Source organism: Streptomyces sp. NPDC048434 (assembly GCF_043200375.1).
In the GTDB taxonomy this organism is placed as follows: domain Bacteria; phylum Actinomycetota; class Actinomycetes; order Streptomycetales; family Streptomycetaceae; genus Streptomyces.
Genome location: NZ_JBICXQ010000013.1, coordinates 167,581 through 218,889 on the forward strand (window position 1 = coordinate 167,581; position 51,309 = coordinate 218,889).

General features: G+C 72.1%; 53 protein-coding genes (1 of these 53 only partly in view). 31 read left to right on the forward strand and 22 right to left on the reverse strand.

Going from position 1 to position 51,309, the window contains the following annotated elements; translation table 11 throughout:
* A protein-coding gene (locus tag ACGFWI_RS17695; protein ID WP_393906863.1) for a prolyl oligopeptidase family serine peptidase crosses the window boundary here: on the reverse strand, positions 1 to 892 show its 5' end (the start). Its footprint begins 1,289 nt before the window's first position; only the first 892 of its 2,181 coding nucleotides appear in the window; it begins with the start codon at positions 890 to 892; its stop codon lies off the left edge, out of view.
* A gap of 231 nt (positions 893 to 1,123) precedes the next feature.
* Here ACGFWI_RS17695 and ACGFWI_RS17700 point away from each other — a divergent pair, with 231 nt between their 5' ends.
* The 9 genes from ACGFWI_RS17700 to ACGFWI_RS17740 all read left to right on the forward strand — a co-directional run bounded on the left by ACGFWI_RS17700 (position 1,124) and on the right by ACGFWI_RS17740 (position 10,548).
* Positions 1,124 to 1,318 (forward strand): hypothetical protein, encoded by a 195-nt coding sequence (locus tag ACGFWI_RS17700; RefSeq protein WP_006603310.1) that lies wholly within the window; start codon positions 1,124 to 1,126, stop codon positions 1,316 to 1,318.
* Positions 1,319 to 1,431: 113 nt separating this feature from the next.
* Positions 1,432 to 2,418: an N-acetyl-1-D-myo-inositol-2-amino-2-deoxy-alpha-D-glucopyranoside deacetylase gene (mshB, locus tag ACGFWI_RS17705; RefSeq protein ID WP_393906864.1), complete on the forward strand. Its 987-nt coding sequence runs from the start codon at positions 1,432 to 1,434 to the stop codon at positions 2,416 to 2,418.
* A complete protein-coding gene (locus ACGFWI_RS17710; protein ID WP_393906865.1) occupies positions 2,415 to 2,930 on the forward strand; it encodes a DUF6113 family protein in 516 nt (171 codons plus the stop codon). The genes mshB and ACGFWI_RS17710 overlap by 4 nt, the downstream gene beginning before the upstream one ends.
* A gap of 215 nt (positions 2,931 to 3,145) precedes the next feature.
* Positions 3,146 to 5,269: a hypothetical protein gene (locus ACGFWI_RS17715; RefSeq protein WP_393906866.1), complete on the forward strand. Its 2,124-nt coding sequence runs from the start codon at positions 3,146 to 3,148 to the stop codon at positions 5,267 to 5,269.
* 161 nt (positions 5,270 to 5,430) lie between these two features.
* Complete coding sequence (locus tag ACGFWI_RS17720) at positions 5,431 to 6,402, forward strand: ABC transporter ATP-binding protein (protein ID WP_393906867.1); 972 nt, start codon at positions 5,431 to 5,433, stop codon at positions 6,400 to 6,402.
* On the forward strand, positions 6,399 to 7,136 hold the full coding sequence (locus ACGFWI_RS17725) for an ABC transporter permease (protein ID WP_393906868.1): 738 nt from the start codon (positions 6,399 to 6,401) through the stop codon (positions 7,134 to 7,136). Before ACGFWI_RS17720 ends, ACGFWI_RS17725 begins: the two co-directional genes overlap by 4 nt.
* 10 nt (positions 7,137 to 7,146) lie before the next feature.
* Positions 7,147 to 8,391 (forward strand): sensor histidine kinase, encoded by a 1,245-nt coding sequence (locus tag ACGFWI_RS17730; RefSeq protein ID WP_393906869.1) that lies wholly within the window; start codon positions 7,147 to 7,149, stop codon positions 8,389 to 8,391.
* 333 nt (positions 8,392 to 8,724) lie between these two features.
* Positions 8,725 to 9,330, forward strand: a complete 606-nt coding sequence (locus ACGFWI_RS17735; protein WP_393906870.1) for a response regulator — start codon at positions 8,725 to 8,727, stop codon at positions 9,328 to 9,330.
* A 90-nt stretch (positions 9,331 to 9,420) separates the two neighbouring features.
* Complete coding sequence (locus ACGFWI_RS17740) at positions 9,421 to 10,548, forward strand: PP2C family protein-serine/threonine phosphatase (RefSeq protein WP_393906871.1); 1,128 nt, start codon at positions 9,421 to 9,423, stop codon at positions 10,546 to 10,548.
* Here ACGFWI_RS17740 and ACGFWI_RS17745 read toward each other — a convergent pair.
* A complete protein-coding gene (locus ACGFWI_RS17745) occupies positions 10,515 to 11,426 on the reverse strand; it encodes a tetratricopeptide repeat protein (protein ID WP_393906872.1) in 912 nt (303 codons plus the stop codon). The two genes, ACGFWI_RS17740 and ACGFWI_RS17745, sit on opposite strands and share 34 nt — an antisense overlap.
* Before the next feature lie 17 nt (positions 11,427 to 11,443).
* On the reverse strand, positions 11,444 to 12,550 hold the full coding sequence (locus ACGFWI_RS17750) for a GNAT family N-acetyltransferase (RefSeq protein WP_393906873.1): 1,107 nt from the start codon (positions 12,548 to 12,550) through the stop codon (positions 11,444 to 11,446).
* A 140-nt stretch (positions 12,551 to 12,690) separates the two neighbouring features.
* Between ACGFWI_RS17750 and fdxA the strand changes: the two genes are divergently transcribed.
* Positions 12,691 to 13,011, forward strand: a complete 321-nt coding sequence (gene fdxA / locus ACGFWI_RS17755) for a ferredoxin (RefSeq protein ID WP_018089397.1) — start codon at positions 12,691 to 12,693, stop codon at positions 13,009 to 13,011.
* A 184-nt stretch (positions 13,012 to 13,195) separates the two neighbouring features.
* Entirely contained in the window at positions 13,196 to 14,329 is a 1,134-nt protein-coding gene (dapC, locus tag ACGFWI_RS17760) for a succinyldiaminopimelate transaminase (RefSeq protein WP_393906874.1), read from the forward strand.
* 78 nt (positions 14,330 to 14,407) lie between these two features.
* On the opposite strand, the gene ACGFWI_RS17765 is transcribed toward dapC, so the two are convergent.
* Positions 14,408 to 14,866 (reverse strand): ATP-binding protein, encoded by a 459-nt coding sequence (locus tag ACGFWI_RS17765; protein WP_393906875.1) that lies wholly within the window; start codon positions 14,864 to 14,866, stop codon positions 14,408 to 14,410.
* A 302-nt stretch (positions 14,867 to 15,168) separates the two neighbouring features.
* Positions 15,169 to 16,098 carry a heavy metal transporter gene (locus ACGFWI_RS17770; RefSeq protein ID WP_393906876.1) on the reverse strand — a complete coding sequence of 310 codons (930 nt, stop codon included), beginning with the start codon at positions 16,096 to 16,098 and terminating at the stop codon, positions 15,169 to 15,171.
* 40 nt (positions 16,099 to 16,138) lie between these two features.
* Here ACGFWI_RS17770 and dapE point away from each other — a divergent pair, with 40 nt between their 5' ends.
* Positions 16,139 to 17,230: a succinyl-diaminopimelate desuccinylase gene (gene dapE / locus ACGFWI_RS17775; protein ID WP_393906877.1), complete on the forward strand. Its 1,092-nt coding sequence runs from the start codon at positions 16,139 to 16,141 to the stop codon at positions 17,228 to 17,230.
* 133 nt (positions 17,231 to 17,363) lie between these two features.
* Positions 17,364 to 18,113, forward strand: coding sequence for a TIGR00730 family Rossman fold protein (locus ACGFWI_RS17780; protein ID WP_393906878.1), 750 nt, complete (start codon positions 17,364 to 17,366; stop codon positions 18,111 to 18,113).
* Positions 18,114 to 18,125: 12 nt separating this feature from the next.
* Here the strand turns inward: ACGFWI_RS17780 and folP are convergent, their stop codons facing one another.
* Positions 18,126 to 19,025, reverse strand: a complete 900-nt coding sequence (gene folP / locus ACGFWI_RS17785; protein WP_393906879.1) for a dihydropteroate synthase — start codon at positions 19,023 to 19,025, stop codon at positions 18,126 to 18,128.
* Between the two features lie 92 nt (positions 19,026 to 19,117).
* Between folP and ACGFWI_RS17790 the strand changes: the two genes are divergently transcribed.
* Together ACGFWI_RS17790 and ACGFWI_RS17795 are read left to right on the forward strand one after the other, a co-directional pair.
* On the forward strand, positions 19,118 to 19,567 hold the full coding sequence (locus ACGFWI_RS17790) for a DivIVA domain-containing protein (RefSeq protein WP_393906880.1): 450 nt from the start codon (positions 19,118 to 19,120) through the stop codon (positions 19,565 to 19,567).
* Complete coding sequence (locus tag ACGFWI_RS17795) at positions 19,564 to 20,169, forward strand: DNA-3-methyladenine glycosylase I (protein ID WP_393906881.1); 606 nt, start codon at positions 19,564 to 19,566, stop codon at positions 20,167 to 20,169. The genes ACGFWI_RS17790 and ACGFWI_RS17795 overlap by 4 nt, the downstream gene beginning before the upstream one ends.
* 74 nt (positions 20,170 to 20,243) lie before the next feature.
* Here the strand turns inward: ACGFWI_RS17795 and ACGFWI_RS17800 are convergent, their stop codons facing one another.
* Positions 20,244 to 21,044 carry an enoyl-CoA hydratase-related protein gene (locus tag ACGFWI_RS17800; protein WP_393906882.1) on the reverse strand — a complete coding sequence of 267 codons (801 nt, stop codon included), beginning with the start codon at positions 21,042 to 21,044 and terminating at the stop codon, positions 20,244 to 20,246.
* Positions 21,045 to 21,367: 323 nt separating this feature from the next.
* On the opposite strand from ACGFWI_RS17800, the gene ACGFWI_RS17805 reads away from it, so the two are divergent.
* Positions 21,368 to 21,535 (forward strand): DUF3117 domain-containing protein, encoded by a 168-nt coding sequence (locus ACGFWI_RS17805; RefSeq protein ID WP_006603288.1) that lies wholly within the window; start codon positions 21,368 to 21,370, stop codon positions 21,533 to 21,535.
* A 156-nt stretch (positions 21,536 to 21,691) separates the two neighbouring features.
* Here the strand turns inward: ACGFWI_RS17805 and ACGFWI_RS17810 are convergent, their stop codons facing one another.
* Positions 21,692 to 22,288, reverse strand: coding sequence for an O-methyltransferase (locus ACGFWI_RS17810; RefSeq protein ID WP_393906920.1), 597 nt, complete (start codon positions 22,286 to 22,288; stop codon positions 21,692 to 21,694).
* Positions 22,289 to 22,661: 373 nt separating this feature from the next.
* Between ACGFWI_RS17810 and sigE the strand changes: the two genes are divergently transcribed.
* The 5 genes from sigE (at position 22,662) to ACGFWI_RS17835 (ending at position 28,326) form a co-directional block, all read left to right on the forward strand.
* Complete coding sequence (gene sigE / locus ACGFWI_RS17815) at positions 22,662 to 23,354, forward strand: RNA polymerase sigma factor SigE (RefSeq protein WP_030085683.1); 693 nt, start codon at positions 22,662 to 22,664, stop codon at positions 23,352 to 23,354.
* Positions 23,351 to 24,310: a zf-HC2 domain-containing protein gene (locus ACGFWI_RS17820; protein WP_393906883.1), complete on the forward strand. Its 960-nt coding sequence runs from the start codon at positions 23,351 to 23,353 to the stop codon at positions 24,308 to 24,310. The genes sigE and ACGFWI_RS17820 overlap by 4 nt, the downstream gene beginning before the upstream one ends.
* Positions 24,311 to 25,169: 859 nt before the next feature.
* Positions 25,170 to 26,960, forward strand: a complete 1,791-nt coding sequence (locus ACGFWI_RS17825; RefSeq protein WP_393906921.1) for a trypsin-like peptidase domain-containing protein — start codon at positions 25,170 to 25,172, stop codon at positions 26,958 to 26,960.
* A gap of 116 nt (positions 26,961 to 27,076) precedes the next feature.
* Positions 27,077 to 27,562 (forward strand): sec-independent translocase, encoded by a 486-nt coding sequence (locus ACGFWI_RS17830; RefSeq protein WP_393906884.1) that lies wholly within the window; start codon positions 27,077 to 27,079, stop codon positions 27,560 to 27,562.
* Between the two features lie 119 nt (positions 27,563 to 27,681).
* On the forward strand, positions 27,682 to 28,326 hold the full coding sequence (locus ACGFWI_RS17835) for a hypothetical protein (RefSeq protein WP_393906885.1): 645 nt from the start codon (positions 27,682 to 27,684) through the stop codon (positions 28,324 to 28,326).
* Between the two features lie 93 nt (positions 28,327 to 28,419).
* Here ACGFWI_RS17835 and ACGFWI_RS17840 read toward each other — a convergent pair whose 3' ends face one another.
* From ACGFWI_RS17840 to ACGFWI_RS17850, 3 genes are read right to left on the reverse strand one after another with little or no spacing between them, the layout of a single operon-like run.
* Positions 28,420 to 29,577: an Mrp/NBP35 family ATP-binding protein gene (locus tag ACGFWI_RS17840; RefSeq protein ID WP_393906886.1), complete on the reverse strand. Its 1,158-nt coding sequence runs from the start codon at positions 29,575 to 29,577 to the stop codon at positions 28,420 to 28,422.
* A gap of 42 nt (positions 29,578 to 29,619) precedes the next feature.
* A complete protein-coding gene (locus ACGFWI_RS17845; protein ID WP_393906887.1) occupies positions 29,620 to 30,201 on the reverse strand; it encodes a DUF1003 domain-containing protein in 582 nt (193 codons plus the stop codon).
* Entirely contained in the window at positions 30,191 to 31,549 is a 1,359-nt protein-coding gene (locus ACGFWI_RS17850) for a magnesium transporter MgtE N-terminal domain-containing protein (RefSeq protein ID WP_393906888.1), read from the reverse strand. The genes ACGFWI_RS17845 and ACGFWI_RS17850 overlap by 11 nt, the downstream gene beginning before the upstream one ends.
* A gap of 197 nt (positions 31,550 to 31,746) precedes the next feature.
* Between ACGFWI_RS17850 and ACGFWI_RS17855 the strand changes: the two genes are divergently transcribed.
* The gene (locus ACGFWI_RS17855; protein WP_393906889.1) at positions 31,747 to 32,529 is read left to right on the forward strand and encodes a hypothetical protein; all 783 of its coding nucleotides are present in this window, start codon (positions 31,747 to 31,749) and stop codon (positions 32,527 to 32,529) included.
* A gap of 106 nt (positions 32,530 to 32,635) precedes the next feature.
* On the opposite strand, the gene ACGFWI_RS17860 is transcribed toward ACGFWI_RS17855, so the two are convergent.
* On the reverse strand, positions 32,636 to 33,181 hold the full coding sequence (locus ACGFWI_RS17860; RefSeq protein ID WP_393906890.1) for a hypothetical protein: 546 nt from the start codon (positions 33,179 to 33,181) through the stop codon (positions 32,636 to 32,638).
* Between the two features lie 87 nt (positions 33,182 to 33,268).
* Positions 33,269 to 34,396 carry a magnesium and cobalt transport protein CorA gene (locus ACGFWI_RS17865; RefSeq protein ID WP_393906891.1) on the reverse strand — a complete coding sequence of 376 codons (1,128 nt, stop codon included), beginning with the start codon at positions 34,394 to 34,396 and terminating at the stop codon, positions 33,269 to 33,271.
* Positions 34,397 to 34,899: 503 nt separating this feature from the next.
* Here ACGFWI_RS17865 and ACGFWI_RS17870 point away from each other — a divergent pair.
* A complete protein-coding gene (locus ACGFWI_RS17870; protein WP_393906892.1) occupies positions 34,900 to 35,484 on the forward strand; it encodes a suppressor of fused domain protein in 585 nt (194 codons plus the stop codon).
* A 98-nt stretch (positions 35,485 to 35,582) separates the two neighbouring features.
* Here the strand turns inward: ACGFWI_RS17870 and ACGFWI_RS17875 are convergent, their stop codons facing one another.
* On the reverse strand, positions 35,583 to 36,845 hold the full coding sequence (locus ACGFWI_RS17875) for an MFS transporter (RefSeq protein WP_393906893.1): 1,263 nt from the start codon (positions 36,843 to 36,845) through the stop codon (positions 35,583 to 35,585).
* A 247-nt stretch (positions 36,846 to 37,092) separates the two neighbouring features.
* Between ACGFWI_RS17875 and ACGFWI_RS17880 the strand changes: the two genes are divergently transcribed.
* The 3 genes from ACGFWI_RS17880 to ACGFWI_RS17890 all read left to right on the forward strand — a co-directional run bounded on the left by ACGFWI_RS17880 (position 37,093) and on the right by ACGFWI_RS17890 (position 39,565).
* Positions 37,093 to 37,731, forward strand: a complete 639-nt coding sequence (locus tag ACGFWI_RS17880; protein ID WP_392373975.1) for a DUF6758 family protein — start codon at positions 37,093 to 37,095, stop codon at positions 37,729 to 37,731.
* Between the two features lie 166 nt (positions 37,732 to 37,897).
* Complete coding sequence (locus ACGFWI_RS17885) at positions 37,898 to 38,752, forward strand: PHP domain-containing protein (RefSeq protein ID WP_393906894.1); 855 nt, start codon at positions 37,898 to 37,900, stop codon at positions 38,750 to 38,752.
* A gap of 207 nt (positions 38,753 to 38,959) precedes the next feature.
* Positions 38,960 to 39,565: a MarC family protein gene (locus ACGFWI_RS17890; protein WP_393906895.1), complete on the forward strand. Its 606-nt coding sequence runs from the start codon at positions 38,960 to 38,962 to the stop codon at positions 39,563 to 39,565.
* A gap of 140 nt (positions 39,566 to 39,705) precedes the next feature.
* Here the strand turns inward: ACGFWI_RS17890 and ACGFWI_RS17895 are convergent, their stop codons facing one another.
* Positions 39,706 to 39,858 carry a hypothetical protein gene (locus tag ACGFWI_RS17895; protein WP_393906896.1) on the reverse strand — a complete coding sequence of 51 codons (153 nt, stop codon included), beginning with the start codon at positions 39,856 to 39,858 and terminating at the stop codon, positions 39,706 to 39,708.
* A gap of 203 nt (positions 39,859 to 40,061) precedes the next feature.
* On the opposite strand from ACGFWI_RS17895, the gene ACGFWI_RS17900 reads away from it, so the two are divergent.
* Positions 40,062 to 40,988, forward strand: coding sequence for an NYN domain-containing protein (locus tag ACGFWI_RS17900; protein ID WP_393906897.1), 927 nt, complete (start codon positions 40,062 to 40,064; stop codon positions 40,986 to 40,988).
* A 139-nt stretch (positions 40,989 to 41,127) separates the two neighbouring features.
* On the opposite strand, the gene ACGFWI_RS17905 is transcribed toward ACGFWI_RS17900, so the two are convergent.
* The 3 genes from ACGFWI_RS17905 to ACGFWI_RS17915 all read right to left on the reverse strand — a co-directional run bounded on the left by ACGFWI_RS17905 (position 41,128) and on the right by ACGFWI_RS17915 (position 45,102).
* A complete protein-coding gene (locus ACGFWI_RS17905) occupies positions 41,128 to 41,610 on the reverse strand; it encodes an SRPBCC domain-containing protein (RefSeq protein WP_393906898.1) in 483 nt (160 codons plus the stop codon).
* 151 nt (positions 41,611 to 41,761) lie between these two features.
* Complete coding sequence (locus tag ACGFWI_RS17910; RefSeq protein ID WP_393906899.1) at positions 41,762 to 42,628, reverse strand: alpha/beta fold hydrolase; 867 nt, start codon at positions 42,626 to 42,628, stop codon at positions 41,762 to 41,764.
* A gap of 98 nt (positions 42,629 to 42,726) precedes the next feature.
* The gene (locus tag ACGFWI_RS17915; RefSeq protein ID WP_393906900.1) at positions 42,727 to 45,102 is read right to left on the reverse strand and encodes a DEAD/DEAH box helicase; all 2,376 of its coding nucleotides are present in this window, start codon (positions 45,100 to 45,102) and stop codon (positions 42,727 to 42,729) included.
* 310 nt (positions 45,103 to 45,412) lie between these two features.
* Here ACGFWI_RS17915 and ACGFWI_RS17920 point away from each other — a divergent pair, with 310 nt between their 5' ends.
* Positions 45,413 to 46,150 carry a ferritin-like fold-containing protein gene (locus ACGFWI_RS17920; protein WP_393906901.1) on the forward strand — a complete coding sequence of 246 codons (738 nt, stop codon included), beginning with the start codon at positions 45,413 to 45,415 and terminating at the stop codon, positions 46,148 to 46,150.
* 24 nt (positions 46,151 to 46,174) lie between these two features.
* Here ACGFWI_RS17920 and ACGFWI_RS17925 read toward each other — a convergent pair whose 3' ends face one another.
* The 4 genes from ACGFWI_RS17925 to ACGFWI_RS17940 all read right to left on the reverse strand — a co-directional run bounded on the left by ACGFWI_RS17925 (position 46,175) and on the right by ACGFWI_RS17940 (position 48,138).
* Positions 46,175 to 46,465, reverse strand: coding sequence for a hypothetical protein (locus tag ACGFWI_RS17925; protein ID WP_393906902.1), 291 nt, complete (start codon positions 46,463 to 46,465; stop codon positions 46,175 to 46,177).
* 295 nt (positions 46,466 to 46,760) lie between these two features.
* Positions 46,761 to 46,988, reverse strand: a complete 228-nt coding sequence (locus ACGFWI_RS17930) for a DUF3107 domain-containing protein (protein WP_018089430.1) — start codon at positions 46,986 to 46,988, stop codon at positions 46,761 to 46,763.
* A gap of 141 nt (positions 46,989 to 47,129) precedes the next feature.
* Positions 47,130 to 47,771: a TetR/AcrR family transcriptional regulator gene (locus tag ACGFWI_RS17935; RefSeq protein WP_393906903.1), complete on the reverse strand. Its 642-nt coding sequence runs from the start codon at positions 47,769 to 47,771 to the stop codon at positions 47,130 to 47,132.
* 148 nt (positions 47,772 to 47,919) lie between these two features.
* The gene (locus ACGFWI_RS17940) at positions 47,920 to 48,138 is read right to left on the reverse strand and encodes a hypothetical protein (RefSeq protein WP_393906904.1); all 219 of its coding nucleotides are present in this window, start codon (positions 48,136 to 48,138) and stop codon (positions 47,920 to 47,922) included.
* A 172-nt stretch (positions 48,139 to 48,310) separates the two neighbouring features.
* Here ACGFWI_RS17940 and ACGFWI_RS17945 point away from each other — a divergent pair, with 172 nt between their 5' ends.
* The 3 genes from ACGFWI_RS17945 to ACGFWI_RS17955 all read left to right on the forward strand — a co-directional run bounded on the left by ACGFWI_RS17945 (position 48,311) and on the right by ACGFWI_RS17955 (position 51,041).
* Positions 48,311 to 49,345, forward strand: coding sequence for an alpha/beta fold hydrolase (locus ACGFWI_RS17945; protein ID WP_393906905.1), 1,035 nt, complete (start codon positions 48,311 to 48,313; stop codon positions 49,343 to 49,345).
* Positions 49,346 to 49,506: 161 nt separating this feature from the next.
* Positions 49,507 to 50,802, forward strand: coding sequence for a DUF3152 domain-containing protein (locus tag ACGFWI_RS17950; protein WP_393906906.1), 1,296 nt, complete (start codon positions 49,507 to 49,509; stop codon positions 50,800 to 50,802).
* 47 nt (positions 50,803 to 50,849) lie between these two features.
* Positions 50,850 to 51,041: a hypothetical protein gene (locus ACGFWI_RS17955; RefSeq protein ID WP_393906907.1), complete on the forward strand. Its 192-nt coding sequence runs from the start codon at positions 50,850 to 50,852 to the stop codon at positions 51,039 to 51,041.
* Positions 51,042 to 51,309: the final 268 nt, after the last annotated feature.

Genomic DNA, 51,309 nt, shown 5'->3' on the forward strand with positions numbered 1-51,309 from the left:
GGTCGCGGGCCTGGACGAGCAGCAGCGGCGGCCCGGCCGCCGACCAGTGGACGCGCGCGAGGTAGGGGTAGCGCTCGGTGTCCCAGCTGATGTCCGTGCGCGAGCCGTCCAGGCCGAACAGCGCCAGCGTGACCGCGGCGTTGCGGGTGCCCGCCGCCGGATACGCGACCCGGGCGGGCTCCTGGTCCGGGTGGGCGGGGTCGGAGATCCACCAGCGCTGCACCGGCGCCTCGTCGACCCGCGCCGCCAGCACCGCGTCGCTGGCCGGCGACCACCAGAAGCCCCGGTAGCGGCCCATCTCCTCGGCCGCGATGAACTCCGCCAGACCCCAGGTCACCTCGGGCCCGTCGGGCTCCGCCAGCACCCGGTCCGCCGGCGCGGCGCCCCCGCCGCCCTCGTCCGCGGTCGCGCCGCCGTCGACCGTGACCACCCGCAGCCCGCCGTCCGCCACAAAGGCCACCTGACGGCCGTCCGGCGACGGGCGGGGGTCCACGACCGGCCCTCGGACGGGGAGTTCACGGGTGGTGCCGGCCCGTAGTTCGGAGACGAACAGCCGGCCGGAGAGCGTGAACGCCGCCAACTCCACGGCGGCGTCCGTCGCATAGCCGACGATGCCCGCCGAGCTCTCCCGGCTGCGCTCGCGGCGGGCCCGCTCCTGCGGCGGAAGGTCCTCCTCCACACCGGCCAGCAGGGCCTGCGGATCGGCGGCCGTGAACTCCCGGCCCGCTTCCAGATCGAGCACCCACAACCGCTGGCTGCGATCGGTACCCGAGTGGGAACGGAGGAAGGCGACGCGCGTGCCGTCGGGGGAGAGGGCGTAGCCGCGTGGTGCGCCGAGAGTGAAGCGCTGCGTACGGGCGTACTGCCGCGGGAACGAAGGCTGTCCGGTCATGGGGCGAGCCTAAAGGGGGACGGGCTCACCGCGGTCGCGCTCGTGAAGATCGTGTGCGCCCCCGCTCTGCTTCCGTGCTCCGACTTATGCGCTAGGACGGAAAGTTATGATCCCTTGGGAGCCGTGAGTACGGGGTAAAGAGCCCTTGGCATACCCGGTGCGTGGGTCCGTGAAGACGGCTCGGGCACCATCAACTCTGTTCGGACCGTGAGTACTTGGAGGTGAGCCGCCGTGGCACTCTCGATTTCGGCGGTGGTGCTGCTGGCGATCATCGTCTTCTTGCTTGTCAAGAAGTCCGGACTGAAGGCCCCGCATGCCTTGGTGTGCATGCTGCTGGGCTTCTATCTGGCCAGCTCGTCCATCGCGCCGACGATCAAGCAGCTGACGACGAACGTCGCCGGCATGCTGGGGAACATCAAGTTCTGACCCGCCCCCGGCCGGTCCCGTCCGCCGCGCGCCCGTGCTCCGGCCGGGCGTACGGGGGGGGGCAGCCGGGATCGTCTGCCGGAGGCGGACCGGGCGGCTCGTAGGCTGTCCGTATGAGCGATCAGCCCGCCGGTTTCCGGCCAGCCCCCGCCGAGGGGGGCGCTTCGCGCCCGGCCCCGTCCCGCCGGCTGCTGCTGGTGCATGCGCACCCCGACGACGAGTCGATCAACAACGGTGTGACCATGGCCAAGTACGCCGCCGAGGGCGCCCAGGTCACCCTCGTGACCTGCACACGCGGCGAGGAGGGCGAGGTCATCCCGCCCGAGCTCGCCCATCTCGCGCCGGACCGCGACGACACCCTCGGCCCGTACCGCGCCGGCGAGCTGGCCGCCGCGATGGAGGCCCTGGGCGTCACGGACCACCGCTTCCTCGGCGGACCGGGCCGCTACCGGGACTCCGGGATGATGGGCGCTGCGCAGAACGAGCGGCCGGACGCCTTCTGGCAGGCCCCGCTCGACGAGGCGGCCGCCGATCTGGTGGCCGTGATCCGCGAGATCAGGCCGCAGGTTCTGGTCACTTATGACCCGAATGGCGGATACGGCCACCCCGATCACATCCAGGCCCACCGGGTGGCCATGCGCGGCGCCGAGCTGGCCGCGCAGGCGGAGTTCCGGCCCGAGCTGGGCAGCGCGTACGCGATCGGGAAGATTTACTGGAACTGCAACCCCCGGTCCGTGGTCGAGGAGGGCTTCGAGCGGCTGCGCGCGGCCGGTCACCGCTTCCCCGGAATCGCCACCGTCGACGAGGTGCCGGGGGTGGTGCCGGACTCCGAGGTCGCGGCGTCCCTCACCGGCGATCCTGCGCACAGGGCCGCGAAGACCGCGGCGATGCGGGCGCACTACACCCAGATCGCGGTCGACGGGCCGTTCTTCGCGCTCTCCAACGACTTGGGTCAGCCGCTGTTCGGCACGGAGCACTATCGGCTGGTGCACGGTGTCCCTGGCGCCGCGGACGGTGCACGCGAGGACGATCTTTTCGCGGGTGTGGGCGAAATGTTGGGTATGGAGGAGAGTGCCCGGATCGAGGAGGCGGCGGAATGAGTGCGGCGAAGAGCGGCGGAAGCGCCGCGGAGGGAAACGGCCCGGCGGCCGCCGGCAAGGGGCAGCGGTCGAGGGCGGGCTCGGGCGGCAGGTCCGGCGGTCCCGTGACGCCGTCGGCCGGCGCCGCGCTGTCCGCACCGCTGACACTGGGACGGGTGGGCATATATGTGCTGCTTCTGGTCGCGGGCGTGCTGGTCGCGTTCGCCGGAACCCTGGTGCAAGCGGCCTGGTTCCCCGGCGGGTTGGTGCTGGCGCTGGCCGGTGTCGGCGGCCTCTTCTACGGGGGCGTCCGGGCGACCGGCACCTCGGCGGGCGTGCTGGTGCCCGGCGCGGCCTGGCTGGTGACGGTGTTCCTGCTGCTCAGCAATGTCCGGCCGGAAGGTGACTTTCTCTTCGGTGCGGGGCTCGGTTCGTACATCTTCCTGCTGGGCGGCATCCTGGTCGCTGTGATCTGCGCCACCGCCGCTCAGATGCGTGCTACGGGCGTCCGGTACGGCCGAGTTGGCGGATGACGTGGTCCATACCGGGACGGATGCCGCGCAGGTCGGGGTGAACGGACCGGGTACCGGGGGTTCGCTCGTGGCGGCGGTGTTCGTACGCTCCCCGGGTGCCCGCCCGCGGCGGACAGTATGGTGGTGCGCGCCGTCGCGCCGCCCTGGGGGCACCCCCCGGCCTGTGGCCGGGGATCATCTCTGACGAGCGGCGGAGCCAACCGGGAGAACCTGCTTTGAGTCGTGAATCTGACAGTTCGTCCTCCGGCCCTCAGGGCCGTGGCGGAGCCGCGTACCCCTCAGGGACGCCGCCGTACGGCTCGCCCAGGGGAGATGCCGACGAGGCGCCGGAGCCCGGTGCCACGGCGCGGCCGGAGGAGCCCAAAACCGAGACCACGCTGACGACGCGGATCAAGATCAATATTCCGGGGTCGCGCCCCATCCCGCCGGTCGTCGTGCGCAAGACCGTCGGTGAGGAGTCCGGCATGAACGCATCGGCTGGTTCCGGCGGTTCCGCCGGTTCCCGAGGTACGCCCCGCCCTGCCCGCGGCAGCGAGCGGAACGCGGAGCGTACGGCGAACACCCCCAGGCCCGACGCTCCGGGGGACGAGTCCCCCGCGGGCGGCCAGGCCGAGAAGCCCAGCGACTGGTTCGCGCCGCGCAAGCCGCAGGCCGGACCCGGCGGGCAGTCCTCCACCGGGTCCCATGCGATGCCGCCCGCCCCGGGTGGTGCGACGCCGCCGCCCGCTCCGGGTGGTGCCACGCCGCCGCGCGCTCCGTCCGGCGCCAAGCCGCCGCAGCGCCCCGACCTGCCGTACTTCTCCGACAACCCGGCCCCGCAGGACGGCCCGTCGCCGTTCGACGGCGGTGCCCGGCAGGGCGGCGGTGCCCCGCAGGGCGGCGGCTCGCCGTTCGACGGTGGTCCGCGAGGCGGCCCTTCGCCGTTCGACGGTGCGGCCGCCGGAGGTGCTTCGCCGTTCGACGCCTCCGCCGGGCCCACCCGTGACCACACTCCGTTCGACGCCCCGGCGGGCGGCCCGAGCGGCCCGACGACCGGGCCGGCGCGCGGCAATTCCGCGCTCAACCTCCCGCCCGGCTTCAGCGACCCCGGCGTCGGCGGCACGCCCCAGATCAGCGACGACACCGCGGAGCTCACCCCGCAGCCGCCGGCGCCCCTCACCGGGCCGGGCAGTGGCCTCGGTGCCGCCGGTGGTGTCACGGGCGGACCGCCCGACGGCTCGAAGGGCCGCGGCCGGGTGTCCGGCGACACGCTGGTCAGCGGCATCCCGAAGATCCCCGGGGCCGACGGGCCGTCGTCGCCGTCGCCGTTCCCGGCAGCCCCGGCCGAGAACGGCGAACGGGCCGCCCCGAAGCCGCGGCCCAAGATCCCCGAGCCGATCAACCCGCCCAAGAAGGGCCGCAACAAGCTCGTTCTCCTGGGCGTGGCCGTCGTGGTCCTGGCCGGTGTCGCCTACGGCGCCGGTCTGCTGCTCGACCATGCCGATGTGCCCAACGGCACCACCGCACTGGGCGTGGACATCGGCGGCACCACCAAGGAAGACGCCGTCAAGAAGCTGGAGGCGGCGCTCAAGGGCCGTCGCGCCACACCGCTCAAGCTCACCGTCGACGGCAAGGCCGCGACGCTTGAGCCCGACAAGGCCGGTCTGGACATCGACCCGGTGGCGACGGTCCGCAAGGCGGCCGGCCGGGACTACAACCCGGTCTCCGTCATCGGCTCGCTGTTCGGGGGGACCCGTTCGGCAGAGCCGGAGGTGGTCGTCGACGACGAGAAGCTGCAGATCGCGCTGGAGAACGCCGCGGGGCCCGCAGGCGCCGCCAAGGACGGCGGGATCACGTTCGAGAACGGCAAGGCGGTGCCGCACTACGGCGTGCCCCACAAGGCGATCGATGTGAACGCGTCCAAGAAGAAGGTCACCGACGCCTACCGCAGCCGCGCCACGACCGGCACCGACGCACCGGTGGTGCTGGCCGCGAGCACACAGCAGCCGCAGGTCGGCAAGGCCGCGGTGGACAAGGCGCTGAAGCAGTTCGCCAAACCCGCGATGTCCGGCCTGGTGACGGTCCGTACGGATGCGGCGCACACGGTCTCCTTCAGCCCGCAGAAGTCCATCCCGAAGTTCCTGTCGTTCAAGATCGTCGACGGTGGTCTGGTGCCGTACTACGACCGGCCGGCCCTCAAGGAGCTCTACGGCGACACCTTCAACGGCGTCACGGTGACCAAGGGCGACGGCTCCAAGCACCCGGTCAGCGTCGAGGAGGTGGCGAGCGCGGTCGGCAAGGCGCTGCTCGGCACCGCCCCGGCCGAGCGGGTCCAGACGATCGCCACGAACGGCAACTGACCGCCGCCCGACGCGAAACCGCAGGTAAGAGGCCCCCGCAGGGCGTTTTCTCGGCCCCCCCGGAGAAGACCCCTAGGGGGCCTCACCCATGACAGATGTCATGGCACAGTGCTTACGGCCGACACTGCCGCGCGCGGTGCGGATCCCCGAAGCTGAGGGGCATGACGACCACAGCGACCACCAAAGCCACCACCGCGCAGGGGGCGGACCGGGCACCCGTGGTCAGCTTCCGGCAGGTCAACAAGAGTTACGGCGCGGTGCGCGCGGTGGCCGACCTGAATCTGGAGCTGGCCCCGGGGGAGACCGTCGCCCTCCTCGGCCCGAACGGCGCGGGCAAGTCCTCGACCCTCGACCTGCTTCTCGGCCTGCGTACCGCCGACTCCGGCAGCGTGACCCTGTTCGGCACGACCCCGCAGCGCGCCATCGAGCAGGGCAAGGTCGGCGCGATGCTGCAGAGCGGCGGCCTGATGGAGGGCGTCAAGGTCAAGGAACTGGTCAAGCTCGCCCGCGATCTGCATCCGCGCGGCTATCCGCTCGACCAGATCCTGGCCACCGCCGGTATCACCGACCTCGCCGACCGCATGGTCGACAAGCTCTCCGGCGGCCAGGAGCAGCGGGTGCGCTTCGCCCTCGCCACGGCCGGCGCGGGCGATCTGATCGTGCTGGACGAGCCGACCACCGGCATGGACGTCTCCTCCCGGCAGACCTTCTGGGGCGCGATGCGCCGGCAGGCCCAGCAGGGCCGTACGGTCCTCTTCGCGACGCACTACCTCGAAGAGGCCGACGAGATCGCCGACCGGGTGATCGTGCTGCACCGCGGCCGGGTGCTGGCCGACGGCACCGCAGCCGAGATCAAGGCCAGGGCCGGCGCCCGCCGGGTCACCTTCGAGCTGGACGAGCCGGTCGACCGCGAGGCGCTGCACGGCCTGCCGTCCCTGACCTCACTGGAGGTCTCCGGGCGCACGGTCCGCATCCAGTCCCACGACGCCGATGCCACCGTCCACGCCGTCTACGCCCTCGGCCTCTACCCGCACAATCTCGAAGTCTCCGGCCTCGGCCTGGAACAGGCCTTCATCGCCCTGACCACCGCTTCCGACGCGACCTCCGCCACCGCCGAGGAGGCGGCCCGATGACCACTCTGATCAAGCTGGAGATCATCCGCGCACTGCGCAACAAGAAGTTCATGTTCTTCTCGGTGATCTATCCGCCGGTGCTGTACCTGATCATCGCCGGCGGCGCGGACAGCAAGCCGATCCCCGGTATGAAGCTGGACATGGGGCTCTATTTCATGGTGTCCATGGCGGCATTCGGTGCCATGACCACCGTGCTGCTGGGCAACAGCGAGCGCATCGCCAAGGAGCGGGAGAAGGGCTGGGTGCGGCAGCTGAGGCTGACGGCCCTGCCCGGACGCGGTTATGTCGCCGCCAAGATCGCCGCCGCCGCGACCGTCAGCCTGCCGTCGATCCTGCTGGTCATGATCGTCGCCGCGGTGGTCAAGGGCGTACGGCTGGAGGCCTGGCAGTGGATCTCCATCGCGGCCGGCACCTGGCTCGGCAGCTTTGTCTTCGCCGCCCTGGGCGTCGCCATCGGCTATCTGGCCACCGGCGACGCGGTCCGTCCGATCTCTATGCTGTTCTACTTCGGACTGGCGTTCCTCGGCGGTCTGTGGATGCCGCTGACGATCCTGCCGCAGTGGGTGCAGAACATCGCCGAGTGGCTGCCGACGCATGCGTACACCGCGCTCGGCACCGCCGTCGAGGCCGGCGGGGCACCGCATGTGAAGGACATCGCCATCCTGGCCGGATATCTGCTGGTCTTCGCCGGCGGTGCGGCCTGGCTCTACCGAAAGGACACCCGGAAGGCGTGAGGAATCGGAGATGACGAGCGAGCCCGAGGACACCCACCCGATCATGATCGGGCAGCCGCCCCGCAACCGCCGCCAGGCGTTCGGCAAGACGATGTGGATCGCCGTCTGGCTGCTGTATCTGGCCGGGCCGGTGGGCCAGCTGCTGCGGGCCGGCGCCTCCACCGCCGAGCGGATCTGGGGTGGCCTGGGGCTCGCGCTCTTCGTTCTCTCCTACTTCGTGGTGGTCTTCCGCCATTTGTTCCGGAAGACCGCCGGCCGGTGGATGTACGGCGCGCTCGCCCTGATGCTGGCGTTGTCCACCGTGCTCTCGTGGACGCTGGACTTCTCGTGGCTGGTGCTGTTCATCTTCACCAGCGTGGCCTGCGCCGTGGTGCTGCCCTGGCGGAAGACCCGCTGGGCCATCCCGCTGGTGACCGCGGTGCTGCTCGCCGTCGGGGCGCGCTATCCGGAGATCCGCGGCTACTACCTCTTCGCCTACGGTCTGCCCGCGCTGGGCAGCGGCTTCATGATGGTCGGGGTGCAGCATCTGATCCGTACGACCCATGAGCTGCGCGCCGCCCGCCAGGAGGTCGCCCGCCTTGCCGCCAACGACGAGCGGCTGCGGCTCGCCCGCGATCTGCACGACCTCCTCGGCCACTCCCTCTCGCTGATCACGCTCAAGAGCGAGCTGGCCGGCCGGATGCTGCCCGACCGGCCGTCCGACGCCGCCCAGCAGATCGCCGACATCGAGCAGGTCAGCAGGCAGGCGCTGGTCGATGTGCGGGAGGCGGTCACCGGCTACCGCAGACCCCGGCTCGCCGTCGAACTGGCCGGGGGACAGGCCGCGCTGCGCACGGCGGGAGTCCGAGTCACCGCCGACCCTGCCCTGGAGGGCGAGTACCGCGGGCTCGCGGCGGAGGAGGAGAGCGCGCTGGCCTGGGCGCTGCGGGAGGCCCTCACCAACGTCATACGGCACAGCGGTGCCCGCCACTGCGAGCTGCTGCTCACCGAGGAGTGGGCGGCCGACGAGCGCCGCTCGCTGTGCCTGACGGTGCTCGACGACGGCAACGGCCCGCCCCGCGCCCAGCACGACGGCAACGGCCTCAGCGGTCTGCGCGAACGCCTCGCCCTGGCCGACGGCCGCCTGGAAACCGGCCCCGCCCCACGCGGCCGCGGCTTCGCCCTGCGCGCCTACGTCCCCCTGGGCGCAGCCCCGAAGACCGCCGCGATCCCCGCCCCGGAGATACCCCCCGAGCCGGTCAACGACCCGGCGTAGGGCGCTGCCCGGTCGCGGGAGCGGGGGCCCGCCCCGCATCCCTGCCCTGGTAGGGGGCAGTCGGGCGGACTGGCCCGACGGGCGGAGAGACGGGCCAGTCGACGGGCCGACGGGCGGGCCGGCCACCGGGTGAGCGGCCCGACGGGCGCACGGCCGACGGGCGGACGGCCGACGGGCGGACGGCCGACGGGTGGGCCGCCGGACTGGCGGCCCGACGGGCGAATGGGCCGACGGGCGAACGACCCGACGGACCCGCGGACCGCCGGCCCGGCGGACCAAAGAGCGCCCACCGGCCCCACCCCCACCCACCCCGTACGGCTTAAGCTGACCCGCATGATCAGAGTGCTGCTGGCCGAGGACCAGTCGATGGTCCGGGAGGCGCTGGCCGCGCTGCTGTCGCTGGAGGCGGATCTGGAGGTCGTGGCGCAGGCGGCGCGCGGGGACGAGGTGCTCCCGGCGGCGCGGGCCCACGCCGTGGACGTCGCGCTCCTGGACATCGAGATGCCCGGCATCAGCGGACTGGACGCCGCGGCCGCGCTGCGGGACGAGCTGCCCGGCGTGAAGGTCGTCATCCTCACCACCTTCGGCCGGCCCGGCTATCTGCGCCGCGCGATGGAGTGCGGCGCCGATGCCTTTCTGGTCAAGGACGCCCCCGCGGCCCGGCTCGCGGATGCGGTACGGCGCGTACTGCGCGGCGAGCGGGTCATCGACCCGGTGCTGGCGGCGGCCGCGCTCGCCGATGGCGCCAGCCCGCTGACCGAGCGCGAGCGGGAGGTGCTGCGGACGGCCGCCGACGGCTCCACCAACGCGGAGATCGCCGACGCCCTGCATCTGTCCCAGGGCACGGTCCGCAACTACCTCTCCATCGCCATCCAGAAGACCGGCGCCCGCAACCGCGCCGAGGCGGTCCGGACGGCTCGCGACAAGGGCTGGCTGTAGGGCCCCGGGGCCCGGACCGCCGACCCCGCCGCAACCAGGGGCCTTGGCCCCTGTGCGGTGCCGGGCGGTGTCCCGCACGCTGGAAGTGTTATGCCGGCCGACCCACCCGCGGAGAGCAACCGCCTCGCTCCCGCGCTGCTGATCGTGGCGATCCTCGTCGTCGCCGTCGTGGACGCGACGACCGGCCCGGAGCTGCACATCTCGGCCTTCCTGGGCATTGCCCCGCTGTACGCCGCGCTGCGCTGCTCGTTGCGGGTGACGCTCCTGGTGGCAGCCGTCTTCGTCGTCTGTCTGACCTATGTCGACATCTTCACGGTGCCCGACTGGGCACCGGCCAGCCGGGTCGTCAGCATCTTCGGCGTGGTCCTGGTGGCCGTCTTCTCCCTGGTGCTGTGCCGCACCCGTCGCCAGCGTGAGCAGCTGCACGCCCGTACGCGCCTGGTGGCCGACACGGTGCAGCGGGCGATGCTGCGCGAGCTGCCGCTCAGCGCGGGGGCGGTCGAGGCGTACGGCTTCTATGTCTCCGCCCAGGAGGGGGCCCGGGTCGGCGGCGACATCTACGAGGCCATCGAGACCCCGCACGGGCTGCGGCTGATGATCGGCGACGTGCAGGGCAAGGGCATGCCGGCGATCGGGGCCGGCCTGGAGGTGCTGGCGTCGTTCCGGGAGGCCGCACAGCATCTGGACTCGCTGGAGTCGGTGGCCGAGCGTATGGAACAGGCGCTGACCCGCTACAACACCCGCTCGGTCGAGCAGGGCACCGACGAGCGCTTCGTGACCGCGCTGCTGATGGAGGTGCGCGGCCCGGTCGGCCTGGCAGAGGGCCGGGTGCTGTCCTGCGGCCATATCCCGTACTACGTGGTGCGCGGCGGCACGGTGTACGAGCGCCGGGAGGGCGAGGGCGGGCTGCCCCTCGGCCTGGGCACGCTCAGCGGCGAGCCCCGTCACAGCGTCCGGGTCCACCCCGAGCCCGACGACTGGCTCGTGCTGTGCACGGACGGGGTGACCGAGGCACGCAGCAAGGACGGCGAGTTCTACCCACTGGCCGAACGGCTGGCCGGGTGGACCGACCTGGAGCCCGCCGAACTGGCCCGTACCCTCCGCGCCGACCTGGAACGCTTCACCGACGGCGGGCTCAAGGACGATGCGACCGCGCTGGTCGTCCGCCGCAGCCCCGCCGCCGATCAGTTGAGCATGGCGCGCGCCGCGGCGGCCTGACGCCGTATCGCGGTCGCCCCGGCCGGCTCGACGGCCTCCACCACCCGGGCGTACTCCTCCAGCTCGGCCGCTCCGGCCAGGAACTCGCCGCGCTGGACGAGCAGTTGGGCGCGCTCATGGCGCAGCCGCGCCGGATGGCTGGGCAGCAGCAGCGACAGCTCCAGCGCCCACAACTGCACCGCGCTGTGCTCCGGGCGTGCCTGTGCCCAGGCCCGGATGTTGTTGAGCACCCGCAGCACGATCTCCAGCGGATCGGCGGGCGTCATCATCCGCTCGCTCAGCGGCTCACCGGTCGCGCCCGCGACCAGCAGCCCCGCGTCCTCGTCGCTGAGCAGCCGCCCGCCCGCGAACGGATCGACCAGCGCATGCGCGCCGGCCGGATCGCCGAAGCCGATGACGAAGTGACCCGGCAGGGCCACCCCGTAGACCGGTGCGCCGGCCCGCCGCGCCACCTCCATCCACACCACCGACAGCAGGATCGGCAGGCCCCGGCGCCGCCGCAGCACCTCGTGCAGCAGCGAGGACTCCAGCCGCCGGTAGTCGGCGGGTGAGCCGCCGAAGCCGCACCGGGCGCCGAGCAGCTCGGCCAGATTGCGGGCCCAGGCGCCGGGGCCGCTGTCGGAGGGGCGGCGCGCAGGGCTTCCGGCCGGGTCGGCGGTCGGGCGACGGTCGTGCGGGAACGGGAGCAGCCCGGCCAGCCGGTCCAGCTCGATCTGGGCCGCGTCGAGATCTGCCTCGTCCAGCGCGGGATCGGCCTCGGCGCCGATCAGCAGACACAGCTGTGCCAGATCGGGACGCTCGGCGCGCGCGGCCTCGGCGAACTGCTGCCGCCGCGCGGCACGGGCGTCATCCGGCTCCGGCTCGGGTTCGTGGGGCATAGGAGAGGGACCCCCGTTCAGTGCCGGCCGCCGCCCGGCCGGGCACGTCGGTAGTGGTAGCCGTGGTGGTCGGTGAAGCCGAGCCGGTCGTAGAACGCGAGGGCGCCCGTGTTGTCCGCCTCGACCTGGAGATACGCGGCCGAGGCGCCCTCCGTCAGGGCCCGCTCGGCGAGCGCCGCCATCACCAGTGTGGCCAGCCCCTGACGCCGTGCGGCCGGGGCCACCTCGACCGCGGCGAAGCCCGCCCAGCGCCCGTCGACGACCAGCCGTCCGATCGCCGCCGTCCCGCCGTCCGGGTCGTGCACCGTCGCGAACCACACCGAGGGCCCGCCGGTCAGCACCTTCCGGGCGTTTTGTGCGGCCTCGTCGTTCCGGTCGGCCTCGCCGGTCCGGTTGTACAGCGCCAGCCAGTCCGCGTCCGGCTCCCGGGACAACGCGACGCGGGTGGGGGCACCCCCGGCGGAGCCAGGGGGAGTGTCCGCACCGGCGTCGGCGAGCGGTGCCAGCGCCGAGATCCGGACCCGGGTGTGCCGCTCGTCGGCCCAGCCGCGCTCCGCCAGTGCCGCGGCCAGCTCCTCATCGGTGTCCGCCCGCCCGGTGGCGACCACGATCACCGCCGGCAGCCCGCGCTCGTCATACCACTGGCCGATCCGCTCCAGAGCCGTGTCCAAGGGGACGCCGGGGTCGCCGAGCGGCAGTACGGAGTTGGCGCGGCGGGTGAAACCCCCCGAGGCCCGCATCGTCCACTCCCCGAGACGTTCCGTCTCAAGAGCGGGCCAGCCGCGGGCCGCGACCTGCTGGAGCTCACGGGCGGTGGCCGCCGGGCCCCTCCGGCGGACCGGTTCCGTCGAGGAGGGGGGCGCAACTCCGTGAGGGGTGGCGGCCGAGCGACGGGCGGGTACGACCTTGGCCGCCACCAGCGACGACTCCTCGATCCTGACGCACTCACCGTTGCGCCGTGTGATGCTCAGCACACCTTCATCCCAGGATGTGAGAACTCCGACCGCGTCCGTGAACGTCGGCTCTCCCGCCCCACCCCCGGTCAGGCGCCGGACGGATACCCTTTTGCCCACGTCAGCACGGGTGATACGGACCTCCGCGTGGCCGCCGGCCAGGAATTCCATCGCTCAAACCGCCCCTCTTGTTCGTCTCGCGCCCGGGAACGGAGATACTAGATGGCGGGCATCGACGACGCCGCGCTCCCGCGCGCCCAGCGGCGGTACTGCCAATCGGTCCGCCGGCCCTACCGAGGAGGAACGACAGCGTGACCTACGTCATCGCGCAGCCTTGTGTCGACGTCAAGGACAAGGCGTGCATCGAGGAGTGCCCGGTCGACTGCATCTACGAGGGCTCCCGGTCCTTGTACATCCACCCGGACGAATGCGTCGACTGTGGTGCCTGTGAGCCGGTCTGCCCGGTCGAGGCGATCTTCTACGAGGACGACACCCCGGAGGAGTGGAAGGACTACTACAAGGCGAATGTGGAGTTCTTCGACGAGCTCGGCTCGCCCGGTGGCGCCAGCAAGCTCGGCCTGATCGAGCGCGACCACCCCTTCATCGCGGCACTGCCGCCGCAGAACCAGTAACGAGGCGAGGACCAAGGGGGAGCTGCCCGCTCCCTCGCGCCTCCGATGTCGTTGTCGTCGGGGGCACCTCCCGGTGTGAGCCGGGGGAGGTCGCACGGCGCCGCCCGGTCCCGTACGGCCAGCTCGCCGTACGGGACCGGCGCGTTGTGCGCCGGCGCCCGGGACCACTGAGAAAGAGAGCACCGTGGGCGCAGCATCGTCCTCCCAGCCCGTCTCCCCCCGCGCGTCGCTCCGCGACCGCCTGCCGGCTTTCCCCTGGGACCGGCTGGAGCCGTACAAGACCACCGCCGCCGCACACGCCGACGGCATCGTCGACCTGTCCGTCGGCACCCCGGTCGACCCGGTCCCCGCGCTGGTCCAGCAGGCGCTGACCGCCGCGGCCGACAGCCCCGGCTATCCGACGGTGTGGGGGACGGCCGCACTGCGGGACGCGCTCACCGGCTGGGCGGCCGACCGCCTCGGAGCCCGGGGCCTGGAGCACACCAATGTGCTGCCCGTCGTCGGCTCCAAGGAGCTGGTGGCCTGGCTGCCGACCCAACTGGGTCTGGGCCCCGGGGACAAGGTCGCCTACCCGCGCCTGGCCTACCCGACGTACGAGGTCGGCGCCCGTCTGGCCGGCGCCGAGCCGGTCGTCTACGACGAGCCCTGGGAGCTGGACCCCAGCGGCCTGAAGCTGCTCTGGCTGAACTCGCCGTCCAACCCGACCGGCCGGGTGCTGAGCGCCGACGAGCTGCGCCGCGCCGTCGCCTGGGCGCGTGAGCACGATGTGCTGGTCTTCAGCGACGAGTGCTACCTGGAGCTGGGCTGGGAGGCCGACCCGGTCTCCGTGCTGCACCCGGACATCTGCGGCGGCTCCCACGACGGCATCGTCGCCGTCCACTCCCTCTCCAAGCGCTCCAACCTCGCCGGCTACCGCTCCGCCTTCCTCGTCGGCGACGCCGCGGTCCTCGGCGACCTGCTGCAGATCCGCAAGCACGGCGGCATGATGATCGCGGCGCCCGTGCAGGCCGCCACCGTCGCGGCGCTGGGCGACACCGCGCACGTCGCCGAGCAGCGCGAGCGCTACGCCCGCCGCCGCGCCGCGCTGCGTGGCGCCTTCGAGTCCGCGGGCTTCCGCATCGAGCACAGCGAGGCCTCGCTCTACCTCTGGGCGACCCGCGACGAACCCTGCTGGGACACCGTCGGCGATCTTGCCAAGCGCGGCATCCTCGTCGCCCCCGGCGAGTTCTACGGCGCAGCGGGGGAGCGGTTCGTACGGATCGCCTTCACCGCCACCGACGAGCGGGTGGCCGCCGCGGTACGCCGGCTGGCGGAGTGAGCCGCATCCGACCACGCGCAGGGGCCCGGGGAGAGTGAACTCCCCGGGCCCCTGCGCGTCGTACGGGCGGACGGCCGGTCAGTGGCCGCCGAGCGGCAGACCACCGAGCAGGCCCTGAGCCGGCGCGAGCAGGCCCTTGGGCGACCCGACCAGGCCGTTGGCCACGTCGAGCGGCAGCGAGTGGGTCGAGACGCCCTTCTTGGCGATCGGGCGGACCACGGCCTCCGCCTTGTCGGCGGCGCCCTGGGTGACGGGCATGGCCTTCTTCACGACCGGACCCGCGGTCTCGACGAGCGCCGGGGCGAGCTTGGTCGCCGCCTTGCTGCCGGCCTCGTTCACCAGGCCGACGCCATGGCGCGCGGTGTGGTCGAGGGTGTCGCTGGTGTTCTGGGAGTCCAGGGGCGCCGTCAGCCCGCCGAGTGTCTTGGCGGGCAGCTCCGCGGCGCTCGCGGAGCCGGCCGCAGCGACCACGGGAGCGGCACCCGCTGCAACGAGCAGGGCGACTCGGGCGATCCGACGCGTAACGGGGAGGGACATGGTGCTCCTTTTACGGAGAAGGACTCGTACTTCTGACAGATGTGCCATGTCCGCCTGGCGGACGCACTGACTACCGCGTCAGAACCCCGAAGGTTGCGGTGAACTCCGGTAAAGAGTTGGTAACGCGTCACATAATCGGCCCTGGATAAAGAAGGGCAATATGCGCACGCCCCGGTGGGCTGCGGAAACGTCACAGCCCTTTGCGTGCAAGGGAATTGCCGGAGCGGGCAAACCCGTCCGGGCCAACTCCCGTACGGCTGGAGGGAATTGCCGTACGTGCCCCTTTCGGGGGACGGGGCAAACTATTGCTCGGTGATGATACGAACGTCGCGCGAGGCCGCCGCGGAAGCGGCCTGCTTGTGCTGCCAGCCCTTCCCCGAATCGGCCGCTGCCCACGTCCGGCCGGCGTAAGAGATCTGTTCGATGTGCAGCTCGGCGGAGTGCGCCATCGCCCACGTCGCCAGCTCCCAGCCGCGCCGCTGGGTATCGCCCGCGGCCACCGAACCGGCCGCCCGCACCGGTATCGTCACGCCGTGCCCGTCGCCCGCAGTGCGGCCGCCGGTGCCGCCCGTCCGCGGCAGCACCTGGGAGCCGAACTCCCGCAGCAGCTTCTCCCGCACCTTCGCGGCGCCGCCCGCCCTGCTGTCCACCGGGCGACTCTCGGTGCAGGTCATCGCGCCCTGGTCGCGTCCCGTGAGCGCCCCGGTCAACTGCGCGGCGTTCGCCTCGTGTTTGGCGTAGGCCTGCGGATAGCCGCTGTGCTGCACCTTCTGCGCGGCGACGGTCAGCGGCAGCCGGGAGTAGCCGGGCACGTTCGCCAGATGCCGGTAGAACTCCCCGGCCGAGTAGACGGGATCCATGATCTTCTGCAGGGTGCCCCAGTCCTGCGACGGCCGCTGCTGGAAGAGCCCGACCGAATCCCGGTCGCCGAAGTCGATGTTGCGCAGCCCCGACTCCTGCATCGCGGTCGCCAGCGCGATGGTCACCGCCCGCTCCGGCAGCCCGCGCGAGGACGCCACGGCCGCGATCGTCGCGGCGTTCGAGGCCTGCTCGGGGGAGAGCTCGTAGGACTTGGCGTCGCCCTCGGCGCGCACCGTGCAGCGCGGCGCCCCCGGGCCACCGGTGACGTACTGCACCACGAGATAGACGGCCAGCCCGATCAGTACGGAGACGGCCGCGGCGATACGCCACAGGCGGGTGCGGCGGACGGAGGCTGAGGGCTGGGCGGACACGGGCCCACCGTACTGGAGTGCTGCCGATAGGGTCGGATCCATGGAGCGCCGCACAGACCACCCCGCCCTCGACCTGTCGCTCGATGCCGCCGCGCTCACCGCGCAGCTCGTCGACTTCCCTTCCGAGAGCGGCAACGAGAAGGACCTCGCCGACGCCGTCGAGCACGCCCTGCGCGCGCTCCCGCACCTGACCGTCGACCGCCACGGCAACAACGTCGTGGCCCGCACCCACCTGGGCCGCGACGAGCGGGTGGTGCTCGCCGGACACCTGGACACCGTGCCGATCGCCGGTAACGTCCCCTCCCGGCTGGACGAGAACGGCGTCCTGTGGGGCTGCGGCACCTGCGACATGAAGTCCGGTGTCGCCGTACAGCTGCGGATGGCCGCCACCGTTCCGGCGCCCAACCGCGACCTGACCTTCGTCTTCTACGACCAGGAAGAGGTCGCGGCGCACCTCAACGGGCTCGGCCATGTCGCCGACGCGCACCCCGACTGGCTCGCCGGCGACTTCGCCGTCCTCCTGGAGCCCTCCGACGGCCAGGTGGAGGGCGGCTGCCAGGGCACCCTCCGGGTCCTGCTGCGCACCACCGGTGAGCGCGCGCACTCCGCCCGCAGCTGGATGGGCGCCAACGCGATCCACGGCGCCGCCCCGATCCTGGCGAAGCTCGCGGCCTACGCACCGCGCCGCCCGGTCATCGACGGCCTCGAATACCGCGAGGGCCTCAACGCCGTACGCATCGAGGGCGGCGTCGCCAACAACGTCATCCCGGACGGCTGCACGGTCACCGTGAACTTCCGCTATGCGCCGGACCGCACCCCCGATGAGGCGCTGGCCCACGTGCGCGAGGTCTTCGCGGACTGCCCGGTGGACGAATTCGTCGTCGACGACCACTCGCCGGGCGCGCTGCCCGGACTGTCCCACCCGGCGGCCAAGGCCTTCATGGAGTCCGTGGGCGGCAGTGCGATGCCCAAGTTCGGCTGGACCGATGTCTCGCGCTTCAGCGCCCTGGGCGTCCCGGCCGTCAACTACGGCCCCGGTTACTCGCTGCTGGCGCACAAGAAGGACGAACGGGTCGAGGTCGACCGCATCCTCCACTGCGAGGAGCGGCTGCGCGCCTGGCTGACCGCCTGAGGCCTACTGATGGCCGGTGGCCGTCCAGGGGACCGGCCGCCGACCGCACGCATACCCACCGAATTCCCCTGGGCTTCACGTCCACGGATCTACGCTGAAACGGCAAACGATCTGCCAGCGGAGGGAGCACGACATGGCCAGTCCCGAGGGAGCACCGGTCCCCGAGGAGCAGCGGCTGGGTCCCGTACTGCGCCGCCAGGACCAGGTGCGGACCGGCACTACGGACCAGCGCCTGCTGGACTCCGAAGGCCCCTCCGAGTGGGTGCACACCGATCCCTGGCGCGTGATGCGCATCCAGTCGGAGTTCGTCGAGGGCTTCGGCGCGCTGGCCGAGCTCGGCCCGGCCGTCAGCGTCTTCGGCTCGGCCCGTACGCCGCGTGACTCCAAGGAGTACGACGCCGGCGTACGGATCGGCCAGGCCCTGGTCGACGCCGGTTTCGCGGTGATCACCGGCGGTGGCCCCGGCGCCATGGAGGCCGCCAACAAGGGCGCCAACGAGGCCGGTGGCACCTCCGTCGGGCTGGGCATCGAGCTGCCCTTCGAGCAGGGCATGAACGAGTATGTGAACCTCGGCGTCGACTTCCGCTACTTCTTCGTCCGCAAGACGTGTTTTGTGAAGTACGCCCGGGGATTCGTGGTGCTCCCCGGCGGGCTCGGCACCCTCGACGAGCTCTTCGAGGCGCTCACCCTCGTCCAGACCCGTAAGGTCACCCGCTTCCCGATCGTGCTGTTCGGCACGGCCTACTGGAGCGGACTGGTCGACTGGCTGCGCGACACCCTCATCGCCGAGGGCAAGGCGTCGATGCACGATCTGGAGCTCTTCCACCTCAGCGACGACGTGGACGAGGCGATCGCGCTGGTGACCAAGGAGGTCGGGATCTGAGGCCCGGATTCCTCAGGCCAGTCCCCGGCGGGCGACCGCCGGGGGCCGGTGGCCGGCGATCGAGGCCACCATGTCCAGCACCTGCCGGGTCTCGGCGACCTCGTGGACCCGGTAGACCCGGGCGCCCAGCCAGGCCGAGACGGCGGTGGTCGCGAGGGTGCCGAGCACCCGTTCCTTGACCGGCCTGTCGAGCGTCTCGCCGACGAAGTCCTTGTTGGACAGCGAGACCAGCACCGGCAAGGGGGTATCCCCTGCCCGAGCGAAGCCGAGAGCTTGGGGAACGGTCCGGGTCATCTCGCCCAGCCGACGGGTCGCCTCCAGGCTGTGCCGGGTGTTCTTCCCGAAGTCGTGCCCCGGATCGATCATGATCGCGTCCCGCCGGACGCCCAGCTCCACGGCCCGCTCCGCCAGTCCGAGCGTCAGCCGCAGAATGTCCGCCACCACATCGTCGTACGTCACCCGGTGCGGGCGGGTACGCGGCTCGGCGCCGCCCGCGTGCGTGCACACCAGGCCCACGTCATAGCGCGCCGCGACCTCCGCGAGCCGCGGATCGACCCCGCCCCAGGCGTCGTTGAGCAGATCCGCGCCGGCCTCGCAGACCGCCTCGCCGACCTCGTGGCGCCAGGTGTCGACGCTGATCACCACATCGGGGAAGCGCTTGCGGACCTCGGCCACGAACCCGACCGTGCGGCGGGCCTCCTCCTCGGCGCTCACCTCTTCGCCGGGGCCGGCCTTGACGCCGCCGATGTCGATGATCGCGGCACCGTCGGCCACCGCCTGTTCCACGCGGGCCAGCGCGGGCTCGTCACGGAACGTGGCGCCCTGGTCGTAGAACGAGTCCGGCGTCCGGTTGACGATCGCCATGATTACCGGCTCGTGCGCCCCGAACTCGCGATTCCCCAGCCGCAGCATTCCCTGACTCCCTCTCCATGGTCCGGGAGCGACCCTAACTGTCACACCCGCATGGCACGATCAGTGCAGGCACATAGTCCGGGGAGTTGGTCGTGTTCTGGTTCTTGCTGATCGCGATGGTCGTGGTGGTGGCCGCCGTCACCCTCGTGGTCGTCGGCGGTGGTGACGGCGGCGGGCTGCGGGATTCCGAGCCGGACCGGCTGTACGATCCGCTGCCGCAGGACCGCCCGGTGGTCCGCGTCGATGTGGAGGCCGTCCGTCTCCCGGTGACCGTCCGTGGCTACCGGATGAACGAGGTCGACGACGTACTGGACCGCCTGGGCGCCGAGCTGGCCGAGCGCGACGCCCGGATCGCCGAGCTGGAGGCGGCGCTGGCCGGTGCGCATGCGTCCGCCATGGGCGGCCCGGGGCTGATACAGGACGGCCCGCCCGTTCTCGGGCCGGTGAAGGACGTAACGCCCGAGCGCGGGCCGGGCGACCGGGAGTCCCCCGAGACCCCCGGAGCACCCGGCACCACCCCGGAAGGCGGGGATCAGGCATGAGCGGCGTGGTGACGGAACCGGACGGCATCCCGCGCTGCCCGTGGGGCATGCAGTCGGCGCAGATGGCCGACTACCGCGCCTATCACGACACCGAGTGGGGCCTGCCGGTCCACGGCGACGACGCCCTCTTCGAGCGGATGAGCCTGGAGGCATTCCAGTCCGGGCTCTCCTGGATCACGATCCTGCGGCGCCGCCCCGGCTTCCGCACCGCGTTCGCCGGCTTCGGGATCGCCGAGGTGGCGCGGTTCACGGACGCGGACGCCGAGCGGCTGCTCGCCGATCCGGGCATCATCCGCAACCGCGCCAAGATCGCCGCGACGATCAACAACGCCCAGGTCGCCGCCGAGCTGGCGGCGGGTGAGCTGGACGACCTGATCTGGTCCTACGCCCCCGACCGGGCCGGCCGGCCGGTGCCGCGGACGCTGAGCGATCTGCAGCCGGTGACCCCGGAGTCGACGGCGCTCGCCAAGGACCTCAAGAAGCGCGGCTTCCGCTTCGTCGGCCCGACCACCGCCTACGCGATGATGCAGGCATGCGGCCTGGTCAACGACCATCTGGCGGACTGCCATGTCCGCCAGGCCGTGGAGGCGGCGGCCGGCTGACCCGGACCGGACGACGGGGCCGCCGGCCGGGAGGTGCGGGTCACCGGCCGGCAGGTGCGGGTCAGCGGGACCGGTCAGCGGCCCAGGAAGACCGGCTTCTGCTTCTTCACGAACGCCTCGACCGCGATCTGGTGGTCCTCCGACGCCCCGGCCCGGCCCTGCAGCTCGTCCTCCTTGCCGAGGGTCTCGGCGAGCGAGTGCCCCGCCCCGTAGGCCAGTGACTCCTTGATCGCGGCATACGCGGCGGTCGGGCCCTGGGCCAGCCGGCGGGCAACGGCCGCAGCCTCTCCGGCCAGTTGGTCGGCCGGGACCACCTTGTTGGCCATGCCCAGGTCGTAGGCCTCCTGGGCGCTGACATTGCGCGGGAAGAGCAGCAGATCGGCGGCCCTGCCGTGCCCGATCAGCCGGGGCAGCGTCCAGGACACCCCGGAGTCGGCGGTCAGCGCGACGCCGGCGAAGGAGGTGTTGAAGGACGCGGAGTCGGCGACCACGCGGTAGTCGGCGGCCAGCGCAAAGCCCGCACCGGCGCCCGCGGCGACCCCGTTGACGCCCGCGACGACGGGCTTGGGCATCTCGGTCAGCGCCGTCACGATGGGGTTGTAGTGCTCACGCACGGTGTTCATGGTGCCGCCGGAGCCGGTGGCCCGGTCCTCGGCCAGCAGGCCGATGTGCTCCTTGAGGTCCTGCCCGACGCAGAAGGCGCGCCCGGTGGCGGTCAGCAGAACGGCGCGTACGGCCGGATCGGCGGCCGCCTCCTTCAGGGTGTCCCGCAGCAGGACCTTCGCCTCGGTATTCATCGCGTTCATCGCGTCGGGGCGGTTGAGAGTGATCGTCGCGAGTCCGTCGGTCACGTCATAGAGCACGGTGTCGGCCATAGTGGGAGTCCCCTCCGTCGCGGCTCGGACTGCTCGGCAGCGGCAGTCAGCGCTCAGGATGCCGGAGATCATCGGGCCTCGGCATGTGACGTACATCAAAGATTGCGGGCGCGTCGGAGGTCGGCGGGCGGAGAAGTATTACAGCCACCTCACCGAATTGAGGGGGTTTGCGGGAGCGCGTTGCTGAAGGGATGCTGCCCGATGTTGGTCATCGGGTCGTTCGATGCGGGATAATGGCCTGGAAGCAATGTGTTCGATGCCGGTGACACGTGCCTATTCGGGCCGTCGGCTGAGATGAGCTGGTTTCAGGAAGGGGAACGAGCATGGCGGCCATGAAGCCGCGGACGGGCGACGGCCCGCTCGAGGTGACCAAGGAGGGGCGGGGCATCGTCATGCGCGTTCCGCTCGAAGGCGGCGGGCGGCTCGTCGTCGAGCTGACCCCCGACGAGGCCAAGGCGCTGGGTGAGGCCCTGGACAAGGTCACCGTCTGACAAGGGCGGCGCAACCGGCGGTTTCCCGGGGCTGACCCCGGTATCCCCAGCCGAATTACCCCGGCCCCGGCATGTGGCGCGCAGTTAAGGCGCGCCACATGCCGGGGCGGTTTTATGTTCTGGGGCCGGGACGGGACAGCCCGCTTGCCGGGCCGGTCAGCCGCGCTTGACCGCGCAGAGCAGTCCGTCGCCGACCGGCAGCAGGGCCGGCACCAGCGTGGTGCTCTCCCGGATGGCCCGCAGCAGTTCCCGCAGCCGCAGCACCTCGGCGGGCTGCAGCGCCGAGTCGACCGTACGGCCGTCGGCGAAGACGCCCTCGAAGCAGATCAGGCCGCCGGGGCGCAGCAGACGCAACGATTCAGCGAGGTACTCCAGGCACTCCATGAGGTCGCCGTCGCAGAACACGAGGTCGTAGCCGCCGTCCGCGAGACGGGGGAGTACGTCCAGGGCACGGCCGGGAATGAAGCGGGCGCGGTTCCCGGCGAAGCCGGCCGCACGGAACGCCTGCTTGGCGAACGTCTGCCGCTCCGGTTCGAGATCCACGGTGGTCAGCACCCCGTCGGGCCGCATGCCGTGCAGGAGGTAGATGCCCGACACGCCCGTGCCGGTGCCGATCTCGGCGACCGCTTTGGCGTCCGCGGTGGCCGCGAGCAGGCGCAGGGCTGCTCCGGTGCCGGTCGTCACCGTACGGATGCCGGCTTCCCGCGCGCAGTCACGGGACCACCGCAGGGCGGCCTCGGCGCTGTCGTCGATGGTCCCGGCGCCGTACGCCTCGGCGAATGCCAAGCTCGTCTGCCGGTTGCCGGTAATGGCCCTCTCCTGTCCCCGTAGTTGACGCAACCGTGACTGTATCCGCTGCGTGCGGGAACCCGCAGATGGGACCGCGCGTTATGGAGAGGTAGGGGGATGACGGGGGGACGCACCGGTGAAGACCGCGCGAGACACGAAGCAAGACCAGAAGCAGGACCAAATGCAGGTCAAAACTGCTTATCCGGAGCTAACGGGCGAGGTGGATATGGTAGGGGCTCTACTGGACACCACCAGAGCCACCAGGGGAGGTGCGGCTGCGGCGGGTGACCGAGGGGTGCTGAGGCGCTTGAAAAGGTCATATGCCGAGCCGAAATCCGTGACAAACACTGCTGACCGTTCCCGCCCCCATGGCCCTAAGGGCATGGGAGGGGCCCCCGTCGCCGACTCCGCAACCACCGCGACCTTTGCCGCAGACGCGGATGCGCAGGCGTGGACTCCGCCCAGCTGGGAGGAGATCGTCAGCACCCACAGTGCACGGGTCTACCGCCTTGCCTATCGCCTCACCGGCAATCAACACGACGCCGAGGACCTCACCCAGGAGGTGTTCGTCCGCGTCTTCCGCTCGCTGTCGACGTACACCCCCGGCACCTTCGAGGGCTGGCTGCACCGGATCACCACCAACCTCTTCCTGGACATGGTCCGCCGTCGTCAGCGCATCCGCTTCGATGCGCTCGGTGACGATGCCGCCGAGCGGCTCCCCAGCCGCGAGCCCTCACCGCAGCAGCACTTCAACGACACCCACTTCGACGCCGATGTGCAGCAGGCGCTGGACACCCTTGCGCCCGAGTTCCGTGCCGCCGTCGTCCTGTGCGACATCGAAGGCCTGTCATACGAGGAGATCGCCGCGACGCTCGGTGTCAAGCTCGGTACGGTCCGCAGCCGGATCCACCGCGGCCGTTCCCATCTGCGCAAGGCCCTCAAGCACCGCGCGCCGGCCACCCGTGCCGAAGAACGTGAGCAGCGGCGGTCGCTGGCCGTGGTGCCCACGGGGGAGGTCGGAATCGCGTGAGCGGCAGTGGCGGTCCGTCCCCCGCCGAGCAGCATCTCGGCGACCGCCTCGCGGCCCTGGTCGACGGCGAGTTGGGGCATGACGCACGCGAGCGGGTGCTCGCGCATCTTGCGACATGCGGACGGTGCAAATCAGAGGCCGACGCTCAGCGTCGGCTGAAAAGCGTATTCGCCGAGACGGCACCCCCCGGTCCCTCCGAGGGACTGCTGGCACGACTGCAGCAGCTGCCCGGTGGCGACCTCGGCGGTCCCGGCAGCCGGCTCGGCAACGGCAGCTTCGGACGCGGCGACTTCGCCCGTGGCGGCGGCGCGTTCGGCTACGTCCCCTCCGACGGCCACTCCGGCCATGCCATGGCAGCGATTCCCCCGCAGCCCCGCGGGCGCGGTTTCCGTGTGCAGGAGAGCGACCGGCCCGCACAGCGGCGTCGGTTCGCCTTCGCGGCGGCCGGTGCGGTCTCCCTCGCGGCGTTCGCACTGGGTGGCGCCCTCCCGTTGGAGGCGGCCGTCGATCTGCCCGGCGGACGCGTCGACGGCGGCGGCACGGCCGTCACCCCGCTCAGCGTCAGCCCGGCGGCCGACGGCAACGCGCTCCTGCGCGGTGAGGAATTTCCCGCCAAGAATTCCCGGTCCGGTGCCTGGCAGCCGTCCGGCGGACCGACCATGGCCCCGGCCCCCAGCGCCATGACCCTGTACGGCCCCACCGCGGCGCCCTCCTCCTCGCAGTCCTCGGCGGCATCGCCCGCCCCGGCCGGACGCTTCGGCCTGTCGCCGCTGATAGCCGCGACCGGTCCGGCATCGGCGTACCACCTCGCGCCGCTGGCCTCCGCTACCGGCAACACCCCCGTGCGGAAGAGCCCGCCCGCGCCCCCGCCCCTGGAGCCGATGCGCCCGCTGAGGGGTTCCCTGACGGCAGCAGCGGCCCCCTCCGCCCCTGGCTCAACCACCGCCCAGCGCTGACCGTCCCCTGCGCAGCCCCGCGCGGAACTGGTTGAATCGCTGTGGCGCGGCGCTCCCCTGACCGGGCGCGTACCGCGAGGTGGTGGTGGCCCGCGCACGGCCGCGGGCGAATTCTGGGGAGAGCATGGACGACGGTAAGGCCGCCGGGCCGAAGCTGAAGTGGTGGAGCCGCCCGGGAGGCACCCCGCGCACGGAACCGTCCGCCGAGGCCGGTCCGCAGGTGATACCGCCCGCCGGAGGCACGGCGGACGAGGCGCGGGCCGGCGCGTCCGGCACGTCCGACGTGCAGGAGGCGGAGGACTGGATCGTGCGTCCGCCGGAGCCGCGCAAGGGCTCGGGGACAGGCGTGCCGCCGGAGTCGTCCGGGAACGCCGGGGCGGCCGAAGCGGACGCCACGGCCGAGGAGTTGGCGTCGGCGCAGGGTGCGACTGCCGCGGACGCGCCGCCCCAGGAGGATGCCGGGGCCATGGGCGCCGGGACGAGCGGTGCGCGCCCGGCCCCCTCGACCGTGACGCTCGGCCGGGTGCCCGGCGGCGCGTGGGACGAGGCGCAGCCGGGTGCACGGGGCGAGGCGTCGGATGAAGCGGCCACGACCACGGTGGCAGCCTCCGCGCCGGCCTCCGCATCCGCCTCGGTACCTCTCCCGGCAGCGGCCGAGGCTCTGGGCGAAGCGCCGCAGCGGCAGCAGCCCTTGCACGCCGAGGACCCGTACGGCACCCCTCCGTACGGCGGTCCCGGGCCGTGGGCGCCCGCGCCGCCCGTACAGCGACCGGTGGCGACCCCCGCGCACGGCACCGTCCTCCCGCCGGCCGCCGGGCCGCAGCCCCCGTACGCGGCCCCGGCCGCCCCGCAGGCCGCGATGCCGGGCGCGGGCCACCCGGGCCACCCGCAGTCACCGCCGTCCGCTCCGCCGACCGTTGCGCCGGGGGCGACCGGCGAGGACCGCTCGGCGCTCGCGCACGCCGGCGAGCAGCCGCATCCGGCCGGGACGGCCGAGGCCGCGCACCCCCGGCCGGCTGTCGAGCCCCGCGCCTCCCAGCAACCGGGACTCCAGAAGTCCGGCCCCCCGCAGCCGCCTTCCGCCCCGAGCGCCGCCTCCCGGGCCGACGCACAGCCGTCCCACGGTTCGCCGTCTCACGGTCCGCAGACCAACGGTCCGCAGCCCCATGGCCCACAGCCCCATGGCCCACAGACCCACGGCCCGCAGTCCCACGGTCCGCAGACCACTGCCCCGCACACCGCCGGCCCGCAGACCACCCCCCTGGACACCGTGGCCGGACCGGCCGCCGGATCCGACGGGGCGGCGCAGGACGGCGCCTTCGTCCCCCACCCCGGCGATGGTGGCCCCCGCCCGGCAGCCGCAGCCGCGCCCTACACCGCCCAGCCGCAGCCGCGGCCTTTCTCCGGCCTGCCCGGCGACCACGGGCCGGCCTCCGCCCAAGGACAGCCCCCCGGCGCGCACGGCGCCTGGCAGCAGTACGACCCCTGGAGCGCGCCGCTGCAGGGCGGGCCCGTCGCTCCGTCGCCGCAGGACCGGCGCCGTCGCCGGGGGCCGCTGGTCGCCGGCGCGGTGGCGCTGGCGCTGCTCGCGGGAGGCATCGGCGGCGGCATCGGCGCGTATGTCGAGCGCTACGGCGGGATCAACGACATCAAGCTTCCGCAGTCCGCCGGTGACGAGGGGGGCCGCCGGCCCGACAGCGTCGCCGGGATCGCGCAGACCGCACTGCCCGGCGTGGTCACGATTCACGTACGGGGCAGCGCCGAACAGGGGACCGGCACCGGCTTCGTCCTCGACCGCCAGGGGCACATCCTCACCAACAACCATGTCGTCCAGCCGGCCGGCAGCGGTGGCGAGATCTCGGTGACCTTCAGCGGCGGCCAGACGGCCAAGGCCAAGGTCGTCGGCCAGGACGGCGGCTATGACCTCGCCGTCATCCAGGTGGAGGACGTCACGGGACTGCGGCCGCTCACGCTCGGCAACTCCGACGCCGTGCAGGTCGGCGACCCGGTGGTGGCGATCGGCGCCCCGTTCGACCTCGCCAACACCGTCACCTCCGGGATCATCAGCGCCAAGCAGCGCCCGATCACCGCGGGCGGCGAGAAGGGCGACGGCAGCGATGTCTCGTACGTGGACGCGCTGCAGACCGATGCGCCCATCAACCCCGGCAACTCCGGCGGCCCGCTGGTGGACGCCAAGGCTCGGGTGATCGGCATCAACAGCGCCATCCGCGCGGCCGACAGCGGCAGCGGCCTGAACGGCGGCGCCCAGGGCGGCAGCATAGGGCTGGGCTTCGCCATACCGATCAACCAGGCCAAGCGGGTGGCCGAGGAGCTGATCAACACCGGCCGGGCGACACATCCGGTGATCGGCGTGACCTTGGAGATGGAGTACGCCGGCGACGGGGCGCGGGTCAGCGAGCACAGCAAGAGCGGCAAACCGCCGGTCACCCCGGACGGCCCCGGTGCCAAGGCCGGGATCAAGGCCGGTGATGTGATCACCGAGGTGGACGGTGCGCCGGTGCACAGCGGCGAGGAGCTGATCGTCAAGATCCGCAGCCACCGGCCCGGCGACACGCTGATGCTCACCGTCCAAAGGGGCGGTAAGGATCGGTCCGTACGGCTCAGCCTGGGTTCCTCCAGCACGGGTTGATCGTTTGCATGGTGTTGGCACGGGTGACTCCCGCCCGACGTACGGGGCCAGGTACCGTGATAGGCGGCCTGGCCCATAGGCCGACGAAGGCCACGGATTACCCAAGGAGCTGCAAGGTGTTCTTCGACATAGGACCCCTCGAGCTGGTGGCGCTCGTGATCCTTGGCGTGCTCGTCTTCGGCCCGGACAAGCTTCCCAAGGTCATCCAGGACGTCATGGGCTTCATCCGCAAGGTGCGGGCGTTCTCCGACAGCGCCAAGGAAGACATCCGCAGCGAGCTGGGGCCGGACTTCAAGGACTTCGAGTTCGAGGACCTCAAGCCCAAGAACTTCGTGCGCAAGCATGTCCTGGAGAAGGACGAGTACGGCCTCAAGGACCTTCAGGACATCCGTAACGGCTTCGACCTCAAGAAGGAGATGGCCGAGGTCACCGACGCCGTCCACGGCGAAGACAGCGCCTCTTCCGCCACGCCCTCGAACGGCTCAGGTCCCAGCCTGTCCAAGGAGTCCCCGGCCTCCTCCGCCGGCCGCCCCGACATGGTGAAGAAGACCGGAAGCCCTCAGCCGGACGAGCGTCCGCCGTTCGACGCCGACGCCACCTGACACACACCGGTATGACCGGCTGTGTTGACGCCTATGGCTATGCTCCGGGTGTCCGGGGTTCGGTCGCCTGAGGGGGGCGGGCCGCCCACGACGCAGGGCAACAAGGAGGCTCCGCGCAGATGGAGACGACGAGTCGGACAGCGGCACAAGAAGTGTCCGCGGAGGCCGGCCGCAAGGTCGACGGCTATCTGCTGGCCGCGTTCCCGTGGTACGGCCTCGACGAGGCGTTCACCGGTCCGCGCTGGCTGATGCAGGTCGGCGCGGCCGCGGACGGCACCGTCGAGCACGGCGCCACCGGGCACGGCGAGGAGCCCACCATCAAGGTGGAACCGCCGCAGGACGAGCGGTTCGCGGTCGTGGTGACGGTCGCCAGCCGCCCCGTACGGCGCAGTGCCGACGGCACCGGCGTACTGGAGGCGACCTCGGTCTCGACGGCCGCCTGGCTCGCCGGGTCGGGGCTGCTCGCGCAGACCTGGCCCACCCAGATGGACCGGACGCTGCGCCAGGACTGGCTGGACCAGCAGACGATGATCGCCTGGGAGCTGGCCGACGACCTCGGCGGCGGGAGCTGGAGCGAGCTGATGCTGCCGGTGGACGGCGTGCCGACGTCGTTCGCCTACCGCGAGTCCGAGTACGGCTGGGTGCTGGCCGGCTCGGCGGGCGAGGACCCCGAGGGCGTGCACATCGGGGCCTACGGGCGCGGGATGAGCGCCTACGGACTGGGCTTCTCGGTGATCAAGGATCTCGCCGCGTACGAGAGCTGAACGGGCACACGGAAAGGGGCGGACCCGTGCGGGCCCGCCCCTTTCCGGCGTCATCCGGGAGCCGGCGTCCGCGTCGGGGGGCCGGCCGCGGTCTCAGAACTTGTTGCGCGGGGTGATACCGAGCGACATGCCCTGCAGACCCCGCTGCCGGCCGCCCAGCTTGCCCGCGATCGCGCGGATCGCCGCGCCGGCGGGGGAGTCGGGGTCGGTCAGCACGACCGGCTTGCCCTCGTCGCCGCCCTCGCGCAGCCGGACGTCGATCGGGATGGCACCGAGCACCGGCACCTGCGTACCGGTCGTCTTCGTCAGGCCCTCGGCGACCCGCTCGCCGCCGCCGGTGCCGAAGACATCGACCATCTCGTCGCAGTGCGGGCAGGGCAGCCCGGACATGTTCTCCACCACGCCGACGATCTTCTGGTGGGTCTGCACGGCGATCGAACCGGCCCGCTCGGCGACCTCGGCGGCGGCCTGCTGCGGGGTGGTGACCACCAGGATCTCGGCGTTCGGCACCAGCTGCGCCACCGAGATCGCGATATCGCCGGTGCCCGGGGGCAGGTCCAGCAGCAGCACGTCCAGGTCGCCCCAGTAGACGTCGGCGAGGAACTGCTGCAGCGCGCGGTGCAGCATCGGGCCGCGCCAGACGACGGGCGCGTTGCCCGGGGTGAACATGCCGATCGAGATGACCTTCACGCCGTTCGCCGACGGCGGCATGATCATGTTCTCGACCTGGGTGGGCCGGCCGTCGGCACCGAGCATGCGGGGTACGGAGTGGCCGTAGATGTCGGCGTCCACGACACCGACCTTCAGACCGTCGGCCGCCATCGCCGCGGCGACGTTGACCGTCACCGACGACTTGCCGACGCCGCCCTTGCCGGAGGCGACGGCATAGACCCGGGTCAGCGAACCGGGCTGGGCGAACGGCACCTCGCGCTCGGCGGTGCCGCCGCGCAGCGACGTGGTCAGCTCCTTGCGCTGCTCGTCGCTCATCACGTCCAGCTCGACGGCGACGCTGGTCACACCGGCGACGCGCGCGACGGCGTCCCGCACGTTGTTGGTGATCGTCTCGCGCATCGGACAGCCGGAGACGGTGAGGTAGACCGCGACCGCCACCGCGCCGTCCGCCGCGATGTCCACCGATTTGACCATTCCCAGGTCGGTGATGGGGCGGTGGATCTCGGGGTCGTTCACCGTGGCGAGGGCTTCGCGGATCGCGTCCTCGCTCGGCGCGCCTTGGGGCATGTCGGTAGCCATGTCCCGATGGTACGGCGCGTGAGGGTGCCTCCGGAAAGCCCGTCAGCGGTCGCGTTCATCACTCTCCGCGCCGACCGGCCGCGGCGGCCCCAGATCCCTCAGCAAATCCTGGAGCTCGGAGCGGATCCAGTCGCGGGTGGCGACCTCTCCCAGGCCGAGCCGCAGCGCCGCGATCTCCCGGGTCAGATACTCGGTATCGGCGATGGAGCGCTCGTTCTGCTTGCGGTCCTGCTCGTGGGTGACCCGGTCGCGGTCGTCCTGGCGGTTCTGCGCCAGCAGGATCAGCGGCGCGGCGTACGACGCCTGAAGCGACAGCGCCAGCGTCAGAAAGATGAACGGGTACTGATCGAACCTCAGTCCACTGGGGGCCGTGGTGTTCCAGATGACCCACAGGATGATGGTGACGGTCATCCAGACGATGAAGCGGCCGGTCCCCAGGAAGCGGGCGATCTTCTCCGAAAGCCGCCCGAACGCCTCCGGGTCGTACTCCGGCAGGAACGTACGGCGCGGTGCGCGCGGCTGGTCGAGGCGCACCCGCGGCCGGTCCGCGGGGCCCCGGCGCATCGCCGAGGCCCCGTTCGCCCGCGACCGCTCCCTGCCGCTCTCCCGCTCCTCAGCGCCCATCCGTACGCTCCCCGAGGCGTCTGTCGCCGTTCAGACCGGCCTCGGCCGAGCCGTGCAGCCCGTCCTCCCGCCAGTCGTCCGGCAGCAGATGGTCCAGCACGTCGTCGACGGTGACGGCGCCCAGCAGGGCCCCGCTCTCGTCCACGACCGGGGCGGCGACCATGTTGTACGCGGCCAGATAGCTGGTCACCTCCGGCAGCGGGGTATCCGGCGGCAGGGCCGGCAGATCGGTGTCGGCGATCGAGCTGACGAGGGTGAACGGCGGGTCGCGCAGCAGCCGTTGGAAGTGCACCAGGCCCAGATACTTGCCGGTGGGTGTCTCGTCCGGCGGCCGGCAGACATAGACCTGGGCGGCCAGTGCGGGGGACAGGTCCGGGTCGCGCACCCGCGCCAGCGCATCGGCGACGGTCGCGTCCGGGCGCAGCACGATCGGCTCGGTGGTCATCAGCCCGCCCGCGGTGCGCTCCTCGTACGACATCAGCCGCCGCACATCGGCGGCCTCCTCCGGCCGCATCAGCGCCAGCAGCCGTTCCTTCTCCTCCTCCGGCAGCTCGGAGAGCAGATCGGCGGCGTCGTCCGGGTCCATCGCCTCCAGGACGTCGGCGGCCCGCTCGTCCTTCAGCTTGCCGATGATCTCGACCTGGTCGTCCTCCGGCAGCTCCTCCAGGACATCGGCCAGCCGGTCGTCGTCGAGCGCCGCGGCGACCTCGGCGCGCCGCTTGGCGGAGAGATGGTGCAGTACGCCGGCGAGGTCGGCGGGCCGCAGCTGTTCGAAGGTGGCGAGCAGGCTCTCCGCGCCCTGCCCGTGCTCCTCCAGCGAGAATCCGGTCACCGCCGACCACTCCACGGTCAGCGTCTCGCCCGCCCGCCTCCCGACACCGCCCTTCGCAGGAGGCGCTTCGCGCCGCAGGATTCTCCGGCGCAGCGCCCCGCCCTTGCCCTTGCGTACGAAGACCTTGTCGATCTCCCAGTCGCGCCGGGCCGGCAGCTGGGTGATGCCGATGTCGAGGACGGTGACCTCCTCACCGGTCTCCACCAGCTGCACCCGCCGGTCGAGCAGCTCCCCGAGCACCAGCGTCTCGGACGTCCGCTGCTCGAAGCGCCGCATATTGACCACGCCGGTGATGATGATCTGGCCGGACTCCACCCCGGTCACCCGCGTCATGGGCACGAAGATCCGGCGCCTGCTGATCACCTCGACGACCACCCCGAGTATCCGCGGCGGGCGGTCGCCCACCCGCAGCAGCGCGACGAGATCCCGCAGCCGGCCGACCTGGTCGCCGTTGGGGTCGAAGACGGCGATGCCGGCGAGATGGGAGACAAAGACCCGGGGAGTCACCACTGCCATGCAGAGTGCCACCCTTTCTCCCGTTCAGCCCCGAAATATGGCATCAATTCGGGTTCAGGCTAACGTGCCCCGGCCTGCGCCGCCCCGGTGGAGGAGGCCGTAGGGTGACCGCCACACACCCCGCCGAAGACCGTGCGCGGTCCAGGTACGCTGCCGTACTGCTGTCGAGGTCACCCGCATCAGGAGGCAGAGCCGACGTGAGCGCCATCGCCCCGGGGGCCGGCCCCCTCCCCCTGGCCGGAACCCGCCGTACGGGACGGGCCGCGCTCGTGGGGGCGGCCTGTGCGGCACTGGCCGTGGCGCTGACCGGCTGCGGGGGCAGTGGGGACCCGGACGCCGGCACCAACGGCGTGGGGAAGCTGCCCGCCGCGAAGATCGAGTCCAAGGCGCGGGCCGCGGCCGAGCACGCCGACACGGTGCACCTCTCCGGCAATGTCGTCAGCCAGGGCCGCACCTACAAGCTCGACATGCGTCTGGCGAAGGACGGCGCGAAGGGGGAGCTGACCACGAAGGCGGCCGCCTTCCAGCTGCTGCGGGTCGGCGATGCGCTCTATCTGAAGGCGAACGCGGCCTTCTGGGCCGGTGAGAAGAGCGGTGCCTCGGGCCGGCCCAACCAGGCGGCGGACAAGCTCGGCGGCAAATACGTCAAGGTGCCCGCCGGCGACCCGGTCTACAAGCGCTTCAGCGGCTTCACCGACAAGGACACGCTGCTCGCCGGCCTGCTCGGGCTGCACGGCAAGCTGACGACCGGTGACCGCAGCGACATCGACGGGGCCCGCACCATCCGGGTGGCCGCCGGCGCGGGCTCCGGCGGCACCCTGGACGTCTCGCTGGAGGGCACGCCCTACCCGCTGCGGCTGCATCGCGCCGGTGGCGCGGGGGTCGTCCGGCTGGCCGACTGGGGCCGGAGTGTGGACCTCAAGGCCCCGGCCAAGGGCCAGGTCGTGGACTACGGAGCCAAGATCTCCGGCAAGGGCTGAGAACCGGCAACGGACCGCGGCCCGGCCGCTCGCCGGGCCCGCCTCACCGGGCAGCCCTCAGGGCCCGGCCCCTCACACGACGGGCCCGGCCCGTACGTCCCGGGCCTCAGCTCTTACGCCCCCGCCGCCGCAGCAGCAGCTTCGGCAGCGCGGCCGGGGCGGGACGCCGGGTGATCGCGGAGGTCTCCAGCGGCGGTGCGGCGTGCGAGTCCTCCGGCATCCGGCCGGGGCGCTGCTCCGCCTCCCCGGTCGGCTCCAGCCGCAGCACCCGGCACTCGCGCGCCCAGCGCTCCGTGAGGGTGTCGGCGTCCGGTGCGTTGAGGCGCTTGCCCTTCAGCTCGTCGACGGCGGCCCGCCAGGCCTCGCTCTCCGGCGCCGGCTCGACGACCCTGGCCTGCCAGCTGATCAGCCGGCCGCCCTTGTCCTTGCTGCGTACGGTGACCGTCGCCGTACCGCCGTCGGTGAGCCCGAGGTCGGCCAGCGGCTGTTCGGCGGTTCCGTCCCCGACGAGGCAGGCGGCTCCGTCGTGCCACAGATGCCACAGCGCACGGGCCGGGCCGGCGTTCCCCCGCACCCAGATGAGGCCGGATTTCTTCGTGGCCTCTTCGATGAGCGCCCGATCCTGCAGGGCCTGCGACACGATCTCCGTCATACGGCCCAGCCTAATGGCCCCGGCCCGGTCGGTCCGGGGCCGCCCAGGCGCTGAGATACGGCGGAGCCGGAGGCGGCGGGGTCCCGGTCACAGCCATCCGTTGCGCTTGAATCCGCGGTGGATGCCGAAGCAGATGGCGACCGTCACCATCATCATCGCCGGATAGCCGAACTTCCAGTGCAGCTCGGGCATGTAGTCGAAGTTCATGCCGTAGATCCCGGCGATCATCGTGGGAACGGCGAAGATCGCCGCCCATGCCGTGATCTTGCGCATGTCCTCGTTCTGCGCGACGGCCGCCTGTGCGAGGTTGGCCTGCAGGATGGAGTTGAGCAGATCGTCGAAGGACAGCACCTGCTCGTTGACCCGTGCCAGGTGGTCGGCGACGTCCCGGAAGTACTTCTGGATGTCGGAGTCGACCAGCCGCATGGGGCGCTCGCTCAGCAGCTGCATCGGCCGCAGCAGCGGCGACACCGCGCGCTTGAACTCCAGTACCTCACGCTTGAGTTGGTAGATCCGCCCGGCGTCGCCGCCCTTGGGGGAGCCCTTGCCGCCGTTGCCCTTGCCGTTGGTGCCCGAGCTGAAGACGTCGATCTCCACCTCGTCGATGTCGTCCTGGACCGCGCCGGCCACCGCCATATAGCCGTCGACGACCTGGTCGGCGATGGCGTGCAGCACCGCGGACGGCCCCTTGGCCAGCAGCTCCGGGTCGTCCTGCAGCCGGTGCCGCAGCGCGCGCAGCGAGCCCTGGCCGCCGTGCCGCACGGTCACGATGAAGTCCCGGCCGGTGAAGCACATCACCTCGCCGGTCTCCACCACCTCACTGGTGGCGGTCAGCTCGGTGTGCTCCACGTAGTGCACCGTCTTGAAGACGGTGAACAGGGTCTCGTCGTAGCGCTCCAGCTTGGGCCGCTGGTGCGCGTGCACGGCGTCCTCGACGGCGAGCGGGTGCAGCCCGAACTCCTGGGCGATACCGGCGAATTCGGCCTCGGTGGGCTCGTGCAGCCCGATCCAGGCGAAGCCGCCCTCGGCCCGCGCCCCGGCCATCGCCTCGGCCGGGGTGACGTGCTCGCTCACCCGGCGGCCCTCGCGGTACACACCGCAGTCGACGATGGCGCTGTTCGTGCAGACCGGGGCGGACTTCTCGTAGTGGTACGGGGTGCCGTCGCGGCGCCGGGACGGACGGACGGCGGCACGCAGGTCACGGATCATCGACATGGCAGGCTCCTTCACGGGCCGGCCGTCAGCTGCGAGCGCGGGGCGCAACGCTGCCCGGAACGTGGACGTACAAGGCGTCATCGGCTGTACGTCCGCAAAGCGGGCGGCGCTCCGTGCGGGGACACTGACGGCAGTTCGCAGAAAACACGGAACAAAGAGTCGAAGGCGCTCTTCCGTCATCTACATCCGGCGCAAAGGTGCTTCCCTGGTTTCGCCGCTGGGCGGCGGGGTACGGAAGCTCTCGGATCAGGAGATTCGCTGCGCGAAGGGGATGACAGGAGAACTATCGGTACTGCACGGTCGACTCGGATCCACCGCAGCCCCACCTCCTCCGGCCGGTCCCCGTTGGGGGACGACGTCATTCCCTGACCAGACGGCAAGGCTATCAGCCGCCTGAAGCGTTACGGCGCCGCTTTGCCCGTTCGATACGAATAACGGGGGCGCTGCGGAGCAGCTCGTGGAGCGGTGACGGCCGGGCGAAGGGCCCGGCCTATGCTCACGGCATGTCTGACGTTCTTGAGCTGGTCGAGGCCCGGTTGCGGACGACCCTGGGCGAGCCGGACGCGCGCGCCGCCGTCACGTTCCTCGGCACCGACCGTATCGAGGTCCTCCGCTTCGTGGACAACGGGGTGGTGCGTTACGCCACGCTCGGGATGTCCGCGCAGCCCATGGCCGATCCCACCGCGGTGCTGGCCGACCCCCTGCGCGGCCCGCGTGCCGAACTCCTGCTGTCCGTACGGGCCGGTCGCGTGGAGAGCGACAAGGTGCTCAGGCCGCTGGCCGTGCTCGCCGCGTCGCCGCAGGTCGAGGGGGTGGTCGTGGCTCCCGGAGCCTCGCTGGACGTGGGGGAGCCGCTGTGGCCCGAGGCGGCTTTCACCTCGGTTCTGGTCGCGTCGCCCGGGGGGCTCGTCGAGGACCTCGAACTCGACGAGCCGAGGGAGCCGGTCCGCTTTCTGCCGCTGCTGCCGATGACGCCCAACGAGGCCGCCTGGAAGCGGGTGCACGGTGCCGAGGCCCTGGAGAAGCGGTGGCTGGAGCACGGCACGGACCTGCGCGACCCGCTGCGTACGGGCGTCCCGCTCGACTGAGCCGCGCGCCGCGTCCCCCTCCGGACGGGAGGGCGGACGCGGCGTCAGTTTCCCTGCTCCGGCAGGCAGTCGGACGGGGGTGAGGTGCCCGGCCCCCGTCAGTTGGCGAAGACCGTGACCCCGTCCTCCGTGGCGTGCTGCGGCTCCAGCGCCTCGGCCTCGGTGGTCAGTACCCGGCGCCGGACGGCGACGATGCCCGCGCCGATCGCCGCCGCGACCGCCGCGACCACGAACGGGACATGGATGTCGGTCCACTCCTCGATCTTCGGCGCGAGGAACGGTGCGGCCGCAGCGGCGAACCACCGCACGAAGTTGTAACCGGCGCTCGCCACCGGGCGCGGTGCGTCCGAGACGCCCAGCGCCAGCTCGGTGAAGACGGTGTTGTTCAGGCCGATGAAGGCGCCGGAGAGGACCGTGCAGACGATGGCGGTGGTGTGGTCGCCGTAGCCCAGCACGAGCAGGTCGGCGGCGAGCAGCAGCAACGAGCCGCCCAGCACCTTCAGCGAGCCGAAGCGGTGCTGCAGCCGGGGCGCCACGAGCACCGAGAACACCGCGAGCAGCACACCCCAGGCGAAGAACACGCCACCGGACTTGTACGGCGACATGTTCAGCACGAACGGGGTGAAGGCCAGCACCGTGAAGAACGCGTAGTTGTAGAAGAACGCGGAGACGGCGGCGGAGGCCAGCCCGCCGTGGCCGAGTGCCTTGACCGGGTCGAGGAGCGAGGTCTTCCGGGCGGGCCCGGGCTGCTCCTTGAGGAAGGCCGTGATGGCGAGGAACCCGATGGCCATCAGGGCGGCGGTGCCGAAGAACGGATAGCGCCACTTCATGTCGCCGAGGACCGCGCCGAGCAGCGGACCGCAGGCCATGCCGAGCCCCAGCGCGGACTCGTAGAGCAGGATCGCCGCCGCGCTGCCGCCGGCCGCGGCGCCCACGATGACCGCCAGCGACGTGGACACGAACAGGGCGTTGCCCAGTCCCCACCCGGCACGGAAGCCGACGAGTTCGCCGACCGACCCCGACATGCCGGAGAGCGCGGCGAAGACCACCACCAGTGCCAGACCGGCCAGCAGCGTCTTACGGCCGCCGATGCGGCTGGAGACGAAGCCGGTGACGAGCATCGCGACGGCGGTGATCAGGAAGTAGGAGGTGAAGAGGAGGGAGACCTGACTGTTGGTGGCGTGCAGGCCCCGGGCGATCGAGGGGAGGATCGGGTCGACGAGGCCGATGCCCATGAAGGCCACGACCGAGGCGCCCGCCGTGGCCCATACGGCCTTCGGCTGGCGGAGGATGGACGTACCGCCCTCCTCGAACGGATCGTCCGCGCCGCTGCCGTGGCCGCTGCTCTTCGTGCCGCTCATGCCGCGGTTCCCCTTCCGTTGCCGGGTTGCGTATCCCTGTTCCGCGGTCCCGCTGGACCACCGAGATCGTTGACGTTTACACACAATAAGTTAGGTACGCTAAAGAGTGCAAGTGGCAACTACTTTTCCGGTGGGACACGGCGGACCGGGGAAGCGGTCAAATACGCGGCGGCGTACGTGATTCGGGGCACACCGGTCGGGTGATCGTCCTTGACGCGGCGGCGGGGCTGGAGGACCGTGGATGCCTATGAGGGGCGAACCCAGTTGCCCGAAGTGCGGAGGCCGGGTAAGGGCGCCCGGTCTCTTCTCCGACACCTGGCAGTGCGCGCTGCACGGCACCGTGCATCCACTCCAGCCCGTCGTCCCGCCGAGCGTCGAGGCGCTCGGCGTTGTCGTGCACCGCGCACAGGTCCCCGTATGGATGCCCTGGCCGCTGCCGGTCGGCTGGCTGTTCACGGGCGTGGCCTGTGCCGGCGACGACCGCAGCGGCGGCCGCGCGACCGCCGTGGCCTGCACCGGCCCCGGGCCGCTCGGCGGCCCTGGTGAACTGCTGCTGATCGCCGAGGAACTGGGCGTCGGACTCGGCGCGCGCTATGCCGGAATCGACGGCCCCGACCCCGGCCCCCATATGTGCGTGGACAAACCGCCGCACGCCAAGGTGCTCGCCGCCGGCCGCCCGACCGCGTTGTGGCATGTCGACGATGCGCCCGCGGACCGCGCGGTCTTCGCGGGCGAGGCGCGCGGGCTGTGGCTCTGGGCGATCGCCTGGCCCGAGCAGTCGGGGCTGCTGCTCTACGACGAGCTGGTGCTGACGGATCTGCGCGAGGCCGGCGCCGAGGTGGATCTGCTGCCGTGCGGGGCCATCTCGCCGCGCATTCTGGGCTGAGGGCCGGCCGCGGCGCCGGCGGGGTGGCGTCACTCACGGTCCGACGGGCGCCGGGCGCTACCGGCCGCCCGGTATCCTGCTGAGGTCCCCCTACGGTGTGCCTCCACCCGGCGTTCCTGCCGGGCCCCGTCCCGTATCCGTCCCGCAGCAGTCTGGAGTCCGCGTCGTGCGCATCGATCTGCACACCCACTCCACGGCGTCCGACGGTACGGACACCCCCGCCGAGCTGGTGCGAGGCGCCGCGTCCGCGGGTCTGGACGTCGTCGCGCTGACCGACCACGACACCGTCGGCGGCCATGCCGAGGCGCGCGCCGCGCTGCCCGCGGGGCTGACGCTGGTCACCGGCGCCGAACTCTCCTGCCGGCTCGACGGGGTGAGCCTCCATATGCTCGCCTACCTCTTCGACCCCGAGGAGCCGGAACTCGCCCGTGAGCGGGAGCTGGTGCGGGACGACCGGGTGCCGCGGGCCCAGGGCATGGTCGCCAAGCTGCGCGAGCTCGGTGTGCCGGTCACCTGGGAACAGGTCGCCCGGATCGCCGGCGACGGCGCCGTGGGGCGGCCGCATATCGCCACCGCCCTCGTCGACCTGGGCGTGGTCGGCTCCGTCTCGGATGCCTTCACCTCCGAGTGGCTCGCCAACGACGGCAGGGCGTACGTGCAGAAGCACGAGCTCGACCCGTTCGACGCGATCCGGCTGGTCAAGGGCGCCGGCGGGGTCACCGTCTTCGCGCATCCGCTGGCCGTCAAGCGCGGCTCCTGCGTACCGGAGAGCGCGGTCGCCGAACTCGCCGCGGCCGGTCTCGACGGCATCGAGGTCGACCACATGGACCACGACGACCCGACCCGCGCGCGGCTGCGCGGCCTGGCCGCCGACCTCGGCCTGCTGGCCACCGGATCGAGCGACTACCACGGCAGCCGCAAGACCTGCCGCCTCGGCGAATACACCACCGATCCCGAGATCTACGGCGAGATCGTGCGCCGCGCGACCGGCGCCTTCCCCGTTCCCGGCACGGGCGGCTGAGCCCCCGCGCGGCCGGTGGCCGCGGCGCGCGCCCCGTTCCCCGGGATCTTCAGCGACATCTGTCCGGTGCCGTCCGGGCCGGTGCGGATACCGCCCCGCGTCCGCCGTCGCCCGCCGACCACCCACTCCCCGTCCTTCCTTACGGGGCCGCTCCCGCGCGCCGCCCGTGAGCGTTCATCCCGTACCACCTCTCACAAGGCCTTCACCGTGTTCGACATCGCTGTCTTCAGTACGCTCTTCGTCACCCTCTTCGTGATCATGGATCCGCCGGGTATCACTCCGATCTTCCTGGGCCTGACCTCCGGCCGGCCGGCCAAGGTGCAGCGCCGGATGGCCTGGCAGGCGGCCACCGTCGCCTTCTGCGTCATCGCCGTCTTCGGCCTCTTCGGCCGGCAGATCCTGGGGCGGCTGCACATCTCGACGCCCGCGCTGATGATCGCGGGCGGGCTGCTGCTTCTGCTGGTCGCGCTGGACCTGCTGACCGGGAAGTCGGAGGAGCCGACCCAGACCAAGGACGTCAATGTGGCGCTGGTGCCGCTGGGCATGCCGCTGCTGGCCGGGCCCGGCGCGATCGTGTCGGTGATCCTCGCGGTGCAGCATGCGCACGGCTTCGCCGCTCAGCTCTCCGTCTGGACGGCGATCGCGGCGATCCATGTGGTGCTGTATCTGGTGATGCGGTTCTCGCTGGTGATCATCCGTCTGATCAAGGACGGCGGAGTGGTCCTGGTGACGCGGCTGGCGGGCATGATGCTCTCCGCGCTCGCGGTGCAGCAGATCATCAACGGTGTGCTGCAGGTGATCCAGGGGGCCTGACGCCGGCCCGGGTTCCGAGAGGCGGCCGCGGACACCACAGCGCCCCCGTACGACGTGTTCGTACGGGGGCGCTCGTGCGGTGCGGCCGTGCGCGTGCTCGGCCGGCGGCGCTGTCGCTTCGTCGGGCGGCGGGGTGGGTGCTAGCGGGCGGCGGTGTCGGCCGGGCGGATGTAGATGCGCTGGCCCGTTGCGGCGGCCTGCTGCACGATCCGGTTGACGGAGGCGGCGTCCACGACGGTGCTGTCCACGGCGCTGCCGTCGACATCGTCCAGGCGCATGATCTCGAAGCGCATACGGCTTCTCCCTTCGTCTGATCCTCCTGCGGAGAACTCTTGGGTGCACGAGCTGCGCGGCGTCGCTGCCGAGCGCTCTGTAGAGGTATAACGACCTGCCCAGTGCAATCATTCCCTACGCTAAAGAAAAATTTCGACGGCCTAAATACGACGGGTGAGCGCGGTTGTGCCCGCGCACTGACCGCCCGGACAATGGATTCCGTATGAACGACGTCCGGCCCACGGGCCCCACCGACCTCACCGCGCTCACCGCCGGGATCGAGCGCACCAACGAGCTGCTCACCCGGGTGCTCGCCGAGGTCGCCACCACCCCGTCCACCCACGCGGCCTTCGTGGACGCGGGCTATGTCTACGCCGCGGCGGGGCGGCTGGTCGCCGGTACGGAGGACCGCAAGGCCTTCGACCTCGATGCCGAAGGGATCATCGAGGCCTTCATCGACAAGGCCCGGATGATCTTCCCGGACAGCCGGCTGCTGCGCGTCTACTGGTACGACGGCGCCCGCCGCCGGATCCACACCCAGGAGCAGCAGCGGATCGCGGAGCTGCCCGATGTGAAGGTCAGGCTCGGCAACCTCAACGCCAACAACCAGCAGAAGGGCGTCGACTCCCTGATCCGTTCGGACCTGGAGTCGCTGGCCCGGCACCGCGCGATCACCGATGCCGTCCTCATCGGCGGCGACGAGGACCTGGTCTCCGCGGTGGAGGCGGCGCAGGGCTATGGCGCACGGGTGCATCTGTGGGGCATCGAAGCTTCCGGCGGCCGCAATCAGGCCGAGCCGCTGCTGTGGGAGGTCGACAGCGCGCGCACCTTCGACCTGGAGTTCTGCAAGCCGTACGTCACCCGGCGGGTCGGCGTCGAATACAGCGACCAGACGGCGGGCGAGGGCCCGGCACCCAGCCGTGAGGAGGTCCGCTTCGTCGGCGCACAGATCGCCGCGCAGTGGCTGTCGGAACGCGGCCGTGAGTGGGTGTCCGGGCTGCTGCCGGGCCATCCGTATTTGCCCGGCGCCGTCGACCAGGAACTCCTGACCGCCGCGGAGGCGCTGCTGCGGCACTCCCTGCGCAGCCATGCCGATCTGCGGCGGGTCCTGCGCGACGGCTTCTGGGACCACGTCCAGGCGCAGTACTAGAGGCGGTCCGATGGATCATGGCCGGGCCGGGTCGGGTCGGGCCGGGTCGGGTCGGGCCGGTCGGGTCCGCAGGGTCCCAAGAGTCCTACGGAGCGCGACTGTGCACGGCGCGCCCGCGGCGCCGGAGCGCGCAGGCCGCTCAGGCCCTCGCCAGCAGCTCCGTGAGGCGGTCGAAGAAGCTCGCCCAGCCCGCCTCCGCCTGGCGGTACTGCTCAGAGGTGAGGTTGCCGCCGAGCTGGCGGAAGGCCATCTGCGTACCCTCGTCGAGAGCGGTCAGGGTGACCCGGACGATCTCGCCCTCGGCGCCGCTCGGCGCGGAGGCGTCCTCGAGCGTGAACTCCAGCCGCTCCGGGGCGGCCACCTCGCGGTAGACACCGGAGAACGGCAGCTCGCTGCCGTCCGGGGTGCGCATGATCAGACTCCAGACCCCGCCGGGCCGCACGTCCATCGTCATCCGGTCGGCCGGTACCGCCAGCTCCCCGCCGAACCAGTACGCGAAGTGCTCGGGCGTCGTCCACGCCTCGAAGACCAGCTCACGGCGGGCGCCGAAGGTCCGGGTGAGCGCGATGCCGTGGGGGTCGTCCTCGGCGCCGGCCGGGTGAGTCGCCGGATTCTCGGTCATGGTCGAGCCCTTCGTACGAAGTGGTGCCGGCCGGGCGCCGGTGAGGGCCCGCCTTCCTCGATGCTCGCCGAACCGCCCGGCGCTGTCCTGGCGACACCGTCCGCTCGGCCCACACCGCCCGGCGCCGCAGCGTCCCGACGGCCGGACGCGCTCAGCCCACGCCGCTCCAGAAGCCGGCGAGCGCCTCGGCCGTCTTCTCCGGCCGTTCGGCGTTGGGGGAGTGCTCGGCGCCCTCGATGACGGTGCGCCGGGCGGCCAGCCGCTCGGCCATCGCATCCATCGACGGCACCGGCCAGGCGTAGTCGACGGCCCCGGACACGACATGGGTGGCAAGCCCCGTACGGGCCAGCTCCGCCACCCGGTCGGGCTCCGCCAGCATCTGACGGCCGGTCGCGATCAGCTGCTCGGGGACGGTGTTCAGCCAACGACGGTGCAGGAACGCGCCGATTTCCGGCGGCGTCGCCGCGTCCGCCGCCTCCGGAGGATCCAGTTCGCGCATCGCCCGCCAGACGCTCTCCATGTCGAGCGTGCCGAGCGCCTCGATCAGCATCCGCACCCGGGCCTGCTGGGACGCCTCGATGGCGGCGGGCCCGGAGCTGAGCACGGTGAGCGAGCGGAACGGGGCCGCGTCGAGCAGCACGGCGGCCCGGGTGACCAATCCGCCCAGCGAGTGCCCCAGCAGATGCACCGGCCCGCCGTCCGGCTCCCGCAGGGCCTGCGCCTGGGCCAGCACATCAAGGGCCAACTCCCTTTGCGCATAAGCCCGTTCATCGTGGGGCCCGGAAGATTCGTGCTGCCCGCGCCCGTCCACGGCGACCGCCCGGAAACCGGCCGCGGCGAGCGGTGCCAGCAGGGCGATGAAGTCCTCCTTGCTGCCGGTGAATCCGGGCACCAGCAGGGCGGTCCCGATCGGCGCGGCATCGGGCCGGGCGTCGTGCACGGCGAAGGTGCCGCGCGTGGTGTCGAGTCGGTATGCACGTGCGCACGGGGGCAGTGTGAGGGTGGGCGGCCTGCTCATGGGGTGAGGTTATCCGGGCCGGACGCGAAACCGGGCCGGGACGCCGACGACCCGGCACCCGCGGAGTGCGGGGCCGGGTCGTCGGGGCCGGAGGAGGTTCAGCTCTCGGGCGTCGCCTCCGCGGCGGGGGCCTTGGCGCGGGTGCGGCGGCGCACCGGCTTGGCCTCGGCGGTGTCCGTCGCCTCCGCGGCCGGCTTCGCCGTGGCGGCCTTGCGGGTCCGCTTCGGCTTGGCCGGGGCGTCCTCGGCGGCGGGTGCGTCCGCCGTGGACTTCGCGGTGGCCGCGGTCTTCCGTGTGCGCTTGGGCTTGGCCGGTGCGGCCTCGGTGCCCTCGGCGGTGTCGACGGCGCTCTCGGCGGCCGGCTTGGCGGCGGCGGCCTTGCGGGTCCGCTTGGGCTTGGCCGGCGCCTCCACGGCGGCCTCGGCCGCGTCCAGCACGACCTCGGTGGCCTTGGGGGCCGCCTTGCGGGTCCGCTTCGGCTTGGCGGGAGCCGCCACCGCGGCGTCCGCCACGGTTTCCGTCACCGCGGCCGGCGCCGTCGCCGCGGCGGCCTTGGCGGTGCTGCGGGTCCGGCGGCGCGGCGTGGCCGGCGCCTCGGCGGGCTCGGTCACGGTCGCGGCCTCGGCGGCGACCGCCGCGCCCTCCGCGGTGGCGACCACATCGGCGGCCTCGGTGACCGCCGGGCGGGCGGCACGGGTCCGGCGGCGCCGCGGCGCGGCGGCCGGAGCCTCCGCCACCTCGGCAGCCGGAGCGATCGTGGCGGCATCGGCCACCGCATCCGCGGGAGCGTCCTCGGCGGCCGTCACGGCGGCGGCAGTACCGGAGGACTGTCCGTTGCCGTTGCGGGTACGGCGACGCCGACGCGGCTGACGCGGTCCGGCGGCCTCCGCACCCTCGGTGTCCTCGGCGGCGGCAGGCGATCCGGTCGCCGGTGCTTCGGCGGCGGCCGGCCCGTCCAGCGGTGTGCCGTTACGGGTACGGCGGCGCTGCCGCGGCGTACGGGTGCGCTGGGGGCGCTCCTCCTCGACGACGGCGGCCTTACGGGGGCCACGGCCGCGGCCGCCGGTCTCGCCCAGGTCCTCGACCTCTTCGGCGGCCAGCCCGGCACGGGTGCGCTCGGTGCGCGGCAGCACGCCCTTGGTGCCCGCGGGGATCTTCAGCTGCTCGTACAGATGCGGCGAGGTGGAGTAGGTCTCCTCCGGCTCGTCGAACGCCAGGTCCAGCGCCTTGTTGATCAGCTTCCAGCGCGGGATGTCGTCCCAGTCGACGAGGGTGACCGCGGTGCCCTTGGCGCCCGCCCGGCCCGTACGGCCGATGCGGTGCAGGTAGGTCTTCTCGTCCTCGGGGGACTGATAATTGATGACGTGCGTCACGCCCTCGACGTCGATGCCGCGGGCGGCGACGTCGGTGCAGACCAGGACGTCGACCTTGCCGTTGCGGAAGGCGCGCAGCGCCTGCTCACGGGCGCCCTGGCCGAGGTCGCCGTGCACCGCGCCGGACGCGAAGCCGCGGCGCGCGAGCTGGTCGGCGATATCGGCGGCGGTCCGCTTCGTACGGCAGAACACCATCGCCAGACCCCGGCCCTCGGCCTGCAGGATCCGGGAGACCAGCTCCGGCTTGTCCATGGAGTGGGCACGGAAGACGTGCTGGGTGGTGTTGCGGACGGTCTGGCCCTCGTCGTCCGGCGCGGTGGCGCGGATGTGCGTGGGCTGCGACATGTAGCGGCGGGCCAGGGAGATGACCTGGCCGGGCATGGTCGCGGAGAACAGCATCGTCTGGCGCTTGGCCGGCAGCAGCTGGATGATCTTCTCGACGTCGGGCAGGAAGCCCAGGTCGAGCATCTCGTCGGCCTCGTCCAGGACCAGGCTCTTGACCTGGGAGAGGTTGAGCTTGCGCTGGCCGGCGAGGTCGAGCAGCCGGCCGGGCGTGCCGACGATGACGTCGACGCCCTTCTTCAGCGCCTCGACCTGCGGCTCGTAGGCACGGCCGCCGTAGATCGCCAGTACTCGGACATTGCGCACCTTGCCGGCGGTGAGCAGATCATTGGTGACCTGCTGGCACAGCTCGCGGGTGGGCACGACCACCAGGGCCTGCGGCGCCTCGGTCAGCTGCTCGGGCTTCGCGCGGCCCGCCTCGACATCGGCGGGGACCTTCACGCGCTCCAGGAGCGGCAGGCCGAAGCCCAGGGTCTTGCCCGTGCCGGTCTTGGCCTGGCCGATGACGTCGTTGCCGGAGAGGGCGACGGGGAGCGTCAGCTCCTGGATGGGAAAGGGGGAAATGATGCCGACGGCTTCCAGGGCCTCGGCCGTCTCGGGGAAAATCCCAAGGTCTCGAAATGTAGACAGAATCTTGCCTCTTCTGTGAGACGCGGCGTGAGGCGGCGAAGGGGGTCGTACCGCACCTTCGTACTGGTTCGTACGGGCCGGCCTGATGATGCGGCCGGTGGGGCGGGACCACTGCCAACGCTCAGGCACTCCTGCCGCGAGCGGTGTCCCTCTTGCCGTGCGTATACCTGCTACGCGCCGCAAAAGAGGGCGGTCGGTTTGGAGCCGATCGGGCCACCGACCGGGCATCCGCTTCGTGGAACGACCCACCGATACTCGGCAGGTCCAAATACCACTGTACCCCGGATACGGCGCGCTCATCCGAAGGCTTGTATGAGTGAGGAATACATCACGGCAGATGCGGCACCGGGACGCGGGGTCGGACCGCCGTTCGTACGGGTGAACGGGAGAGGCTGACCAGGGCCTTCCCCGAGCGGCCGAGCGGGCTATTGTGCCCGTCATGGGAACGCCTGACAACGCCGCGGCTGACGCGCAAAAACACACCGGGATCGCCGCCCAGAACTGGGCGCAGGCATCCGCCGACCCGCAGTACCGGGCCGCCGTCATCGATCTGCTCGGCGCGCTCGCCTACGGCGAGCTGTCCGCCTTCGAGCGCCTGGCGGAGGACGCCAAGCTCGCGCCGACGATGGACGACAAGGCCGAACTGGCCAAGATGGCCTCGGCCGAGTTCCACCACTTCGAGCGGCTGCGCGAGCGGCTCGCGCAGATCGAGGCGGAGCCGAACGAGGCGATGGAGCCGTTCGCCGCCGCCCTGGACGAGTTCCACCGCCAGACCGCGCCGTCGGACTGGCTGGAGGGCCTGGTCAAGGCCTATGTCGGCGACTCGATCGCCAGTGACTTCTACCGCGAGGTCGCGGCCCGGCTGGACTCCGACAGCCGTGGTCTGGTGCTGGCCGTGCTGGACGACACCGGGCATGCGACGTTCGCCGTGGAGAAGGTGCGCGCGGCCATCGAGGCCGAGCCGCGGGTCGGCGGGCGGCTGGCGCTGTGGGCGCGCCGTCTGATGGGCGAGGCGCTCTCGCAGGCGCAGCGGGTCGTCGCGGACCGCGATGCGCTCTCCACGATGCTGGTGGGTGGCGTGGCCGACGGCTTCGATCTGGCCGAGGTGGGCCGGATGTTCTCGCGGATCACCGAGGCGCACACCAAGCGGATGGCGGCGCTGGGGCTCGCGGCCTGACGTACGACGGGTGTACCGGGCGGCTCAGGCCGTCCGGTGCCCCTTCAGCGGCGTGGCCGGCCGCCGAAGACGCCGGCGCGGCGGGCGCGCGAGGACCGACAGCAGAGCCGCCCCTACGGCGATCGCGGCCACCATCACCTGGACGGGATGGCCGGCGCCGAGGATCGAGCGGGTCAGCAGCGCGCCGAGCAGCGCCGCGACCGGGCCGGTCGCCAGTGTGAGGGCGCGTGCGGGGAATCGGTCGGGCAGCCAGCGCATGGCGGACAGGGCGATGGCGCATCCGATGAGCACGGCGCCGAGCGCTTCCCAGATCATGCTGTTCCCTCCCGTGTGACGAGACCGGTCGGACGACCAAATCGGTCGTAGGCGGTCGTACCCATGGGGCACCGGCAGCAACCCTCCCGGCGCCGGTCCCCTGCCCGATCAGCCCAGCCGGACCGACTCGAACGGCCTGATCTGCGGAAAAGCGGCGGCCGGGGCCCGGAACGGACGGGAAAGCGGTGGCGGGCCGGCGCGTGAAAGCGGCAGGAAAAGGGCGGCGGCCCGGAGCGATACCTCCGGGCCGCCGCCCTTGTCACCTGAGTGCGGGCGCCGCATCCGGCGCCCCTGCTCAGAGCGCGCCGAACCCGACCTTGCGGGCGGTCGGCTCGCCGATCTCCACATAGGCCAGCCGGTCCGCCGGGACCAGGACCTTGCGACCGTGATCGTCCACCAGGCTCAGCAGCTGTGACTTGCCGCCCAGCGCGTCGGACACCGCGCTCTCGACCTCTTCGGCAGACTGCCCGCTCTCCAGAATGATCTCGCGGGGTGCGTGCTGCACGCCGATCTTGACCTCCACGGCTTATGTCCCTCCGACGGTCTGGGGGTCCCCCAGTGTCAGCTGGGGGAGGGTGCGCGGTCATCCGCGCCGTACGCAGCACACATTAGCCCGGTACGGGGACGGGCAGGACGCCATGGACCACGCCCGCAGCGAACACGGTCAGTGTGCGTCGCTGCCGTGCAGCGGGAAGCCGGCGATGCCCTTCCACGCGAGCGAGGTCAGCAGCTGCACCGCGGATTCCCGCGGCACCTTGCTCGCCGAGGACAGCCAGTACCGCGCCACCACCTGGGAGACACCGCCCAGGCCCACGGCGAGCAGCATCGACTCGTCCCGCGACAGACCGGTGTCCTCGGCGATCACCGCGCTTATGGCTTCGGCGCACTCCAGCGACACCTTGTCCACGCGCTCGCGGACCGCCGGCTCATTGGTGAGGTCCGACTCGAACACCAGTCGGAAGGCGCCGCCCGGGTCCTCCACGTACGCGAAGTAGGCGTCCATCGTCGCCGCGACCCGCTGCTTGTTGTCGGTCGTCGACGCCAGTGCCGAACGCACCGAGTGCAGCAGCGCCTCGCAGTGCTGGTCGAGCAGGGCGAGGTAGAGGTCCAGCTTGCCCGGGAAGTGCTGGTAGAGCACGGGCTTGCTGACGCCCGCCCGCTCGGCGATGTCGTCCATCGCGGCCGCGTGGTAGCCCTGTGCGACAAAGACCTCCTGGGCGGCGCCCAGAAGCTGATTGCGCCGGGCTCGGCGTGGCAGGCGTGTGCCCCGCGGGCGCGCCGCCTCGGTCTGCTCGATGGCGCTCACGCTGCCTCCCAGAAGTTGTTCCGTACGCGGCCCGTACAAGGTGGTGCACCGCGCCCGCCATCGTACTTTTGGGTAACCCGGCTGTGCGCGTTCGAGGCCGAGAATTTCTGGCCGGCGCCCCACCCGGAAGCCGACATAACGTCCCAGGTCATCGGTATTCGTCTTCGTTGAGCTCCACGACACGGGCCTGTTCGGCGAGATCTGCCTCGTTTGCCTCGTCCGGATCGAGAGTGCCCAGCTCCTCGTCACGCTGCGGTGCGAGATCGGCGTGCTGCTCGGCGGCGTCCGCTTCCGGTGCTTCGACGTCGATGTCGGTGGCGTCGCTCTCGTCCGCGAAGGTCTCCGGGTCTGTCGGGTCGACGCGCATGGTGGCTCCCTTTCCCGAGTGCTCGTTTCGTCGGCTGGTGCCTGGCATGAAAGCAGTGGCCGGGGGCGGCTGCCCTCGCCTACGAGCCTAGGAGAGTCGTCGTGGCAGCGCGATGTGGTGTGTGACCGCGGACACACGATCGGGGGTGTGATCGTCTCGTAACATCGTGCCCATGTCTTCGACCGAGTCGCCGGACACCGCGACCGCCGCCCTCCCGGTGCCACCGGCCGGCCCCGGCCGGCGCGGCGGGGCGGAGACGGTACGCACCGTGACCCTGCCGGGCCTGACGCTGACCGTACGGGCACCGGCCGGGCAGCCCGCGCGGCCGGACGACGGGCCGGAGGGGGCCGCACAGGACGGCGCCGGCCGGGACCGCGAGCCCGCGCTCTACGTCCACGGCCTCGGCGGCTCCTCGCAGAACTGGTCGGACCTGATGCCGCTGCTCGCCGACCGCGTGGACGGCGAGGCGATCGACCTGCCCGGCTTCGGGCAGTCACCGCCGCCCGAGGACGGCAATTACTCCGTCTCCGCGCAGGCCCGCGCGGTCATCCGCCACCTCGACGCGGCCGGGCGCGGCCCCGTCCACCTCATCGGCAACTCCATGGGCGGTGCCGCCTCGACCCGGGTGGCGGCGATGCGCCCCGATCTCGTCCGCACCCTGACGCTGATCTCCCCGGCGCTGCCCGAGCTGCGGCCGCAGCTGACGGCGGTGCCCACGGCGCTGCTCGCCGTCCCCGGAATCGCCGGACTCTTCGGCCGGCTCACCCATGACTGGACGCCCGAGCGCCGCACCCGCGAGGTGCTGGCGCTCTGTTACGGCGACCCCGGCCGGGTCAGCCCGGAAGGGTTCAACGCCGCGGCCGTGGAATATGCCCGACGGCTGGAACTCCCTTATTTCTGGGAGGTGATGGAGCGCTCGGCGCGCGGCCTCGTGAACGCCTACACGCTCGGCGGACAGCATAATTTGTGGCGTCAGGCAGAGAGAGTGCTCGCCCCCACCCTTCTCGTCTACGGTGGACGCGACCGCCTGGTCTCCTTCCGGATGGCGCGGCGGGCGGCCGCGGCGTTCCGCGGTTCGCGACTGCTGACGCTGCCGGAGGCGGGGCATGTGGCGATGATGGAGTACCCGGAGACAGTGGCGCGGGCCGTCCGCGAGCTGCTCGACAGTGAAGTGACCGATGTGACCGCTGATGCGGGCAGGAGCTGACACGCCCCGTGGGACGCCATAGCCGCCGAGGCCGGCCGGAGACCGCTGCGGAGACCCCTGAGACGGCAGGTCCGCCCGTCAACGGCCCCTCGGGGGGCGGTGACCCCGGCGCCGGGCCGGGCTCGGGACGCCGCAGACGCGAGCCGTTCGAAGGCGATGCGGTGCGCGGCGGACACCCCGAACAGCGCGAGCCGGGCGGTGGCTGGGGCACGTTCCCTGGGGCACCGGATTCCCCGGTGGCGTCCGGTCCGGGCACGCCGAGGATTCCCCGGCCGCGCGCGGAGATGTTCGGCGCGCCGCCGGTCGCCGCACCGGGCAGCGGGCCGGGACCGCGGCGCGACTATGTGGACGCCTTCGATGCCGGGCCGTTCCCGGGCGGTGCGCGGGGCGCGGACGACCCCGACGACGATGTGTTCCGGGCCGGTGCGCCCCGGACGGCGGGACCGGCGGCCGGTCGGTACGGGCCCGGCGCGGGCGGTGTGCCCCCCGGCGGCCGCTTCACCGGGCGGTCGGTGGTCTTCGAGCGCGAGGAGGACGACGGGCCGGACCGGCGGGCCGAATCCGGCGCGGACGGTGGCGAGCCGGGTGACCCGGCGGACCAGGATCCGGACGGCACAGGCGCGGCGGACGAGTCGCGGCACGGCAGCAAGAAGGGCGGCATGGGCCGGACGTTCACCGGCGCGGCGGCCGCGGCGGTGACCACCGTGCTCGCCGTGGTCATCGCGGGCCAGGTCGCCGAACATCACAAGGACGGCGGCGACCCGCAGACCCGCAGCGGCAACGACCGCACTGACGGGGACGGCGACGAGGCCTCCAGGTCGCATGCCAGGCCCACCCAGGATGCCAAGCCCGCCAGTTACGACGAGCGGATGACGCAGGTCTTCCCGCTGGATGCGCATCTGACGGCCGGCGGCCGGTTCAGGCCGACCGGCGGCGACGCCAAGGCGCCCGGACACGGCAAGGTGCTGCGCTACCGCGTCGACATCGAGGAGGGGCTGCCGCTGGACGGCAAGCTGTTCGCCGAGGCGGTGCACAAGACCCTCAACGATGAGCGCAGTTGGGCACACGGCGGACAGCGGACCTTCCAGCGGGTGGGGTCCGGCGACGCCGATTTCGTGATCACGCTGGCGAGCCCGGGGACCACGGCGACGTGGTGCGCCAAGTCCGGTCTCGACACCCGCGAGGACAATGTCTCCTGTGACTCGGCGGCGACCGATCGGGTCATGATCAACGCCTACCGCTGGGCGCAGGGCGCGCAGACCTACGGCCACGACAAGATGCTCGCCTACCGCCAGATGCTGATCAATCACGAGGTCGGCCACCGCCTCGGGCACAACCACGAGGTCTGCTCCCGGCAGGGCGCGCTGGCCCCGGTGATGATGCAGCAGACGAAGTTCCTGACGACGGACGGGGCGACCTGCCGGCCCAACTCCTGGCCGTTCCCCACCCAGCGGTGACCCGACCGGGCGCCCGGCAAGGCGGGCACCCGGTGTGAGACGGGCCGATGAGCCGGCCACCGCTGGACGTCACCACCCGGGCGCAGATCATCGGGCCGCTCGGCGAACTCCGCCGGGAGCCGGGCCGCTCGCTGGTTTTCCTCGCCCACGATCCGGCGGTCGTACGGGCGGTCGGCGACCGGGCCGCGGTGCTGCGCTCCGGCCGGAGCGTGGAGCGGGGACCGGTCGACTCCGTGTAAGACCAGCCGCAAGACCCCTACACCCAAGGGCTCCTGGCGGTGGTCCCGGTGCTCGATCCGCAGGTCGCGGCGCAGCGGCGGGCGCTACGGGCGGTGGCGTAGCGATCACATAGCGCGTCGAAACGCCCCTGGGGGCGGAAAGTTACGTGCGTTCACCCCTTCCGGTGGGGGGGGGGGGGGGCGGCGGTTCGGGCGCCCCCCCCCGCCTGCTGGATCTGGAAAGCGGGTTTGCGGTGCGCCGCCCCCCCCACCACGCCGCCGCGCGGCG

Coding starts and splice junctions, on each gene's coding strand:
- ACGFWI_RS17860 (WP_393906890.1), bottom strand. CDS start 33,181: ATGACGGAGATCGTGTCGCAGGCCCTGCAGGATCGGGCGCTCATCGAA.
- ACGFWI_RS17880 (WP_392373975.1), top strand. CDS start 37,093: ATGAGGGGCGAACCCAGTTGCCCGAAGTGCGGAGGCCGGGTAAGGGCG.
- ACGFWI_RS17710 (WP_393906865.1), top strand. CDS start 2,415: ATGAGTGCGGCGAAGAGCGGCGGAAGCGCCGCGGAGGGAAACGGCCCG.
- ACGFWI_RS17875 (WP_393906893.1), bottom strand. CDS start 36,845: ATGAGCGGCACGAAGAGCAGCGGCCACGGCAGCGGCGCGGACGATCCG.
- ACGFWI_RS17900 (WP_393906897.1), top strand. CDS start 40,062: ATGAACGACGTCCGGCCCACGGGCCCCACCGACCTCACCGCGCTCACC.
- ACGFWI_RS17905 (WP_393906898.1), bottom strand. CDS start 41,610: ATGACCGAGAATCCGGCGACTCACCCGGCCGGCGCCGAGGACGACCCC.
- ACGFWI_RS17825 (WP_393906921.1), top strand. CDS start 25,170: ATGCCGGGCGCGGGCCACCCGGGCCACCCGCAGTCACCGCCGTCCGCT.
- ACGFWI_RS17725 (WP_393906868.1), top strand. CDS start 6,399: ATGACCACTCTGATCAAGCTGGAGATCATCCGCGCACTGCGCAACAAG.
- ACGFWI_RS17840 (WP_393906886.1), bottom strand. CDS start 29,577: ATGGCTACCGACATGCCCCAAGGCGCGCCGAGCGAGGACGCGATCCGC.
- ACGFWI_RS17845 (WP_393906887.1), bottom strand. CDS start 30,201: ATGGGCGCTGAGGAGCGGGAGAGCGGCAGGGAGCGGTCGCGGGCGAAC.
- ACGFWI_RS17925 (WP_393906902.1), bottom strand. CDS start 46,465: ATGATCTGGGAAGCGCTCGGCGCCGTGCTCATCGGATGCGCCATCGCC.
- ACGFWI_RS17895 (WP_393906896.1), bottom strand. CDS start 39,858: ATGCGCTTCGAGATCATGCGCCTGGACGATGTCGACGGCAGCGCCGTG.
- folP (WP_393906879.1), bottom strand. CDS start 19,025: ATGCTGCGGCTGGGGAATCGCGAGTTCGGGGCGCACGAGCCGGTAATC.
- dapE (WP_393906877.1), top strand. CDS start 16,139: ATGGAGCGCCGCACAGACCACCCCGCCCTCGACCTGTCGCTCGATGCC.
- ACGFWI_RS17920 (WP_393906901.1), top strand. CDS start 45,413: ATGGGAACGCCTGACAACGCCGCGGCTGACGCGCAAAAACACACCGGG.
- ACGFWI_RS17835 (WP_393906885.1), top strand. CDS start 27,682: ATGGAGACGACGAGTCGGACAGCGGCACAAGAAGTGTCCGCGGAGGCC.
- ACGFWI_RS17850 (WP_393906888.1), bottom strand. CDS start 31,549: ATGGCAGTGGTGACTCCCCGGGTCTTTGTCTCCCATCTCGCCGGCATC.
- ACGFWI_RS17735 (WP_393906870.1), top strand. CDS start 8,725: ATGATCAGAGTGCTGCTGGCCGAGGACCAGTCGATGGTCCGGGAGGCG.
- ACGFWI_RS17780 (WP_393906878.1), top strand. CDS start 17,364: ATGGCCAGTCCCGAGGGAGCACCGGTCCCCGAGGAGCAGCGGCTGGGT.
- mshB (WP_393906864.1), top strand. CDS start 1,432: ATGAGCGATCAGCCCGCCGGTTTCCGGCCAGCCCCCGCCGAGGGGGGC.
- ACGFWI_RS17805 (WP_006603288.1), top strand. CDS start 21,368: ATGGCGGCCATGAAGCCGCGGACGGGCGACGGCCCGCTCGAGGTGACC.
- ACGFWI_RS17730 (WP_393906869.1), top strand. CDS start 7,147: ATGACGAGCGAGCCCGAGGACACCCACCCGATCATGATCGGGCAGCCG.
- ACGFWI_RS17940 (WP_393906904.1), bottom strand. CDS start 48,138: ATGCGCGTCGACCCGACAGACCCGGAGACCTTCGCGGACGAGAGCGAC.
- ACGFWI_RS17910 (WP_393906899.1), bottom strand. CDS start 42,628: ATGAGCAGGCCGCCCACCCTCACACTGCCCCCGTGCGCACGTGCATAC.
- ACGFWI_RS17795 (WP_393906881.1), top strand. CDS start 19,564: ATGAGCGGCGTGGTGACGGAACCGGACGGCATCCCGCGCTGCCCGTGG.
- ACGFWI_RS17720 (WP_393906867.1), top strand. CDS start 5,431: ATGACGACCACAGCGACCACCAAAGCCACCACCGCGCAGGGGGCGGAC.
- ACGFWI_RS17865 (WP_393906891.1), bottom strand. CDS start 34,396: ATGTCGATGATCCGTGACCTGCGTGCCGCCGTCCGTCCGTCCCGGCGC.
- ACGFWI_RS17800 (WP_393906882.1), bottom strand. CDS start 21,044: ATGGCCGACACCGTGCTCTATGACGTGACCGACGGACTCGCGACGATC.
- ACGFWI_RS17945 (WP_393906905.1), top strand. CDS start 48,311: ATGTCTTCGACCGAGTCGCCGGACACCGCGACCGCCGCCCTCCCGGTG.
- ACGFWI_RS17765 (WP_393906875.1), bottom strand. CDS start 14,866: ATGTCCCTCCCCGTTACGCGTCGGATCGCCCGAGTCGCCCTGCTCGTT.
- ACGFWI_RS17870 (WP_393906892.1), top strand. CDS start 34,900: ATGTCTGACGTTCTTGAGCTGGTCGAGGCCCGGTTGCGGACGACCCTG.
- ACGFWI_RS17740 (WP_393906871.1), top strand. CDS start 9,421: ATGCCGGCCGACCCACCCGCGGAGAGCAACCGCCTCGCTCCCGCGCTG.
- ACGFWI_RS17750 (WP_393906873.1), bottom strand. CDS start 12,550: ATGGAATTCCTGGCCGGCGGCCACGCGGAGGTCCGTATCACCCGTGCT.
- ACGFWI_RS17745 (WP_393906872.1), bottom strand. CDS start 11,426: ATGCCCCACGAACCCGAGCCGGAGCCGGATGACGCCCGTGCCGCGCGG.
- ACGFWI_RS17955 (WP_393906907.1), top strand. CDS start 50,850: ATGAGCCGGCCACCGCTGGACGTCACCACCCGGGCGCAGATCATCGGG.